Origin of the sequence: Sphingobacterium lactis (assembly GCF_011046555.1) — a bacterium.
Lineage (GTDB): Bacteria > Bacteroidota > Bacteroidia > Sphingobacteriales > Sphingobacteriaceae > Sphingobacterium > Sphingobacterium lactis.
In genome coordinates, this window is record NZ_CP049246.1 from 230,686 (window position 1) to 288,356 (window position 57,671).

At 45.3% G+C, this 57,671-nt stretch carries 48 protein-coding genes (1 of these 48 running past the window's edge); 22 read left to right on the top strand and 26 right to left on the bottom strand.

What is annotated here, in order from left to right; translation table 11 throughout:
- Positions 1-114 precede the first annotated feature (114 nt).
- The 7 genes from G6N79_RS01070 (at position 115) to G6N79_RS01100 (ending at position 9,351) form a co-directional block, all read left to right on the top strand.
- The gene (locus G6N79_RS01070) at positions 115-3,543 is read left to right on the top strand and encodes a hybrid sensor histidine kinase/response regulator (protein ID WP_160003594.1); all 3,429 of its coding nucleotides are present in this window, start codon (positions 115-117) and stop codon (positions 3,541-3,543) included.
- A 4-nt stretch (positions 3,544-3,547) separates the two neighbouring features.
- Entirely contained in the window at positions 3,548-4,363 is an 816-nt protein-coding gene (locus tag G6N79_RS01075) for a CheR family methyltransferase (protein WP_103904767.1), read from the top strand.
- 1 nt (position 4,364) lies between these two features.
- A complete protein-coding gene (locus G6N79_RS01080) occupies positions 4,365-4,934 on the top strand; it encodes a chemotaxis protein CheB (protein WP_103904768.1) in 570 nt (189 codons plus the stop codon).
- 7 nt (positions 4,935-4,941) lie between these two features.
- Positions 4,942-6,564 (top strand): response regulator, encoded by a 1,623-nt coding sequence (locus tag G6N79_RS01085; protein ID WP_103904769.1) that lies wholly within the window; start codon positions 4,942-4,944, stop codon positions 6,562-6,564.
- A 65-nt stretch (positions 6,565-6,629) separates the two neighbouring features.
- Positions 6,630-7,166, top strand: coding sequence for a plastocyanin/azurin family copper-binding protein (locus G6N79_RS01090; protein WP_103904770.1), 537 nt, complete (start codon positions 6,630-6,632; stop codon positions 7,164-7,166).
- 247 nt (positions 7,167-7,413) lie between these two features.
- Positions 7,414-8,820: a dihydrolipoyl dehydrogenase gene (gene lpdA, locus G6N79_RS01095; RefSeq protein WP_103904771.1), complete on the top strand. Its 1,407-nt coding sequence runs from the start codon at positions 7,414-7,416 to the stop codon at positions 8,818-8,820.
- A gap of 123 nt (positions 8,821-8,943) precedes the next feature.
- A complete protein-coding gene (locus G6N79_RS01100) occupies positions 8,944-9,351 on the top strand; it encodes an acyl-CoA thioesterase (RefSeq protein ID WP_103904772.1) in 408 nt (135 codons plus the stop codon).
- Here the strand turns inward: G6N79_RS01100 and G6N79_RS01105 are convergent.
- A complete protein-coding gene (locus G6N79_RS01105) occupies positions 9,348-9,644 on the bottom strand; it encodes a DUF3817 domain-containing protein (protein ID WP_103904773.1) in 297 nt (98 codons plus the stop codon). The two genes, G6N79_RS01100 and G6N79_RS01105, sit on opposite strands and share 4 nt — an antisense overlap.
- 192 nt (positions 9,645-9,836) lie before the next feature.
- Here G6N79_RS01105 and lpdA (G6N79_RS01110) point away from each other — a divergent pair, with 192 nt between their 5' ends.
- Both lpdA (G6N79_RS01110) and G6N79_RS01115 read left to right on the top strand, forming a co-directional pair.
- A complete protein-coding gene (lpdA, locus tag G6N79_RS01110; protein WP_103904774.1) occupies positions 9,837-11,225 on the top strand; it encodes a dihydrolipoyl dehydrogenase in 1,389 nt (462 codons plus the stop codon).
- Positions 11,226-11,411: 186 nt separating this feature from the next.
- A complete protein-coding gene (locus G6N79_RS01115; protein WP_103904775.1) occupies positions 11,412-11,900 on the top strand; it encodes a YdcF family protein in 489 nt (162 codons plus the stop codon).
- A 6-nt stretch (positions 11,901-11,906) separates the two neighbouring features.
- On the opposite strand, the gene G6N79_RS01120 is transcribed toward G6N79_RS01115, so the two are convergent.
- The gene (locus tag G6N79_RS01120) at positions 11,907-12,944 is read right to left on the bottom strand and encodes a DUF2157 domain-containing protein (protein WP_103904776.1); all 1,038 of its coding nucleotides are present in this window, start codon (positions 12,942-12,944) and stop codon (positions 11,907-11,909) included.
- 130 nt (positions 12,945-13,074) lie between these two features.
- Between G6N79_RS01120 and uvrA the strand changes: the two genes are divergently transcribed.
- Positions 13,075-15,912: an excinuclease ABC subunit UvrA gene (gene uvrA, locus G6N79_RS01125; protein ID WP_103904777.1), complete on the top strand. Its 2,838-nt coding sequence runs from the start codon at positions 13,075-13,077 to the stop codon at positions 15,910-15,912.
- A 390-nt stretch (positions 15,913-16,302) separates the two neighbouring features.
- Here the strand turns inward: uvrA and G6N79_RS01130 are convergent, their stop codons facing one another.
- The 6 genes from G6N79_RS01130 to G6N79_RS01155 form a co-directional block, all read right to left on the bottom strand.
- On the bottom strand, positions 16,303-16,725 hold the full coding sequence (locus tag G6N79_RS01130; RefSeq protein ID WP_103904778.1) for an energy transducer TonB: 423 nt from the start codon (positions 16,723-16,725) through the stop codon (positions 16,303-16,305).
- A 53-nt stretch (positions 16,726-16,778) separates the two neighbouring features.
- Positions 16,779-17,759, bottom strand: a complete 981-nt coding sequence (locus tag G6N79_RS01135; protein ID WP_103904779.1) for a hypothetical protein — start codon at positions 17,757-17,759, stop codon at positions 16,779-16,781.
- Positions 17,760-17,837: 78 nt separating this feature from the next.
- On the bottom strand, positions 17,838-18,488 hold the full coding sequence (locus G6N79_RS01140) for an alpha/beta fold hydrolase (protein ID WP_103904780.1): 651 nt from the start codon (positions 18,486-18,488) through the stop codon (positions 17,838-17,840).
- 18 nt (positions 18,489-18,506) lie between these two features.
- Positions 18,507-20,618 carry a type IA DNA topoisomerase gene (locus G6N79_RS01145; protein ID WP_103904781.1) on the bottom strand — a complete coding sequence of 704 codons (2,112 nt, stop codon included), beginning with the start codon at positions 20,616-20,618 and terminating at the stop codon, positions 18,507-18,509.
- Positions 20,619-20,664: 46 nt separating this feature from the next.
- On the bottom strand, positions 20,665-22,011 hold the full coding sequence (locus G6N79_RS01150) for a deoxyguanosinetriphosphate triphosphohydrolase (RefSeq protein ID WP_103904782.1): 1,347 nt from the start codon (positions 22,009-22,011) through the stop codon (positions 20,665-20,667).
- 49 nt (positions 22,012-22,060) lie between these two features.
- Positions 22,061-22,531 carry a hypothetical protein gene (locus tag G6N79_RS01155; RefSeq protein WP_103904783.1) on the bottom strand — a complete coding sequence of 157 codons (471 nt, stop codon included), beginning with the start codon at positions 22,529-22,531 and terminating at the stop codon, positions 22,061-22,063.
- Between the two features lie 105 nt (positions 22,532-22,636).
- Here G6N79_RS01155 and G6N79_RS01160 point away from each other — a divergent pair, with 105 nt between their 5' ends.
- Positions 22,637-23,698, top strand: a complete 1,062-nt coding sequence (locus G6N79_RS01160) for an aldose epimerase family protein (protein ID WP_103904784.1) — start codon at positions 22,637-22,639, stop codon at positions 23,696-23,698.
- A 74-nt stretch (positions 23,699-23,772) separates the two neighbouring features.
- Here G6N79_RS01160 and argH read toward each other — a convergent pair whose 3' ends face one another.
- Positions 23,773-25,104 (bottom strand): argininosuccinate lyase, encoded by a 1,332-nt coding sequence (gene argH, locus G6N79_RS01165; protein WP_103905061.1) that lies wholly within the window; start codon positions 25,102-25,104, stop codon positions 23,773-23,775.
- A gap of 959 nt (positions 25,105-26,063) precedes the next feature.
- Entirely contained in the window at positions 26,064-27,488 is a 1,425-nt protein-coding gene (locus G6N79_RS01170) for a hypothetical protein (protein ID WP_103904785.1), read from the bottom strand.
- A gap of 293 nt (positions 27,489-27,781) precedes the next feature.
- Here G6N79_RS01170 and rbfA point away from each other — a divergent pair, with 293 nt between their 5' ends.
- From rbfA to G6N79_RS01190, 4 genes are read left to right on the top strand one after another with little or no spacing between them, the layout of a single operon-like run.
- Entirely contained in the window at positions 27,782-28,153 is a 372-nt protein-coding gene (gene rbfA, locus G6N79_RS01175; protein ID WP_103905062.1) for a 30S ribosome-binding factor RbfA, read from the top strand.
- A gap of 11 nt (positions 28,154-28,164) precedes the next feature.
- The gene (aat, locus tag G6N79_RS01180; protein WP_103904786.1) at positions 28,165-28,833 is read left to right on the top strand and encodes a leucyl/phenylalanyl-tRNA--protein transferase; all 669 of its coding nucleotides are present in this window, start codon (positions 28,165-28,167) and stop codon (positions 28,831-28,833) included.
- Positions 28,811-29,890, top strand: a complete 1,080-nt coding sequence (locus G6N79_RS01185; protein WP_103904787.1) for an aminotransferase class V-fold PLP-dependent enzyme — start codon at positions 28,811-28,813, stop codon at positions 29,888-29,890. The genes aat and G6N79_RS01185 overlap by 23 nt, the downstream gene beginning before the upstream one ends.
- Positions 29,887-30,525: a hypothetical protein gene (locus tag G6N79_RS01190; RefSeq protein WP_103904788.1), complete on the top strand. Its 639-nt coding sequence runs from the start codon at positions 29,887-29,889 to the stop codon at positions 30,523-30,525. Before G6N79_RS01185 ends, G6N79_RS01190 begins: the two co-directional genes overlap by 4 nt.
- 224 nt (positions 30,526-30,749) lie before the next feature.
- On the opposite strand, the gene G6N79_RS01195 is transcribed toward G6N79_RS01190, so the two are convergent.
- Entirely contained in the window at positions 30,750-31,163 is a 414-nt protein-coding gene (locus G6N79_RS01195) for a hypothetical protein (protein ID WP_103904789.1), read from the bottom strand.
- A gap of 313 nt (positions 31,164-31,476) precedes the next feature.
- On the opposite strand from G6N79_RS01195, the gene hemA reads away from it, so the two are divergent.
- The 5 genes from hemA to G6N79_RS01220 all read left to right on the top strand — a co-directional run bounded on the left by hemA (position 31,477) and on the right by G6N79_RS01220 (position 37,754).
- Positions 31,477-32,718 carry a glutamyl-tRNA reductase gene (gene hemA, locus G6N79_RS01200; protein WP_103904790.1) on the top strand — a complete coding sequence of 414 codons (1,242 nt, stop codon included), beginning with the start codon at positions 31,477-31,479 and terminating at the stop codon, positions 32,716-32,718.
- Between the two features lie 106 nt (positions 32,719-32,824).
- Complete coding sequence (gene hemC, locus G6N79_RS01205) at positions 32,825-34,411, top strand: hydroxymethylbilane synthase (RefSeq protein WP_103905063.1); 1,587 nt, start codon at positions 32,825-32,827, stop codon at positions 34,409-34,411.
- A 57-nt stretch (positions 34,412-34,468) separates the two neighbouring features.
- Complete coding sequence (gene hemB, locus G6N79_RS01210; RefSeq protein WP_103904791.1) at positions 34,469-35,440, top strand: porphobilinogen synthase; 972 nt, start codon at positions 34,469-34,471, stop codon at positions 35,438-35,440.
- A gap of 147 nt (positions 35,441-35,587) precedes the next feature.
- Positions 35,588-37,033, top strand: coding sequence for an asparagine--tRNA ligase (gene asnS / locus G6N79_RS01215; protein WP_103904792.1), 1,446 nt, complete (start codon positions 35,588-35,590; stop codon positions 37,031-37,033).
- Positions 37,034-37,133: 100 nt separating this feature from the next.
- Positions 37,134-37,754: an L-threonylcarbamoyladenylate synthase gene (locus G6N79_RS01220; protein WP_103904793.1), complete on the top strand. Its 621-nt coding sequence runs from the start codon at positions 37,134-37,136 to the stop codon at positions 37,752-37,754.
- Here the strand turns inward: G6N79_RS01220 and G6N79_RS01225 are convergent.
- The 8 genes from G6N79_RS01225 to tilS all read right to left on the bottom strand — a co-directional run bounded on the left by G6N79_RS01225 (position 37,749) and on the right by tilS (position 43,402).
- Positions 37,749-38,189 (bottom strand): SRPBCC domain-containing protein, encoded by a 441-nt coding sequence (locus tag G6N79_RS01225; protein WP_103904794.1) that lies wholly within the window; start codon positions 38,187-38,189, stop codon positions 37,749-37,751. The two genes, G6N79_RS01220 and G6N79_RS01225, sit on opposite strands and share 6 nt — an antisense overlap.
- Positions 38,190-38,256: 67 nt before the next feature.
- Positions 38,257-38,823: a Crp/Fnr family transcriptional regulator gene (locus G6N79_RS01230; protein WP_103904795.1), complete on the bottom strand. Its 567-nt coding sequence runs from the start codon at positions 38,821-38,823 to the stop codon at positions 38,257-38,259.
- 2 nt (positions 38,824-38,825) lie between these two features.
- On the bottom strand, positions 38,826-39,722 hold the full coding sequence (locus G6N79_RS01235; protein ID WP_103904796.1) for an EamA family transporter: 897 nt from the start codon (positions 39,720-39,722) through the stop codon (positions 38,826-38,828).
- A 25-nt stretch (positions 39,723-39,747) separates the two neighbouring features.
- Entirely contained in the window at positions 39,748-40,062 is a 315-nt protein-coding gene (locus tag G6N79_RS01240) for a DciA family protein (protein WP_103904797.1), read from the bottom strand.
- Positions 40,049-41,158, bottom strand: a complete 1,110-nt coding sequence (recF, locus tag G6N79_RS01245; protein WP_103904798.1) for a DNA replication/repair protein RecF — start codon at positions 41,156-41,158, stop codon at positions 40,049-40,051. Before recF ends, G6N79_RS01240 begins: the two co-directional genes overlap by 14 nt.
- Before the next feature lie 36 nt (positions 41,159-41,194).
- Entirely contained in the window at positions 41,195-41,503 is a 309-nt protein-coding gene (locus G6N79_RS01250) for a DUF4834 family protein (RefSeq protein WP_103904799.1), read from the bottom strand.
- An 82-nt stretch (positions 41,504-41,585) separates the two neighbouring features.
- Positions 41,586-42,071 (bottom strand): hypothetical protein, encoded by a 486-nt coding sequence (locus tag G6N79_RS01255; RefSeq protein WP_317046366.1) that lies wholly within the window; start codon positions 42,069-42,071, stop codon positions 41,586-41,588.
- A gap of 5 nt (positions 42,072-42,076) precedes the next feature.
- Positions 42,077-43,402, bottom strand: a complete 1,326-nt coding sequence (gene tilS / locus G6N79_RS01260; protein ID WP_103904801.1) for a tRNA lysidine(34) synthetase TilS — start codon at positions 43,400-43,402, stop codon at positions 42,077-42,079.
- Between the two features lie 96 nt (positions 43,403-43,498).
- Between tilS and G6N79_RS01265 the strand changes: the two genes are divergently transcribed.
- Positions 43,499-45,994, top strand: coding sequence for an OstA-like protein (locus G6N79_RS01265; RefSeq protein ID WP_146060561.1), 2,496 nt, complete (start codon positions 43,499-43,501; stop codon positions 45,992-45,994).
- A 686-nt stretch (positions 45,995-46,680) separates the two neighbouring features.
- Here G6N79_RS01265 and G6N79_RS01270 read toward each other — a convergent pair.
- The 7 genes from G6N79_RS01270 to G6N79_RS01300 form a co-directional block, all read right to left on the bottom strand.
- A complete protein-coding gene (locus tag G6N79_RS01270) occupies positions 46,681-47,931 on the bottom strand; it encodes an alkaline phosphatase family protein (RefSeq protein ID WP_103904803.1) in 1,251 nt (416 codons plus the stop codon).
- A gap of 24 nt (positions 47,932-47,955) precedes the next feature.
- Complete coding sequence (locus tag G6N79_RS01275) at positions 47,956-49,752, bottom strand: RagB/SusD family nutrient uptake outer membrane protein (protein WP_103904804.1); 1,797 nt, start codon at positions 49,750-49,752, stop codon at positions 47,956-47,958.
- Between the two features lie 4 nt (positions 49,753-49,756).
- On the bottom strand, positions 49,757-53,038 hold the full coding sequence (locus G6N79_RS01280) for a SusC/RagA family TonB-linked outer membrane protein (protein WP_234993125.1): 3,282 nt from the start codon (positions 53,036-53,038) through the stop codon (positions 49,757-49,759).
- A gap of 266 nt (positions 53,039-53,304) precedes the next feature.
- Positions 53,305-53,877: a non-canonical purine NTP diphosphatase gene (locus tag G6N79_RS01285; protein ID WP_103904805.1), complete on the bottom strand. Its 573-nt coding sequence runs from the start codon at positions 53,875-53,877 to the stop codon at positions 53,305-53,307.
- Between the two features lie 67 nt (positions 53,878-53,944).
- A complete protein-coding gene (locus G6N79_RS01290) occupies positions 53,945-54,493 on the bottom strand; it encodes a hypothetical protein (protein WP_234993126.1) in 549 nt (182 codons plus the stop codon).
- Between the two features lie 33 nt (positions 54,494-54,526).
- On the bottom strand, positions 54,527-55,507 hold the full coding sequence (locus G6N79_RS01295; protein ID WP_103904806.1) for a deoxyhypusine synthase family protein: 981 nt from the start codon (positions 55,505-55,507) through the stop codon (positions 54,527-54,529).
- A gap of 197 nt (positions 55,508-55,704) precedes the next feature.
- A complete protein-coding gene (locus G6N79_RS01300; RefSeq protein ID WP_103904807.1) occupies positions 55,705-56,805 on the bottom strand; it encodes a mandelate racemase/muconate lactonizing enzyme family protein in 1,101 nt (366 codons plus the stop codon).
- A gap of 210 nt (positions 56,806-57,015) precedes the next feature.
- Between G6N79_RS01300 and gltB the strand changes: the two genes are divergently transcribed.
- Positions 57,016-57,671 carry the start of a glutamate synthase large subunit gene (gltB, locus tag G6N79_RS01305; protein WP_103904808.1) on the top strand. Its footprint extends 3,844 nt past the window's final position, so only the first 656 of its 4,500 coding nucleotides appear in the window; its start codon is at positions 57,016-57,018; the stop codon falls past the right edge of the window.

A 57,671-nucleotide genomic window follows, 5' to 3' on the forward strand; every position in this document is an offset into this window, starting at 1 on the left:
CGATTCAGGTTTAGTTCATTACCTTTGCATGGTTTTATTAGAAGCTGTTTGGGGGTAATGGCTTTGATTGAGTGGAGGACACTTAGAAATTTACGAAATACATTCATATCTAACATGAATAAGTTCATCAAACTTAGGTGGCAGTTTATAACTAGCATCTGCATTGCCTATCTTATCATTATTTTTTCCTATTGGTATTTCTTGAACAAGCAAAAAGCGTATGCCAATCATATCAAGAATTACATGGAACTGTCACAGGAGCGTTTTTACCTGATTCAGGATTGGGAGATTGAAATCCAGAAGCTCTCCAAATACAAAATCATGGAGAAGCAGCGGGATCCCATCGTCGAGGAACAACTTGGCGAAGCCATCCTGACCAAATTACGCTTATTGGAGGCACCGAACGACTTGTATCAATCCGCCACCGCTTCATTTCCGCAGGTGAAGGCGATTTCCATGAAAATAATTTCAGAGAACCCAAACAATTCGACCGCCAATCTGGAAAATATTATGAAGTTACTGGCCGATGAACAGACGCAAATCATCGCCGCCAGTAATTCTTTCGCCGGAGATATCATCAAAAGACGACGGGAGCTGACCATCAAACGTCAGTCAGAATTGGACAATACCCGGATCGTTACGGCCATATTGGGCATTATTTCTTTGGTCATCATTTTAATCGTGGTGATTCAAACCATGCGCATCTTGGGTTACCTCCGGAAGACTTCCCAGAAAGAACGGGACTTGAATGGTACTTTAACGCAGACAACAGAGCGTCTTGAAGATGTAAACTGGGTATTGACCAGTTCATCCAAATTGCACAATTCCATCTCCAGTTTGATGACGGAACGGGAAATTGCCAAAACATCACTGGCCATTATTGCCAATAACATTCAAGCTTATGCGGCTGCATATTACATCCGCAAGACTGATTCTTTCGAATTCAATCTACTAGCTTCCCAAGGCATGGAGAAGAAGGATACACTGGAGAATTTTATTCTTGGAGATGGTATTCTAGGGACAATAACTGAAAATAAAACCCCACAGGTAATTCCAGTAACCGAGATCAAAAATTCCAAGATCCAAACGGCTACCATCGATAACCTCGATGCTACGGCCATACTTTTTCCTGTCGTGTACGAAGATGTATGTTTAGCGCTTATAGAGGTCATCGGTCCATTTCCGAAGGAAAAAATCGATAGCATCCTCAATTACCTGACCCGTACAAGCCGGTCCATGGGATCAGCGATCCATAGCAGACAAAGCCATCGTTTGGTAGAAGAACTGTTGGCGGAAACCCAGCGTCAAACCGAAGAACTGGAAGCACAGCAGGAAGAGCTCCGCATCACCAACGAGGAATTGGTGTACAAGACTAACCTCCTGGAGGCATCCGAAGAGGAATTACGTGTACAGCAAGAAGAACTTTCTCAAGCGAATAAGGAGCTGAACGATAAAGCCGGAGAGCTTGAAAAACGAAATATAGACCTGAACGAAGCCCATAGCATCGTAGAGATGAAAATCGTTGAAGTGGAACAGGCCAGTAAATATAAGTCTGAATTTATGGCCAACATGAGCCATGAATTACGGACGCCATTGAACAGTATCCTGATCCTTGCAAAGCTGTTGCAGGACAACAAGCATAAGAACCTTTCCGACGAACAGATTAAATATGCATCTGTCATCCATAATGCGGGTTCGGATTTATTGCAGTTGATCAACGAATTATTGGATTTGGCGAAGATTGAATCCGGGAAGGTGGACATGAATCACGATACGATTGTCAGCAAGGAATTTGTCAATAACCTGGAGTCCTTGTTCAAGGAATTGGCACGTGAGAAATCCATTACCTTTATTACAGACGTTAGCCAAGGTCCGGTGCAATTTGTTACGGACGAATACCGCTTAGAGCAGGTCATGAAGAATTTCCTCTCCAATGCATTCAAATTTACGGATCCAAAGGGTGAGATCAAGCTGGAGATTGTGGAAGAATCCGGAAATCTCCATCTATCGGTAACCGATAATGGAAAAGGGATTTCTGAAGATAAACAAGCATTGATCTTTGAGGCCTTCCGTCAGGAAGATGGATCGACCAGCCGCAAATATGGAGGTACAGGACTTGGTCTTTCCATCTCCAAAGAGATTTCCAGTCTATTGGGTGGTAGAATTACCCTGGACAGCGCATTGGGCAAGGGCAGTAAATTTACGCTGATCATTCCACTTGAGGAGGGCAAGCAACAACCGAAGCCAGTGCAGGAACATAAAATTGTGGAATTACCGATTCGAGAAGAGCCCATTCGTACGATTGTGCAGGAACGTCCAGCGGCCATTGCAGAGCCACAGATAAACCCAGATGCCAATAAGGTCATCCTAATCATTGAGGACGATGTGAATTTTGCGGAGATCCTTAAAGGATTCGCAACGGGTTATGGCTATAAGGTATTGAATGCGCATGATGGAAAAGCGGGAATACAAATGGCGGAAGACCATATTCCGGATGCTATAATCTTGGACGTGATGCTCCCATTAGCCGATGGCTGGGAAGTCCTTAAGACGCTTAAGGCCAATGAAGCGACCAAACATATCCCTATTCACATGATGTCTGCTGCGAACTTCAGTAAAAAGGATTTCCTGGAAAATGGAGCAATCGGCTTTATGGCCAAACCGGTAAATGAAGAAAGCATAGCAAAGGCTTTTGAAACCATCAAGCTGAATGTCAATAAGGAATTGAAAAAGATTCTGCTTATTGAGGATCAAGAATTCCAAAGTGACCTGATCAAGAATGCTTTCGCCGAGGAGAACATCAATGTTATCCAAGCCTTTACCATCGAATCAGGACTTAAGAAATTGGAACAGGAAAGCAACCTGGACTGCATCATTTTGGATGTTAAACTTCCTGATGGCAGTGGTCTGGAAATGTTGGACAAAATAAAGGCAAATCCGAAGTACGAGAAATTGCCGGTCATCATCAATACAGCGTATGACCTCACGACGGAACAGACGGAACAGATTATGCGCCATACGCAGTCGATGGTTTTAAAATCCAGCAAATCCAACAACCGATTGATCGATGAAGTCAATCTCTTCCTTAACAAAATATCCGCTCCTGCTTATAACCCGATTAAACATCCGGAAAAAATTGAGTCTAAGGATAATTACGGTGCGAGCAGATTGGAAGGCAAGACTGTATTGATTGCGGACGATGATATGCGGAACGTCTTCGCGTTGACCTCTTCCCTGCAGCAGTACAATATGCAGATTGAGATTGCCAACAATGGTTTGGAAGCCGTAAATATTGTCAATGACCCTGAAAAAGAAGTGGACATTGTCCTGATGGATATCATGATGCCGGAGATGGATGGTTATGAAGCTATCCAGGAAATACGGAAGAACAAAAAATTCAATCAGTTACCGATCATTGCCGTAACGGCAAAAGCCATGAAAGGCGACCGAGAGAAGTCCATCGAATTGGGTGCGAACGATTATGTCAGCAAACCGATCGATCTGGATAAGTTAGTATCATTAATGCAAGTGTGGCTGAGTTAAAAAAATGAACGAGATCAGTTTTAGTGAGGTGGAGGAAATTATCTTCTTATTGAAGAATATATCCGATTTTGATCTCTCCGGTTATACGCGATCTTCCCTAAAGCGGCGGGTACAGCGGATCATGAACCTGGAGGGTATGGATTTTGTGGACTTGAAGAATGCACTGATCAACGTGGAAGGCTTCCAGCACTATTTTGTACAGGAGATAACGGTCAATGTTACGGAGATGTTCCGCGACCCCAGTTTTTTCAACAGACTGAACACCGAAATCATTCCCTACCTGCAGACTTTTCCGCGGATCAAGATCTGGAGTGCGGGTTGTTCAACCGGCGAGGAAGTCTATTCCTTAGCAATCCTGCTTAAGGAAAATGGCTTGAGCGACCGGGCTTTTATTTACGGCACCGACATCAATCAAAAGGTTCTGGAAATTGCTAAGAAAGGCATCTACCCACTCAAGAAGTTCAAGGAATACACCGACAATTTCAATGCTTACAATTCCAAGGAAAGTCTTTCCAGCTATTACACGGCGCGTTACGATGCTGCGATCATAAATCACGATTTACGGCAAAATATCCTATTTTCCACGCATAACTTAGCTACTGATCAAGTATTTAATGAATTTCATTTAATAACTTGCAGAAATGTATTGATCTATTTTGACCTGGAATTGCAGGAACACGTAATCAATCTATTCTACCAGTCCTTGGCATTGTTTGGCTTTTTATGCCTTGGTACGAAGGAAACTATCCTGCGTCATCAGGTCATGGAAAACTTCAAGGTGGTAGATAAAGAGTTTAATATCTATCAAAAAATTAAATAGCATGGAGAAAAAGGCTAGGGAAATAATCGTCATCGGGGGTTCTGCGGGAGCCTATGAGCTTATCGTGGATATCCTAGACCACTTGCCTGCAGTTTTTACTCCGGCCATTGTCATTGTCCTGCACAGAAATTCAAAATACGAAACAAAAATCGAAACAAACCTATCCAAGCGGCTGAAACGGAAGGTGACCTCCATATTGGATAAGGACCATATATTGGAGAACCAAATTTATTTTGCTCCTCCGGGGTACCATACCCTGATCGAGCCGAACCTTTCCTTTTCCTTGGATGTCTCCGATCCGGTTCAATTCTCAAGGCCATCCATTGATGTGTTCTTCGAAACTGTGGCGGAGATCTATGGAAAGCAAGCAATAGCTTTCCTTTTATCCGGTGCCAACCAAGATGGCATGAACGGCTTTAAAATGCTCGTTCAAAAAGGCGCCAAATGCTTTGTTCAGGACCCTCAGGAAGCTATTATCAACACCATGCCTTTGGGGGGCAAGGGAGTTTCCACAGAAGTTCAGGTACTGACGAATGAACAAATAATCGAATACTTCAGTCTATTAACATAAGTGATCTATGAAAACCATCAATATTTTAATATTAGATGACAAGGAGGAGAATATTATCAGCCTCAATGCACTGCTTGAAGATGTAGACAACATCAATATTATTAGTTGTACGGATCCCAACGAAGCCCTTAAAATCTGTTGGAAGGACGACATCTCCATCGCCTTAGTTGATGTGCAGATGCCGGAGATCAATGGTTTTGAATTTGTGTCCCTCTTGAAATCAAACCCCAAGACAAGTCATATTATGGCGATCATGGTAACGGCGATTTCCAAGGAGGATAAATTTCTGCTCAAGGGTCTGGAAAGTGGCGCTGTAGATTACCTCTACAAGCCCCTTAATCCGGAGATCACCATTGCCAAGGTCAAATCCTTCGTGCAACAGATCCTGATCCAGCAGGAACTCATCCAGAAGAACAAGGAACTGGAAGAGTCGAAGATCGAATTGCTGAAAACACGTGAAGAAGCCATTCAGGCACGCAAGTCTAAGGAAATTTTCCTGGCCAACATGAGCCACGAGATCCGTACGCCGATCAATGGTATTATGGGGATCATGCACATGTTCAAAAGTTCGGAACTATCGACCGAACAAAAGGATTGGTTACGCCGTTTGGATAATGCCTCCCACTCCCTATTACTGATCATCAATGATATTTTGGATCTGTCCAAGATTGATTCAGGTATGTTGAAGATTGAATATGAGGACTTCAGCCTGACGAAGATGGTTGAGGATATCAACCGGATTTATCGCATCAAGGCCAACCATAAAGATTTGGAATTCGAAGTCGAAATGGATGACCAAACGCCACAGTATATTCGGTACGATTCCCTGCGCTTGCAGCAGATCATCAGCAACTTCATTTCCAACAGCTTGAAGTTTACGGAAAGTGGAAAGATTGTGCTTAAGATTAAGGTACTGGAGGTGAACAATGGCAATTACAACCTTCGTTTTTCCGTTCACGACACAGGAATCGGCATCAAGGAAGATTCGGTGGAGAAGATTTTCTTGGCATTTGAGCAGGCCGATGACGGCATCACCAAGAAATTTGGCGGTACGGGATTGGGTCTTGCCATCGTAAAGCGCTTGGCGAAACTCTTGAACGGCGAGGTTGGAGCCAGCAGCGAATACGGTAAGGGCTCGGAGTTTTATTTTGAAGGCTGGTTTGAGGAATCCTCACACGAAAAAGAACATATCGAGAAAGAAGTCCCTACCTACAATAGCTTTCCGAAATTTGAAAAGATGAAAGTATTGGTGGCGGAAGACAATGAACTGAACTCCTTTATGCTTGCACATATGCTTCGCAGTTGGAATTGCCAAGTGGATATCGTGAAGAATGGCCGGTTAGCATTGGAGAAAGTGGAATCAGAATCCTACGACCTGATCCTGATGGATACCCATATGCCGATCATGAGTGGTTTCGAAGCCATTAAAGAGATCAAGAACCACATCATCCCGGAGAAACATGGCATCCCGATCATCACCATCTCGGCTTCCGTCCTGGAGCATGAGCAAGCTGCAGCCTATCAGGCTGGTGCGGATGGGGTAATTGGAAAGCCCTTTGATCCGATCGAATTGTATCAGAAAATTATACAGGTGACAAATAAAACCAAGAGCAGCAAAATTCCCCTTTGACACGAATATGCTCGTTGGTATCAATAATTTATGTTAAATTCGTATAAAATATATTAAAATTAGCTATGAAGAAATTATTTATTATTCCTGCGCTAGTATTAGCAATTGGAATCACATCTTGTGGCAACAACGCAGAGAAAAAAGATGACACTGCGGCTTCAACCTCAACCGAAACAACAACTGAAGCACCTGCAACTGAAACTGTACCTGGAATTGAAAACGTAACTTCATCACAAACATGGACTGTTGAAGGAAACGACCAAATGCAGTTCAATACCAACTTGATCCGTGTAAAAGCGGGCGAGCCTGTGGAAATCACGTTGAAAAACGTAGGTTCCATGCCTAAAGAATCTATGGGACACAATTTAGTGGTTTTGAAACCAGGTGTTGACATCCCAACATTCGGCGCTGAAGCAACTGCAGCTGTGGACAACGAATACATTCCTAAATCAGGATTGTCATCCATCGTAGGTCACACGAAATTGTTAGGTCCAGGTGAAGAAGATAAAATCACGGTAACTTTGGAAAAAGGTGTATACCCTTACCTATGTAGTTTCCCGGGTCACTTCGGTATCATGCAAGGAAAAATCGTTGCGGAATAATCCGACAACTTGAATTTAACCATATAGGGCTCCCAATCGGGAGCCTTTTTTATGCGCTGTCAAGCTGTATAAAACACAAATTTTGGGTTAGAGACAATGATCCCTCCTTTTGACTTTGTGCGGCAGGTACCTGAAATTAGTGTCATAAAAGTAAAGCGATAACCTGGAAGCGCAATTAATCCTATTTTCCCTTCGCTTAATCGGCTTTTAAATATTAAATTTGCGCTATAAAACAAAAAATAATTCTATGCAATACGACGTAATCGTAATCGGAAGTGGTCCAGGTGGTTATGTTGCCGCTATCCGATGTGCTCAATTAGGCTTGAAAACTGCCGTGATTGAAAAATACAGCACATTTGGAGGAACATGTCTAAATGTTGGATGTATCCCATCCAAAGCTTTGTTGGATTCATCAGAGCATTATCACAATGCAGCACATAATTTTGAACAGCACGGTATCAGCTTGAGCAGCTTAAAAGTCGATATGAAAAAGATGATCGACCGTAAAAATGATGTAATTGCTCAAAATACAGCGGGTATCGCATTCTTGTTCAAGAAAAACAAGATCGACAGCTTCCAAGGCGTAGGATCATTTGTTGACAAGAACACGATTAAAGTAACCGGCGAAGATGGTAAAGTTGAAGAGTTGAAAGCGAAGAATGTTATCATTGCATCGGGTTCAAAACCGACAGCATTGCCATTCCTTCCTGTAGACAAGAAAAGAATCATCACGTCCACAGAAGCCTTGAACTTGACTGAAATCCCTAAACACCTAATCGTTATCGGTGGTGGTGTTATCGGTTTGGAGTTGGGTTCTGTATATGCCCGTTTAGGTGCAAAGGTATCTGTTGTTGAATATGCAAAATCCATCATTGCCACAATGGATGGCGGATTGGGTAAAGAATTACAGCGTGTCCTGAAGAAAAACCTAGGTATGGAATTTTTCTTGAACACAAAGGTTACCGGTGCTAGCGTTAAAGGCAAGAAAGTAGTTGTTACTGCTGAAGACGCAAAAGGTCAGAACATCGAATTGGAAGGTGATTACTGTATCGTTGCGGTAGGTAGAACAGCGTATACCGAAGGCTTAGGCTTGGAGAACATCGGTATCCAAGTTGAAGAACGCGGAAACAAGATTCCTGTGAACGAGCATTTGGAAACTTCCGTTGCTGGTGTTTACGCCATTGGTGATGTTATCAAGGGCGCGATGTTAGCACATAAAGCTGAGGACGAAGGCATCTATGTTGCTGAGCGTATCGTTGGTCAAAAACCACATATCGACTACAACCTGATCCCGGGTGTTGTTTACACTTGGCCAGAGGTTGCTTCCGTTGGTAAGACAGAAGAACAATTAAAAGAAGAAGGTAAAAAATACAAAGCTGGAAGTTTCTCATTCAAAGCTTCTGGACGTGCGAAAGCATCGGGTGACACCGACGGTTTCATCAAGGTATTGGCAGATGCCGATACGGATGAGGTTCTTGGTGTACACATGATTGGACCACGTGCAGCGGACATGATTGCTGAAGCGGTCGTAGCGATGGAGTACCGTGCATCTGCCGAAGATATCGGAAGAATCTGCCACGCGCACCCTACGTTTACCGAAGCATTGAAAGAAGCAGCGCTTGCAGCAACTGCAAACCGCGCTATCCACGCTTAATTAACCATATTGAAAAGGCAAACGCAAGTTTGCCTTTTTCATTTCCTGTTGTTCCTTCGCACCTAAACCAAACCCTACGAACGAGAACAGCAGTATCCATCTTTTTTTCAGATATTCGTTATTATGAACTTTTATACACGTAAATGGGTAAAACCCGAAGATTTGAATCCAAATGGCAGTCTATTTGGGGGAACATTACTGCGTTGGATTGATGAAGAAGCAGTAATCTATGCGATTGTCCAATTGGGGAACCCACATGTGGTGACGAAATACATCTCGGAGATCAATTTTGTCAGTTCCGCAAAGCAGGGCGATATCATCGAATTGGGGATCGAAGCCATCAACTTTGGCCGGACGTCCCTGACGATGCGTTGTGTGGTACGCAATAAGATTACCCGGATGGTGATCCTCTCCATCGACAAATTGGTATTTGTCAACCTGGATAAGGACGGTACCCCGACCCCACACGGCAAGACGGAAATCACCTATGCCTATATGGGGATCGAGAGCGATGTGAAAAAACGAGATTAGGCTACTTTCTGTGCCGCAATCTCTTTTTTCAGGTCTTTTTCCACCCAAAAGGAAACGATAGGAATCAAGCTCAAGAAGAAATACTTGACCACGCGACTGAATTTCCAGTTATACGTTTGCCAACAGGCGATCAAGAGGATCACGAAGAGCACAACCAAGAATCCATGGATGGAACCGGCAACACGTACAGCCTCGGGAATTCCCGCGATATACTTTAACGGCATGGCTACAAAAAACAATAAAACTGTGGAAATTGCCTCCCAAAGGGCAACTTGTTGGAATATCCTTAGCATATAAATCTTTATTAGTCAGCGCAAAGAAAAGCAAATCCGAGAGGGAAAAGAAACCCTGTTTTATGAAGTGACCTCGAAATGACATATGCCACACAAAAATGACAAGGAGAGCGAAAAAGATATGACCTGACTAAATAAAAATTAGTATTTTTGATGAATTGTATTTTGCAAACATAACGACAATTAATATTTATGAATTACGACATTATTGTTATCGGTAGTGGTCCAGGTGGTTACGTAGCTGCTATCAGAGCGTCTCAATTGGGATTCAAAACTGCCATTATCGAACGTGAAGCATTAGGAGGAATCTGCCTGAACTGGGGATGTATTCCAACCAAAGCACTTCTAAAGAGTGCACAAGTATTCGAATATTTAAATCATGCAGCCGATTATGGTATCAAAGTGAATGGTGGTGAAGCCGACTTTGAGGCTATCGTGAAAAGAAGTCGTGGTGTAGCAGATGGCATGAGCAAGGGAATTCAGTTCTTGATGAAAAAGAACAAGATCGATGTCATCATGGGTACTGCAAAGATTAAAAAAGGTGGAAAAATCGAAGTGAAAGCGGAAGATGGATCTACCAAAGAATATACAGCAAAACATACGATCCTTGCTACTGGAGCGCGTTCCAGAGAACTTCCTAACCTTCCACAGGATGGTAAGAAGATCATCGGATACCGCCAAGCAATGAACTTGCCTAAACAACCGAAATCAATGGTCGTAGTGGGTTCCGGTGCGATCGGTGTTGAATTTGCGTACTTCTACAATTCCATTGGCACAAAAGTGACCATCGTTGAATTCATGGACCGCATTGTTCCTGTTGAGGACGAGGAAGTATCCAAACAATTGGAAAAATCCCTGAAGAAAGCAGGCATCAATATCTTGACCAAATCCGAAGTTCAATCTGTTGACACAAAAGGTGACCTGTGTAAGGTTTCCATTAAAACGGAAAAAGGAACGGAAACATTGGAAGCAGAGGTTGTTCTTTCTGCTGTTGGTATCACGCCAAACATTGAGAACTTGGGTCTTGAGGAAGTTGGTGTTAAAACCGATAAAGGCCGTGTTCTCGTAGATGATTTCTACAAAACAAATATCGATGGTGTTTATGCTATCGGCGATATCGTGAAAGGCCAAGCATTGGCTCACGTAGCTTCCGCAGAAGGTATTACCTGTGTGGAGAAAATCAAAGGTATGCACGTTGACCCGATCGACTACAACAACATCCCTGGCTGTACGTACTGTTCTCCAGAAGTTGCTTCCGTAGGTTTTACCGAAAAAGCAGCGAAAGAAGCAGGATACGAAATCAAAGTCGGAAAATTCCCATTCTCGGCATCCGGAAAAGCATCTGCTGCCGGTGCGAAGGACGGTTTTGTTAAAGTGATCTTCGATGCTAAGTACGGAGAATTCCTAGGTGCACACTTAATCGGTGCCAATGTAACGGAGATGATCGCTGAAGTGGTTGTTGCCCGCAAATTGGAAACTACAGGCCATGAAGTATTGAAGGCTGTACATCCGCACCCAACCATGAGTGAAGCGATTATGGAAGCTGTTGCCGATGCTTATGGCGAAGTAATCCACTTATAAGAACATACCATTACGTATATATAGAAAAAGCCATCTGAAACAGATGGCTTTTTCTTTTTTTCTAAATAATATAACAGCATGTCAAACGCATCAGTAAGGTAACAAAATAAATTAACAATATTAAATTTTAAACAAAAATAAAAATTTAATCATTTTTCGTAAATTGCAACGGATTAAACAGATTGTATGAGTACAATTATCATGGTATTGGGGGCTCCGAACGATGAATATGGAAACCTCTCCCCCATTGCATTGGACAGGCTATACAAAGCGTACGAACTTGCCGATGAAAACGAAACAGCTCAAGTCTTGTGTACGGGTGGAAATGGTGAACATTTCAATACGACCAATCGACCACATTTCTACTATGCAGAGAATTTCCTGAAAATGAAGGGCATTGCTCCCGAGCGCTTCTTGCCCGGAATTCCTTCCCGCAACACCATGGAAGATTTTTGCCTGGCCAAAGCGAGCTTGGAGAAAATAGACCCAACCGTCCTCATCTTGGTTACATCCGATTTCCATATGGAGCGCGCAAAAATCCTCTGCAACAAACACCTCCCAACTTTACGGAAACTGTTTATTCCAGCGATCTCCTCACTGAATGAAGCGGAAATGGAAACCTTATTGGCACACGAGCGGAATGCTCTGCGCTTTTTAAGAAATCACAAGAAATAAAAACGGTTACTTCTTCTTCCAAATGCTCTCAGCCCATTTGCCCACAAACCAAAAGGAAATGGCCAGTAACAGGAAGAAGATCGTCCGATTGATATTGTCCCACAGGTATTCCACAAAACGGGTGTACAGGTTCAGGATAAAGAAAACGAAACCGATATCTCGTGCAGCATGGTCCTTGGCCTTCATCCCATAGATGGCCAATCCCAGGGACAATCCAATACCCAATAAGCCCCAATAGAATATTTCATACTGCCGTACATGGGTCCATTTCTCAAAATCACTGTAATTGCCGAAGATAGACAGGAGCCAAAGCGCAATCATGGTGTAGAGCAGACCAATGACAAAAGAGGTCGATTGAAAGAACTGCAGCGCCTTTATCCGCGGTTGAATGAGCACGGCAAAGGAAGTCAGCAACAGCCCGAAGATGGTAAACCGCAAGGGATAGTTCATCCCCCAGAATTTAAAACCCCAATTGCTGTGGTAGGCCGTTTCGGTAGCAAACCAGATGCCCAAGGCAACCAGCGTAAAAATCCAGAGCATCTTGGACTTCAATTTGACCGCAAGGACGGCATAGATGACTATGGACAGCAGGAATAGTAGGGTAAAATGGTTTTCGTTCCTATCCAAGACCTGCCCCAGGAAACCAATACTTGCCGCCGTGGAAAATGCGCCTGCCAACATCAGGGTTTCATTGGAGAAATTCTTATCCGGATTCTTGGCCTTGTTCCGAAATCCCAATAGGTAGAAGAATACCGCCAGACCGGCAAAGGCCAAACAGAAGATTACATTCGGTGTGTTATAGAAGCGCTCGACAAAATCGGAGAGAAATCCGTCCGAGAACAAGGACACCACGGAAAAGATCAGGGAAGCCAGGGCGATCCAAAAGGCATACCGGGCCAGCATTCCCCACTCAAACCCTTTGTCGTCCAAATTATCGCGAAGCTCATCGGATTTTTCCGCCGAAAGGAGATTTTGTTCTTTCCAATGTGTCAGTGCCTGTTCTATGATCTCCCGTTCGGTTTTATTTACGTCTAGCTTCTTCAATGTGATTGGGTTTGTTGGTTAAAGGTAATACTTTTCAACAATCTTGCCTAATCTCAGTTTATCCCGAATCTCGGTAACCATTCCTTTCTAAAATTCTGTAACTTTGCATTTTGCAATTAGGATAGAATAGATGACCTTACGAAAAGCCGTAGATCTAGGTGACCAAAGCGAATTGGAAGTTTTTGGTGCCCGAGTACACAACCTTAAAAATATCGATGTTTCTTTTCCACGGAACCAACTGGTGGTCATCACCGGATTGAGTGGCAGTGGGAAGTCGTCGCTTGCCTTTGACACGATCTATGCCGAGGGTCAGCGCCGGTATATGGAAACATTTTCCGCCTATAGCCGACAGTTTTTGGGCGGCATGGAAAGGCCCGATGTGGATAAGATCTCAGGCTTGAGTCCCGTTATCTCCATTGAACAGAAAACTACCTCCAAAAACCCAAGATCTACGGTCGGCACGATTACGGAAATCTACGATTTCCTGCGCTTGCTGTTCGCTAGGGCCGGTGAAGCCTACTCCTATATCAGTGGCAAGAAGATGGAACGGATGTCGGACGACGAGATCACGGACCGCATTCTAAGGGAATTTGATGGCGAAGGCATATACATTCTTGCCCCTGTGGTAAAGGGACGGAAAGGGCATTACCGTGAATTGTTCGAACAGATCAGAAAACAAGGGTATACCAAGGTGCGTGTCGATGGAGAGATTCTGGATATTGCTCCAAAGATGCAGGTAGACCGGTACAAGATCCACGACATTGAAATCGTCGTTGATCGTATCGTCGTGGAAAAGGAAAGTCGCAAACGATTATTCACCTCTATCGGGCAGGCATTAAAGACGGCCAAGGGCATTATCAAAATAGCCAATAAAGAAAATAAAGAACAATTCTTCAGTCGTTTCCTCATGGATGCCGAATCGGGTATTTCGTATGATGAACCGCAGCCAAACACCTTCTCTTTCAACTCACCGTACGGTGCATGTCCGAGATGTGATGGATTGGGCTACATCTACGAAATCGACAAAAAAATTGTCATTCCGGATCGCAGTCTCAGTATTGCGAAGGGCGCAATCGTTCCTTTAGGACCTTCCCGGGATTCCTGGAACTTCGCAGTCCTGAAAGCGGTAGCCAAAAAATACGATGTTTCCTTGACTTCCTCAATTGATAAGATTCCTGAGGATGTCATCGATAAACTCCTTTTTGGGGAGGATGATCCCATTCACCTGACCGTTTCCTACGGGTCTTATGGTGCTCGGGAATATAAAGTGGAGTTCGGCGGTATCTTTAAGCTGCTGGAAGAAATGAGCGGCAAATACCAGGACGACAATCAGGGGCTGGAAGAATTCCGTACCCAAGTGGTTTGTCCGGAATGTCACGGTGCCCGTCTGAAAAAGGAATCTCTACACATTAAATTGTCGGATAAAAACATCGCCGAATTGGCGGAGATGGACATTGTCGCATTGAATGAATGGTTTGAGGGCATCGAAAACCGACTTTCAGATCGGCAGAACATCATTGCGACCGAAATCATCAAGGAGATCAAAACCAGGATCGGCTTTCTGTTGGATGTCGGATTGAACTATTTAACGCTCAATCGGAGCTCCAAGACCCTTTCCGGAGGAGAAGCCCAACGAATCCGTTTGGCTACTCAAATTGGATCCCAATTGGTGAATGTCCTGTACATCCTGGATGAACCTAGCATTGGATTGCACCAGCGCGACAATGAGCGCCTGATCAATGCACTAAAGAACCTCCGCGATATCGGAAATTCCGTTCTGGTGGTGGAACATGATAAGGATATGATCCTCAATGCGGACTATGTTATCGACATGGGGCCTGCAGCAGGAGTATTCGGCGGTAAGGTCGTTGCCCAAGGCACACCGAAGGAACTGATGAAAGCCAGTACCCTGACCACGGATTACCTGAACGGAACCCGCGAAATCAACATCCCTGCTGAACGACGGAAGGGAAATGGCCATACGCTCAGTTTAAAGGGCGCTACGGGACACAACCTGAAGAATGTGAGCATAGATATCCCCTTGGGCAAATTGGTCCTTGTAACGGGCGTTTCGGGCTCTGGTAAGTCAAGTCTGATCACCAATACCCTGTATCCGATCTTAAACCACCATTTCTTCCGTGCAAAGGCAAAACCGCTTCCGTACAAGAAGATCGAAGGACTGGAGCATGTGGACAAGGTGATCGAAATCGACCAATCACCGATCGGCAGAACCCCACGTTCCAATCCATCCACCTATACGGGTGTGTTTTCGGACATCCGTGCGCTGTATGTCCAGCTACCTGAAGCAAAGATCCGTGGGTACAAACCAGGGCGCTTCTCCTTCAATGTGAAGGGTGGTCGGTGCGAGACCTGCCAAGGTGCCGGCATGAAGATCATTGAGATGAACTTCCTACCAGATGTACAGGTTCCCTGTGAAACGTGTAACGGAAAACGCTACAACCGAGAGACTTTGGAAGTTCGCTATCGTGGAAAATCCATTGCGGATGTACTGGACATGAGCATTGATGAAGCTGTGGATTTCTTCGAGAATATCCCGTCCATTTACCGCAAGATCAAAACCCTACAGGATGTCGGTTTGGGTTATATTACCCTTGGGCAGTCCTCCACCACCCTATCCGGTGGTGAAGCACAACGGGTGAAGCTCGCTACGGAACTCTCCAAGAAAGATACCGGCAAAACCTTCTATATCCTGGATGAACCTACGACAGGTCTTCATTTCGAAGATGTCAATGTACTCCTGGGGGTGATCAACAGATTGGTGGACCGCGGCAATACCGTACTGATCATCGAGCACAACCTCGATGTCATCAAAGCCGCAGACTGGGTCATCGACATGGGACCTGAAGGAGGCAAAAACGGCGGAAATCTCCTGTTCCAAGGAACTCCAGAAAAGCTCACCAAACAGAAAAACAGTGAAACCGGAAGGTTTCTCGCATTAGAGTATTGAGATATGAGATGTGAGATATGAGATAGAAAGGCGGCCGAGGTCGCCTTTCATTTTTTAAAAAGATATTTTTATTTATTAAGCCAGTAAGATTACATTCTTGCTAAACCGCAATAAATGACTTTGTTTTAAGTGCATTAATATTATTTCAGTAACGTATTATCTATCCCCCAATAACACCCTTTCTATCTCATATCTCAATTCTCCCATCTCACATCTATTTCCCAATAACACCCTTCCTATCTCATATCTCAATTCTCCCATCTCACATCTATTCCCCAATAACACCCTTCCCATCTCACATCTAAAATCTCAATACTCCATCTCACATCTATCCCCCAATAACACCCTTCCTATCTCACATCTCAAATCTAAAATCTCAAATCTATCAAACTACAAGACAGCCGTCAAGGTTTGCCTAAAGCGTGTTCTGACGGCGGTGTTATCCTTGATGCCGGGTTGCCATTTTGGGGATTTCTTCATCACCCTGAGGGCTTCTTCTTCAAATAAGGGACTAATTTTTCCGGAATTAACGACTATTATATCACAGACTTCTCCATCCTGGCAGACAGTAAATTCAAGAATGGCATTCTGTCGGGAACCGTATTGGGCATATTCGGTGCTATCCATGGCCATGGCAGCCTCCGAGAGATCAATATTGTGGGATAAAAAACTTTGCCATGCCGAAAATCCACCGGGGAAAGCAGGCATCACGTCCACATTGCGCACCAGGGTTGTATCCAGGACCTGTTTCTCCTGTGCAGTAGTATTACTGGATAGGATAAAAACAAAGAGTATAATATAGATAAACCGCATTGCAAATAAAATGATTGCATTAATTTACAAAAAATACCCGGCAAATACCAAGCTTAATTCGGCAGATTGATAGTCTTCAAGAAATGTCCTTCCGCATCGGTCAGATAGGTCATTGGCTTTTCGGGATCTTTGATGATTTCGAATAAGGTAAAACCCCAAGGTTTCCAGAAGTTTTCCAAAACCTGTCCATAGGTCTTCACCTGCCATTGGTCGAAAATGGGCTTCAGCGTCCAATCATTCAAAGGCATTGGTTCCACGAATACCTTTTCCGGCACTTCCATATATGTATATTCCGGCAACCGATTGAAAAGATAAGCAGAATAGAAGTAACGCGCACAGATTTCTTCAAATTGAATCGGGTGCAATGTCTGATCAGCTGCAACGCGCAAAGCATCCTCGTGATAGATTTCATGCACACCGTTGTCCTGCAACGTAGCTATCAGCGCAAAGTCCTTCATCCGAATGGAGAAGATCAGGGTATTGATCTCATCGCGGTACATAAACGTTTCGGGGGCATTATCTACGGGAAAAACCTGTACGGTAAATGGATTCTTGTTTTCAAATTCCATCGGAACCACCAAGGATTGCAACATGGCATGCAGGTTTCGGAATTTCTGCACCAAGGCCTGCGAGAAGTTCATGGACTCGCCGGCCAGGAATGCCTGCCGGATTCCGGCCTGAATTTCATTGAACACGACGCCATACAGGATCTTGGCCACCCATTGGAAAAGCGTCAACTGATCCAATTTACTCACCTCGGCATACCCTGCATCCATCGCATGTTGCACCTGCTCTTCAAGCTCCTCGAATTTAGCGGCCACATCTGTTGCACAGGGCAATTGCAGTTTTTTATAGGTGCTGAAACTCTCATCCAACATCTTAAAAGGTTTATCCTCCAAATCAAAGGCACGCATCATCCACAAAGGAAAAACCTGAATGGCCTCATCCGCAGAGTCCAGTGCCTTTCCTGTGAGAAAACAGACCTTATTATCGAATTTAAAATCTAAGAATGGATTATAGAGTTTCTGTTGCATAGTGCTGCAAAGGTAACAGAATTCGGAGAGAAGGCTATGCTCAAGCGTTGAAATTACGGTGGAATGACGCTGTAGCGCCTACAACAGGAAATTCCGAATGGGAAAAGACAGCTCAGCACCCTTATCCCACACCATCAGATGGCCCCCACCACGTATCCGAATGGTGTAATCAACATATTGAATGGGAATCAAGTGATCTTTGTCTCCGTGGATATGCAGGCAATTTACCGGCACATGGGTATTTTCCCAACGGGCGATCTTATCGACGGCCCACTTTTGGAAATCGGGATCCGTATCTTCGAGAATGGCGCTCAACAACTGCTGTTCCTCTTTGGTATCTGCCCCGAAAAGCCAATAGAGCATCTTGGCGGTGAACTTCCCTGGCTTCCCTTCGGGCAAAAGTTTATGAAGGGGAAATATCTTGGAGACCCCCAACACCTTCGGCAGCTCATCGCGCGTTTTGGCCGAGGATATCAGGACGGTTTTCTTGAAGTCGTAATATTTGGAAAGTTCCGCAATGCACATCCCTCCGAAGGATACGCCGAGCACGAGTGCGCCCTGCTTGGGAATCTGATAATGCTCCGCCAGCCGGAAAACATAGCTTTCCATTGCTTCCGCCGGTCTCGGTTTTAACCATTCCACATGCACGATTTCGAAACCACGGAGATCCAATCGATCAAAAATTCGACGATCAGCCCCCAAGCCAGAGAAAACATAGATTTTTTCCATCAACCTAAGTTAATGAAATCACCCTACATTTACCTTAAAGTTTTCAAAAAGCAACGGCGCAGAAACTGTTTTCCCATCCAGCCCCCGGACATTATTCAGCACGGATGTCTTTCCTTTCTCCAGCAGGTTCTTCATTTCCTTTTCATCCAGAAATACTCCGTTCAACGTCCGCCAGATCTTGAAATCACAGCCACGTGCATAATGGTCACACTGCGCTACTTTGTCGTACAGCATAATCTGCCCCGGACCACATTTCGGGCATTTGATCTTCCCCTTTTGCAGCGGCTTCAGTTCTTCCTGTGCAATAGCGACACGCAACAGGAGCAATTCCTTGGTGATCTTCGCCGTATAATCCTTGATGTGCTTCATGAACACATCGTAGCTTACTTTATTGGCGCGCATCTCTTCCAATTTCTGCTCCCATTTACCAGTAAGGGTCACCTTCGCAATGGAACGATCCTTGACCAACATATAGACCGAAAGTCCCTTTTCAGTCGGGATCAGTTTCTTTTTATCGCGTTTGATGTAATCCCGCTGAAACAGGGTTTCAATGGTTGCCGCGCGTGTAGCCGGAGTGCCCAACCCACAGTCCTTCATGGCCTGGCGCATCTCCTCATCCTCGATCTCTTTCCCTGAAGTTTCCATCGCCTTCAACAGGGAGGCCTCCGTATGGATGGGTTTGGCCTTGGTGAAGCGCTCGGCAAGCTCCAAGGTCTGCACCTGCAGCATTTCTTCCTGTGTCAACTTGGGCAATTGCGCATTCTCATTGTCCTGATCATCGTTCTTAGTATCCTCATCGGGCTGTTCTACCTGATCTGCGGACAAGCGCCAACCATACTGTCGGATGACCGTCCCTTTGGCGATCAGCTCAACACCGGCAGCATCTATGGTGACCGTTGTGATGTCCTTCAAGCAGACCTCGGAGAAACTCTCCACCATCCGCTTGGCAATCATGTTGTAGATGTTCTGCTGATCCATGGGCATGGGCCCCGGTTTTTCATCCGTCACCAAAAGCGCATGGTGATCGGTTACCTTTTTATCATCCACAGAACGTTTGTTCAGCTTCGCCCCGATCAAATTCTTACTGATCACGGCGATGCTCTCAGGTGCCGTATCGGCAAGGTGCTGAAAGAGCTCCTCTATCTTTTCGAAGACATCTTCCCCGATATACCGGGAACCGGTACGTGGGTAGGTAATTACCTTTTTCTCATAGAGGGTCTGTGCGATCCCCAAGGTCTGGTCCGCAGAATAGCCGAACTTCTTGTTGGCATCCTGCTGAAGGGAGGTCAAGTCGAACAGCAATGGTGGCTGTTCCTTGGTTTCCTTGGCTTCCACCTGTTTTACCTGCGCATCCATGCCGACCTGCAATTTGGCAATGGTCTCCTCCGCGGCATCCTTCTGATCGATCTTGGCCGATGTTGCCTTAAAGTTTATACCGTCTTTCTCGAAACCTGCCTGGATCTTGTAGAATGCCGTTGGTTTGAAGTCCTTGTTCTCCAGATAACGGGAACAGATCATCGCCAATGTGGGCGTCTGTACACGACCCAGGGATAGCAATCCTTTATTTCCGGCCGCCAGAGTTAGCGCCTGTGTAGCGTTGATACCAATGAGCCAATCGGATTCCGATCGCGATCGTGCCGACATATACAGGCTATCGTACTCCACGCCCTCTTTGAGGTTGGCAAAACCTTCCTTGATTGCCTTATCCGTCTGCGAGGATATCCAGAGGCGCTTAAAAGGAACGTTGGAATTCAGGTAATAATAGATATTCCTGAAGATCAATTCCCCTTCGCGCCCAGCATCCGTCGCCACGATGATTTCTTCTGCTTCCTGCAACAAGGCTTTAATGGTGTTCAATTGTTTTAGGGCGCCCATATCATCGGACTGTTTGCCGTCACGCTTTACCTTTTTTACCTCCAATGCGAAACGCTCGGGAATAATAGGCAGGTTGCTGACCGCCCAATTGTGGTAACCATAAGCTTGGGGTGTGCACAGCTGCACCAAATGCCCAAAGGCATAGGTGAAGGCATAGCCATTCCCCGCAATATATCCATCTTTCACCTCCTTAGCGCCCATAACCCGTGCTAGGTCACGTGCTACCGAAGGCTTCTCTGCAATAACAACTTTCATTTTTTACTCGTTCAATCAACTTTAGCGCCGCTTGCTTGCGGGCCAATTACTCCAGTGAGGCAATGGAAATGCCCTGAATTTTCCGGTACAGCTCAACGGCGTATACATCCGTCATACCGGACACAAAATCCAACACCGCCCGTATCTTGGAATACGTATCTTCCTTATCCGTATGGAATTGCTCAGGAATCATGGCCACCAATTTCCTGTCGAACATGGATTTGTTCGCTTTAAGGTAAGCTGGCACAAATTCTTCCAATAGCGCATTCATCACTTTAAAACCAGCAATCTCAATCTGCACAACCGTTGGCGCATTGTAGATCCTGGCTACGGAGATCTTGGAAATCACGCGCAACTGATCCACAATTTCCGGACTCAGCGCATCCATCAGTGGCTTTTCAAAAGTTCCCGATAGAAATTTATCTTGATTCTCGGCAAATACCTTCGCACAGGCCCAGATCAATGTATTGATCGCCTTTGCCCGCAACAGGGCCACCCGGCTAGCCGTATCTTCCAACGCATCCAAACGTTCCCGAAGATCCTCCCCCGCACATAGCGGCAGTAAGAGCTCTTCCACTTCTTTATAGGATAGGATTTTCAGGTGATGGGCGTCTTCCAGATCGATGATGTTATAGCAGATATCATCGGCCGCTTCCACCAGGTACACCAAGGGATGGCGTAGGTAACCTTTTGGATTTGCTGGATCGCGCTCCAGCCCCAATTCTGTCGCTATCTTTTCAAACGTGCCGATCTCCGTATCGAAGAATCCATATTTCTTACGGTGATGGGAAGATTTTACATGCCCATCAATCGCAGCACACGGATACTTCACGATGGCCGCCAAACTGGTATAGGTCAATGCAAAGCCTTTTGGGTCTTTCCCATTGAATGCATGGGTCAGGATGCGCAAGGCATTGGCATTCCCTTCAAAGTGTGACAGGTCCTCCCATTGCTCCTTGGTTACCATTTCCTGGTACTTCTGTCCCTTCCCCTCCGTAAAGAAGGTGGAAATTGCAGCTTCACCTGAATGCCCAAATGCTGGGTTCCCCAAATCGTGGGATAGGCAGGCCGCGGAAATGATATTTCCGACTTCCTGCAAGAAAGGAACCTCCGCATCGATATTCGGATGCTGCTCCTTCATCAAATTGTAGAACAAGCGGCCCAAGGACCGTCCAACCGATGCAACCTCCAAACTGTGGGTCAATCTATTGTGCACAAATACAGCACCCGGAAGCGGGAACACCTGTGTTTTATTCTGTAACCTCCGGAATGGTGAGGAGAAGATCAACCGGTCATAATCCCGTTGAAACTCAGAACGCGCATCGAACTGTTCGTTGATGGCACGGCTTTCATATCCCCATCTTTTCGCTGATAAGAGCTGTTTCCAATTCATGTAAAATCTCGGATTTTGAAAGGCAAATATACGTTTTAAAAATGGGAGCTTACTCGCCAAACTTCGATTTTCGATACAGGATACCGACCAGAAGATTGAGGAAATAGACCAATTGCATCAACAGCAAAATGGTCAGGGCACCGTGGTAGATTCCCTCGATCCGCGTAAAGCGGTCGCTATTTTCCGCACTCAATTTATCGACCTGAAGGATGGCATCTCCCTCGCCGAGGTAGATCCGCTCCACAAATCCCCAGCTCCAGATGTTCAGGAACAGAAAGATATAGGCAATCCAATGCAGGAGTGCCCAATTCTTGGAATAAAGGAAGGAATCGGTATAGCGGTAGAGCAGGGCGAACAATAAACCCACGGCACCAACGCCCATGATCACCCGAGCACTGTTGCCCACCAAGGTGATCCCCCAGAAATTAAAGCTCGTCAATGCCCCTTCCGCAGGGACGAACAACCCAAAGGCAAAGACCAACAACCCTGAAATAGCAAATAACACCCAAACCTTCGGCATACATTTCTTTTCAGCAATTTAATGAATTCTATGCGCTTATTAAAATCTTAATCCTTGGCGGGATAGGCCTAATTTGCTATCTTTAGCCGAAGCAATCCGCAAATCATGACTACTTATAAACTTCCTTCTGCACAGGCTTTTGAAAGTAATATCCACGGGAAAAACACCCACCTGATTACCCTAAAAAACAGAGCAGGCATGCAAATCGCCCTCTCCGACTATGGGGCACGATTGGTAAGTGCACTCGTACCGGACAAACATGGCGACCTGATCGACGTGGTTCTGGGCTTTCCCAGCATCAGCGATTACGCGGAGGCCAAGGAACAATACCACGGTGCAACCGTAGGACGGTTTTGTAACAGAATTGCCAATGGCCGATTCGCCTTAGCGGGCAAGGAATTCGCGCTTGCACAGAACAACGGCAGCAATGCTCTCCATGGCGGTCCCGAAGGGTTCCACCGCAAGGTCTGGGATAGGCAGGTCAGCTTCAAAAAATTGGTGGATTTCTACTATGTTTCCCCAGATGGAGAGGAAGGCTACCCCGGCGAGCTCCGCACAACGGTAAGTTATGAACTCACCAATGAAAATGAGATCATCATAAAGTTCCGCGCCATCAGCAATGCATCCACGGTCGTTAACCTGACCAACCATGCCTATTTCAACCTGAATGGGGAAGGCAATGGCGATATCCTTAACCATACCTTCACGATCCATGCGGATGAATTCCTGCCATTGAACGAACAGCAGATCCCAACAGGCGAAATCCTTCCGGTGGAAGGTTCGGTATTCGACTTCAGGGAAGGGAAATCAATAGCATCTGATATCAATAGTGCGGAACAGCAGATCCAAGTGGCCCAAGGATTCGACCATACTTTTATCAATAAGCTGCCGATCAGCCAACCAATCGCCACGGCCTATTCCCGCGAGTCGGGCATCGCACTGGAAGTGTACAGCACAGAACCGGGACTTCATCTCTACACCGGAAACTTCCTGCAGGATGATACCGGTAAATCGGGGCATGCCTATCTGCGGTATGGGGGCTTCTGTTTTGAAGCGCAACATTATCCCGATAGCCCCAATCAGGACGCTTTCCCTAAAGTGACCCTCGAACCAGGCGAGGTATTTGAAAGCGAAATACGGTATAAGTTCAAAATTAGAAAGGACTAACTTAGCATATTAAAACATAAAAAAGGCGTTCAACAAAAATTGAACGCCTTTCGTATGTTATAGCTATTCGACTTCTATTTCAAGAGCTCCGCCAATGCCTGTTCCACTTTCTCGAAACCGAACTCCTGTTTGACCTCTGCAAACATCCGTTCGATCTGGTCGTTGCAGAGATTGCCGATACTTCCCTCGTGCGTATGGTTCACTTCTTTTGCTGGCTGAAACGTTCCTTCCTCAATGGCCAGACCGATATTGCGGTACGCCTCCCGGAAAGGGATGCCCTGAAGCACCTCATTGTTCACCACTTCCACACTGAACAGGTAATCGTATTTCGGATCGTTCAGAATGTCCTCCTTGATGGTGATATGCTCCAACATGTACTTGGCGATTGCCAGGCAGTCGTTTAGCGATTGGAATGCCGGAAATAGGTTTTCCTTCAGCAATTGCAGATCCCTATGGTATCCAACAGGCAGGTTGGTCGTCATGAGTGCGATTTCATTCGGAAGCGCCTGGATCTTATTGCATCTGGAGCGGATCAATTCGAACACATCCGGATTCTTTTTATGCGGCATAATGGATGAGCCGGTGGTGAGATGAGCCGGAAAGGAAATAAATCCAAAGTTCTGGTTGATGAACAGCGTTACATCCATGGCAAATTTTGCCAAGGTTGCAGCGATGGAACTCATGGCCTGTGCAAGGATACGCTCGGTCTTGCCCCTACCCATCTGTGCATAGACCACATTATAATTCAAATCATCAAAACCCAACAGTTGCGTGGTCATGGTACGGTTTAACGGGAAGGAAGAACCATAACCTGCCGCCGACCCCAACGGATTCTTGTTGCAGACCGCCCATGCAGCTTTCAGAAGGTGGAGGTCATCCACCAAACTTTCCGCATACGCTCCGAACCATAGACCGAATGATGAAGGCATGGCAATCTGTAGATGCGTATATCCGGGCATGAGAACCGATTTGTATGTGTTGCTCAGACTGATCAACTGCTCAAAGAGCAACTCTGTATTCTTGAAGATGCTCTCGATTTCCGACCGGAAATAAAGCTTCAGATCCACCAACACCTGATCATTGCGTGATCGGCCGGAGTGGATTTTCTTGCCCGCTTCCCCAATGCGCTCCGTCAGCATCATTTCCACTTGGGAATGCACATCTTCCACTGAATCCTCAATCTGGAAGGAATCCGATAGGATTTCCTGATAGATGTTCTTTAACTCCTGCTGAACGGCGCCCAAGTCGGCATCCGTCATCAAGCCAATGCTATTCAGCATGCGCGTATGCGCCAGTGATCCCAGCACATCCGCTCCGGCCAGCTGAAGGTCCATTTCACGATCCTGCCCAACGGTAAAAGTTTCCACAAAGGAATCCACATCAATATTTTTCTGCCAAATCTTCATCTTCAAAATTTTGTCGAACAAAAGTACCAATATCTAGGCAAAATTCAAGATTTCATTCAAACCCTTGCGACAATTCAAGAAAAAAGAAAAAAATATTGCTAAAAACTTATTTAATTACACCGAACAATTTCCCCATGATCGACAGTAATAATCAGGTAGACAAATTCCCGATTTTCGATAAATTATCAAGCGTTATCCGAAAGCGCCATAATGTTAAATAATTGTTAAGCTATTGCGTTTTAGCAGCAGATTCCCCTCTTATTTTCAGGCTATTTTCAAAGCTTATTTTAGCTATTTTTCTATCAAGAAATTGGCATCGATTTGGAAGAACAATCGGGTGCATCAAGGCACAAATCCATAAGTAATCACTTACTTTTTTTTAAAATTATACTTGTAGCAACGTAATTAAAGACCTATGTTTGTGATGTAAAGGGGAATGAAAAGAAATAAAAAGTGAGTTTATACTCACATTAATAACCACCCAAAGAAACTAAACATGATAGACCGGAATGTCTTAAAACTTTGAACGAATTATTCTATCCAATTATAAACTAATTTTGATTAAAGACTTGTCACCATGCCCACGACAAGTCTTTTTTTATGCCCAAAATTTAACATCTCGCCCTCCCCGTGGTGCGCAAATTATCCCATGAAATTTAATTTTTCCACCATCTTTTTCAGCAATTCTGGCACTTTTAACAAATTCGGCTTTTGGAAATACGTAACCAGCACCTTTTACGTGAAATTACGGAAAAACACTAACAAGCTGTTTTTCAGTTATATAAACAGTTTTTAGCCTAATATTTCACAAAATCATGCATAGACCTTGTCTGAGGTGAGAGCGTACTGAGAGCGTGGTGAGAGCGTGGTGAGAGCGTGTCTATAGGCACGTATCCACCACGGCTTCAACACGGTCGCACCACGCTCGGAACTCAGACAAGGTCTAGCTTTATGCCCTGCTATTTTTTCTCTACTTTCATGGAAGAAACTTTGTCGTTGAAAGTAGATAGATAAGTGGATGAGGCCGTTAGAACCAAGCTATTCCCGCTGAAATGATCACCATCATAGAGTGTGACTTTTACGTCGTGCCCAATTTTTATGGAGGAGATACTATTGTCTTCAATGCCTTTGTCCAACAAATCTGCTTTTGTGTATTCACCTATATCAAGTTGTCCCTTCACTCCTGCATACGATGCATTCGAATAGGTAAACACAACATTGCCAAAAGATGTCAATTCATCATTGACATACTGGAATCCAAAGTCGGTAGTGGTATTGGCCCCATTTTTCAATAGTAACTTTATTTTTAAATCATAAGGCGTATTGCCCTTATAGAACAGTTCCTTCAGATCAATAGCACCTGCCAATGTATTATTCGTTCCTGGATTAAACCGCCACGCTACAGCATTGTAATCTCTATTTACCCCCACACCTTCATTATTCACGTTCGGGTCCAAATACACCAAGATATCGCTCACTTCCTTGTCTGAGGTAAAGGAGCCTGAAATGTTCAGTCGCTGGTTGGCATTATCGATTTCAAACTTGGGATCCAACGTAAAGGTTGGGGATTCATATGCAAGTTCTGAGGAAGAAGTCGATTGGAAGACTTCGTTCACATTCAGGATTGCGGCATCTACCTCGGTTAGGAAAGTGGGCTTTCCTTTACTGAAGCTCACGTTCCCGCTACCCATCAGCGATGTACCCAACGTAGGTTCTTCCGATACGTATTTGGCGCGGTTATGTGGCAGGTTCAGGCCGTGCCCCAATTCATGCAACATGCCGCCCAGGTAATTTGAATTTGGATTCGGGATATGGTTCACCGACATGAAAGCATTATCCAAGGCAAAACAATATTTGCCGTACCCGTAAAAAGGCTGGCCCGTATCGCCGCTGGTTCTCTCCGGAAGTAGAATTAAGTAGTGCTTGTCCGACGAAAACAACTGCGGATTGGCGGTTCTGAACGACTCTATCTCTTTAATGATCTTATTAGCTGAAACCGAAGCCTCATAGGGATAATCAGCCTGTGTACCCGCACCCTTTATTTCAATAATATTAACCAGGCCAGTAGCTTCGTCTTTCGCCAACCCCATATACTTGTCGTATCCATAACGTTTCATCTCGTCATGCAACCAAGATTGGAAATGAACCATTAATTGCGAGAGGCGCGGTTTATAATCTGCTCGGGCAGGATTGTCCGTAGGGACGAACATAATAACATTGAGATTTTTTGGGTTACTGACAAATTTCAGATTCGCCAGCGAGGTGTCAATCGGGTTTTCCGGAACTACCGGTGCCTCCACATCCTTGGAACAGGAGAATAAGGAAATGCAAAGTACACATAGCCCAACGAGAGCAAGGGCCATCTTTTTCAATCCAACTATCATAATTTAATTTTTTAAATGAGGTAAAAAAATATCAAGTTTACAATCTGCTGTTCGGCCGAACACACCATACAAGTTGCAAAATTTTCCTGCGAATTAGAGAAAAAGCGCCTTACGCAAACGATTGAACAATTAACGAAAACGATTGCGGTTAAGGGCTAATCAAGACCAACATCAAGTTGATTATCAAACACTTTCACTTGCACTCCCCTCGCCTTCCGGATTTCTCCCAACTGTTCCTTATATTTGTAGTATTGGAAACGCAATACAGCTTTTCCGACAAAGAGATTATCGAAATGGGAACAGAAAGTAAAAGACAACAGAGATTTGCTGGAGTAATTCAACAGGATTTGGCGGAGATGTTTCAACGTGAGGGTGGTGCTTGGGCTCCAGGAGCTTTTATTACAGTGACCAGGGTGCGCGTAACGCCAGATTTAGCCATTGCAAGGGTCTACCTGAGCTTCTTGAACACCAAAACCGCGAAAGCTGACTTGGATAACATCAAGAGCAAATCCAATGAAATCCGCTATAAATTAGGTACGCGTATCAAGAACCAAGCCCGCATCGTTCCACAGTTGGAATTCTTTCTGGATGACACGAACGAATACGTGGAGCATATGGACAAGATCTTTGATGAAATCAGCAAAGAACCTAGGCAGCCCGAATAGGCGTACAGGCTATGATCTTTCAATTGGATGAAAACGAGTTAGTTTTCCCACACCCTTCCTTAGCCGATGAAGATGGGCTGTTGGCCGTAGGTGGCGACCTGCGGACCGAACGCCTACTGTTAGCTTATGAAAACGCTATTTTCCCCTGGTACAGCGAGGATACACCGATCCTATGGTACGCACCACACGATCGATTTGTCCTGTATCCACAGCGATTGAAGATCTCCAAGAGCATGCAACAGGTTTTGCGGTCCCGAAAATTCCGGGTAAGCTGCGATACGGCCTTTGATCGGGTCATCCAATACTGCGCTTCGGTGTCGCGTAAGGATCAGGATGGCACCTGGATCGTGGATGACATGCAGCAGGCTTACAGCAAGCTGCACCGCGAAGGGTTTGCGCACAGCATCGAGGTGTGGCAAGGCGAGGAACTCGTGGGAGGTCTCTATGGCGTTCAGGTCGGTAAGGTATTCTGTGGAGAGAGCATGTTTTCCCTCGTTTCCAATGCGTCCAAGGTCGCCTTGATTTTTCTGGCACAGCGGTTCGGTTTGGAACTTATCGATTGCCAGATCCCATCCGAGCACCTGGAGCGCATGGGCGCCGAAACAATAAGTCAAAAAGAGTACCTTCATATCCTAGAACAACAAGAAAACCAACCGTATGCATTTCAAGCCGCACTTTAATATCGCTGACGACATTACCTACCTGAATACGCCGGGAAATGGCCTGCTGCCAAAAGATTCCCTGAACTGGCGTCAGGAGTGGGAACAGGAATTTTTCGATTCCCGAACGGACTTGCGCGACAAACAGGTGGACTTCTTGGCCAACGTAAAAAAAACGGTCGCATCCTTCTTTACTTCCCATGTGGAGAACACGTACCTCCTACCGAATTTTTCCTTCGGATACAGTACGCTGATCGACCTGTTGCCACGCGATTTCAGGTATGTCGTACTGGCAGATGAATATCCATCCCTGCAGTATCCCATCATCAGCCGGGGACTCGAGCATATCACCGTACCTGTCACTGTGGATGTGGAAGAAAAGCTGGAAGCAGAGATTCAACGCTCGCATCCGGATGTGTTGATCTTGAGCCTTGTGCAGTACATCTCCGGATTGAAGATCAACCTGGATTTCTTCAAGCGTATCAAACAAGCCTATCCGGATCTGGTGATCATAGCCGATGGCACCCAATTTTTAGGAACCGAACCTTTCAATTTCCAAGAATCGGGAATCGATGCCTTGGGTGGATCAGGATACAAATGGCTGCTTTCAGGCTTTGGAAACGGATTTATGCTATTGAGCGAAAAACTGCGTTCCCTATTGGAGGACCTGCTCATTGGCCGACCAAAACCGACGGTAGCCATGTGGCAACATAAATCTGTTCTGGATACTTTTTTCGAACCGGGGCATCAGGACAACCTCAGCCACGGAACCTTGCAGAAAAGCATGCAATGGATCCAATCCATCGGCCTGGATACGATCCAGGCCCATAACCGATCGGTTTCTGAAGAAGCCTACAAGCTATTTGCTGAACGCAACCTCTTGTTGCCCATCATTCAGGAACGCAGCGAAAAATCATTCCTCATCAACGTGCAGGTTGATCCAGCATGCTATCCGCATATCCAGCAGATGGGCATAAAGTGTTTCCCACGGGGAACCGGCATCCGCATCGGCATACATGTGTACAACGACATCGCAGACATACATCGATTTGTTAATATTTTAGAAAGCATCAAATGAATTACAAAATAGGAGATTTAGTGCGGTTCGTAGATGAACCCATTGAAGGACATATAACAGCATTTTTGGGGAACGACATCGTAGGCGTTACGGACGATACGGGTTTTGAGATCCCCGTTCCACTCAACAAGATTACCTTGGTCCATGGCAACATGCGCACCGAAGAGGACGACGAGCCTGTACAGTCCAATATCCCGATCAAATTCCTGGATAAGGGGATTTACCTCGCCCTGACCGGTGAGCAAAAGGAAGGATTAGTCAAGTTCTTTATCGTCAATGAAACTTCCTTTGAACTGCTTGTCAACGTAACGGAGAGCCAGGGTAGCAAGCGCAACAGCATCTACGCCAATATCGTCCCAGCAAGGGAATACAACCAGATCTATACCGGTAACTTTGCCGCCATCAATAAATGGCCTAGCCTGGAATTCCAAATCCTGCGGACCTCCAGAAAACAGCACAACGCTGTTCCGCCAATAGAGAAAACAATCAAGGTGAAACCCCTAGAACTGATCAATTCCAAGGAACAATTGGAAATTTTGCCGGAGAAGGCTTGGGTCTATGAACTGGATAAAATTGAAGAAAATATCGGCCTGGATAAGTTGAAGGCGCATTTTATTTCGCATAGGCCGAAGTAGACTATGAGATGTGATGGGTGAGATTTGAGATATGAGATAGAAAGGGTGTATGAAGATGGGTAAGATGGGGAAAGGTTTTTGACCAAGTGATTGAAACTATTCCCTTAGCATAAACGTAGACTAATGCTGGTTTCGGCCAAAATGATATTTCATTAAACAAGAAATGGCTATCTTTCGATAGCCATTTCCCATTTCACTTAACTATTAAATTAGGATTCGCGAAATTACTTATTTTCCGTATCCTTCGAAACTTTTCCTTTATTTACTGAAAATAATACCATTAGACCTCCCAGAAGCAACACGCCCCACCCCCATTTTAGATGCAATGTTTTGGCAAGCAGACCATCAATCAATTTCAGTCCGAAGTAATTGTTGATCTGTAGATAGACAAGCACGAATGAAAGTATAATCCAGGCCACCAAAATCCATGCGGAGATGCGGTAGACATTCAATTTACGGATAAAGAAGAACAATACACATACGCCCAAGATGCCGTAGGTAATCATAAACAAGGCGGTATCTACCTGGTACAGATTCCAGTTGGCCTTCAATGGCACTTTCAGGAAGGGGCAGAAAATTGCGGCCAGGAATACAACCATAAATCCGATCAGCGCCAAAGGTTTGTTCAAGGTTCTCATTGTGTTGTTTTTTTGCCAAATATGGGAATTTGTCGGGGAATCGGAAAGGACAATTCGGGGATAAATTTTGCTTTTCCATAAAATCCTGAATGTTTAAACGGTAATCTTTATCATTTATTGGACATATTAATTATGATTGTCGTCACATTAATTTCAACAAAACCCACGCAGAACGCTACAAACCAAGTATTTAACATTATTTTAACATTATTTATAATCGTTCTAAATTCACTGTATTGACAGATTTTTGACAATACCAACGTGCATTTCATCTACATTTGCAGAACAAAATTATTGGAGAAATAATTAGGCTTTGAAGAATTTAAAAGTTATAGCGTTTACCCATAAGCACGTTGATCTAAAGGATTTGGGGAATTTGGTTATATGCAACGAAGAGTTGGATAACCGCCTGATTAACCTTAAAAACAATTTAGACATCCCGGAGATATTCTATATCGGTACGTGTAACCGTGTAGAATTTGTGTTCTATGGGCCGCATGAACTATCCGATGATTTTGTAGTCCAATTTTTGGATAGCATGAATTTCTGCGTCCCAGCAGAGCGTATGCAGTGCTATCTAGGTCAAGTGAATCGTTATGCTGGTGTCGACGCACTAAATCACCTCTTCCGCACCTCCTGTTCCATGGAGAGCTTGGTGGTTGGGGAGAAGGAAATCCTAGCGCAGGTACGTCGTGCTTACGACCGTTGCAAAGCTGCCGGATTTACGGGCGACTTTCTGCGTCTGATGATGGACCGCTTGGTAAAGACTGCCAAGGAAGTCTATACCTTCACGAACATTTCCCGCAACCCGATTTCCGTAGTTTCCCTAGCGTACCGCAAACTGCGCGAAGTGAAACTTCAGGACAACCCACGGATTTTAGTGATCGGTTCGGGAGAGACCAACCAGAACTTGGCAAAATACCTGAAGAAACATAAATACAGCAATTTCACCATCTTCAACAGAACGGTTGCCAATGCGCAACCCCTGGCTGCAGAACTGGGCGCTCAGGTATATCCTTTGAGCGAGCTGAAAAACTATAAAAAGGGGTTTGATGTCATGATCACCTGTACAGGTGCTCCTGAAGCCATCATCCACGAGGATCTTTACGAATCCCTATTGCAAGGTGAGGATGACAAGAAGGTCATCGTCGATCTTGCGATCCCGAATGATATCGATGCAGCGGTTATCGCAAAGCACCCGATCCACTACATCGAGGTGAGCAGCCTGCAGCAGATCGCCGAGAAAAACATCCAAGAACGCTACGCGGAACTGGAGAATGCCGAGAAGATCATCGAGCAGAACATCAAAGAATTCCTTCCTATTTTAAAGCAGCGCCGCGTGGAAGTTGCCATGAAAGAAGTCCCTGAGAAGATCAAGGAAATCCGTTCCATGGCCATGACCGAGGTGTTCGCAAATGAATTGGAGCAACTGGATCCCGAAGCACGTGAAGTGCTGAACAAAGTCATCAACTATATGGAAAAGAAATACATTAAAGTTCCTATGGTTATGGCCAAAGAGATCCTGGTGAAATCCACGGAATCCGAAAGCAATTAAGGTTTAAATTTTCTTAAAATTTGATGATTCTGACAATAAAACGTCAGAATTAAGAGGCTATTTCCGTAAATTTGCCTCCGAAATATTCATATGTAAATCTTTGAACGTGAACAGAAAACTAATTATTGGTACCCGAGGCAGTGAATTGGCATTGTGGCAAGCTAATTTTGTTAAGGATCGATTAGCTGAAATTTCAGTAGAAGCCGAACTTAAAATCATTAAAACCCAAGGTGACATCATTCAACACCTCCGCCTCGACAAATTGGAAGGCAAAGGTTTCTTTACCAAGGAATTGGAAGAGGAATTGCTATCCGGCCAAATTGACCTGGCTGTTCACTCACACAAAGATCTACCAACCGTAAACCCACCGGGACTTATCATCGCTGCCGTTTCAGAAAGGGAAGATCCAGCTGAACTGTTGATCGTCCATAAGGATTGTGTCGATATCAGCAAACGCCTATCCCTGAAGCACAGCGCGAATGTCGGAACCTCATCCAACCGTAGAAAGGCACAATTGCTTTCCCTACGCCCAGATTTGGACTTCGATGACCTTCGTGGAAATCTACAGACCCGTGTACAGAAACTCAGGGATGAGAAATACGACGCCATCGTATTGGCGAAGGCCGGCATCTCCAGGATCAACATGGACCTTTCGGACTTCCACTTGGAGGAAATCCCCGCAGTGGAGGTTGTCCCTGCACCTGCACAGGGCGTATTAGCGATTCAAATCCGTGAATCCGACCAGGAATTGTTCGATGTCCTGCAGCAGATCCATAACAAAGAAGTCGCTGAAGCCATTTCCGTGGAACGCAAGGTATTGAACCTCTTCGATGGCGGATGCCACGCCCCATTGGGTAGCTACTGCCGGAAGAAAGATGGTAAATTCCAATCCTGGACTTCCATTGCCGATACAAACGAGGACTTCCCGGACCGTATCTTTATGGAATCTGAAACAACGGAAGGCATGGCTGAAAAGATCTTTGCCAAATACAGCAAAGACCGCAAATTGCCAGCTTCGGTATTCATCACCCGGGATTTGGATGAGAACTCCTACCTGGCCCGATTCCTGAACAAGCACAATATTCAGGTGGATGCGCGTTCATTGATTCGCATTTTCCCGACCATCAATAAATTGGACTCCTTTATCCTTAAACGTGCCGATTGGATTTTCTTCAACAGCAAGAATGCCATTGAGCACTTCTTCAAGTTGGAACCGTGGATCCTGAAAAAGACAAAGATCGCCGTTTTGGGAAGAGGATCTGAGGATACCCTCCGCAAGTTTAACCGCGTTGCCGACTTCTCGGGCGACAACCTTGGTATTGACACCGAAGGAATCGCACAGGAGTTCGCTAAATTGGTAGATGGCCAAACGGTGCTTATTCCACGTGCTGAAGGCTCGTTGAAGACCATCCAGAAAGCCCTGACTGAGAACACCAAGGTTATCGACATGACGATATACGAAACAGTGATCGAGGAAAATGTCGACAAGTCCAATGCTGAGGTCCTGATCTTTACAAGCCCGAGCAATGTGGAAGCCTACTTCCGCGAGAACTTGGCCGACCCGGACCAGAAGATCATCTGTATTGGTCATTCGACAGCAAAAGCAATCGCTGAATTGGGATTGAAATACAGCCTGCCCTACACACCTGATGAAATCGGGTTGGCAGAAGCCGTATTTGGATTAGATTATTAAATAACAGTACGCAAGGGGGAATTTTCCCCCTTTGCATTTACATAAAACGATAAAAACATGTTACACCGTCCTAGAAGAAACAGAAAATCCGCTGTTGTGCGCGATATGATTCAGGAGAATCACCTTTTCGCCGCCAACCTGATTTTCCCATTGTTTATTGTAGATGGAGAGAACCAAAAAGTGGAAGTGAGCTCCATGCCAGGTATCTACCGCTATTCCGTTGACAACCTGTTGCGGGAAGTGGAGAGCTGCATGAACCTGGGCCTGAAGGCATTCGACCTTTTCCCAGCTGTTGAGGAGTCCCTAAAGGATAAATACGCGACTGAAAGTTATAAAAAAGGCACCTTGTACCTGCGTGCCATCGAAGCAGTCAAAAAGAATTTCCCGGAAGCCTGCGTGGTCACTGACGTGGCGATGGACCCGTACAGTTCGGATGGTCACGATGGTATTGTTGAAAATGGAGAGATCCTGAACGATGAGACCTTGGAGGTATTGGGTAAGATGGCTTTGGCACATGCCGAAAGTGGTGCTGACATTATCGCTCCTTCGGACATGATGGATGGACGCATCGGCTATTTACGCAATATCTTGGATGAAAATGGGTTCACCAATGTATCCCTAATGTCGTATACGGCGAAGTATGCTTCGGCATTTTATGGCCCATTCCGCGATGCCCTTGGATCCGCACCGAAAAAAGGAGATAAGAAAACCTACCAGATGAATCCCGCAAACAGTAAGGAGGCGTTGATCGAAGCACAGCTGGATACACAGGAAGGCGCTGACTTCCTGATGGTAAAACCAGGCCTTCCCTACCTGGATGTGATCCGCTTATTGGCGGATAACTTCGACCTGCCTATAGCGGCCTATAATGTTTCTGGCGAATATGCCATGCTGAAGGCTGCCATTGCAAACGGCTGGTTAAGTGAGCAGGTTATTCTGGAAACACTATTGAGCTTCAAGCGCGCTGGCGCTACGTCCATCCTCACCTATCACGCCAAGGAAGTGATCGAAAAGGGTTGGGTAAAATAAGACCTTGTACATGGAGCTCTACGAGCTCCATTTTTATGTGTGCCACATGCATATCAAATTGAGATTTATAAGTAATAAATCAATTAATTGGCTATTTTTGTAGGCCTAAGCCTTTTATGGGCAACCATTAATATTATTTACTGAAAAATGGAACATACGCGAATTAAAGAATTATTAAAATCGGAAGATTTCGGAAAAGAGGTTATTGTCAAAGGATGGGTTCGTACCTTCCGTAACAATCAATTTATTGCCATCAATGACGGATCAACCATCAATAATATTCAAGCGGTAGTTGATTTTGAAAATACCCCAGATGAGATACTGAAGCGCATTACCACAGGTGCTGCCGTACGTGTGCAGGGCGAGTTGGTCGAATCGCAGGGAAAAGGTCAGAAAGTAGAGATTAAAGCAACTGAAGTTTCCATTATTGGGGAGTCCGATCCGGAGAAATATCCATTGCAACCGAAGAAACACAGCTTGGAGTTCCTACGTGAAATTGCACACTTGCGTTTCCGCACCGGTACGTTCAATGCGATCTTTAAGGTCCGCAATGCCTTATCTTTTGCCGTACACCAGTTCTTCAATGAACGCGATTTCGTGTACATGCATACGCCAATCATTACCGGTTCTGATGCTGAGGGTGCCGGAGAAATGTTCCGTGTAACGACGTTGGACCTAAACAACATTCCACGTACAGCATCCGGTGATATCGACTTCAAAGAAGATTTCTTCGGGAAGTCCACCAACCTTACCGTTTCCGGACAGCTGGAAGGTGAATTGGCAGCCTTGGCTTTTGGAAACATCTATACCTTTGGCCCAACTTTCAGAGCTGAAAATTCCAATACAACACGCCACTTGGCAGAGTTCTGGATGATCGAGCCTGAAATGGCATTCTATGAATTGGAAGACAACATGGACTTGGCAGAAAGTCTATTGAAATATGTCATCAAATATGCGTTGGATACCTGTCCAGAAGAAATTGAATTTTTGAAAAACCGACTGTTGGAAGAAGAGAAATCAAAACCTCAGGCTGAACGTTCGGAGATGGATTTGGTAGAAAAACTGAACTTTGTCATCAACAACGATTTCGAACGTGTGACCTATACCGATGCCGTAGACATATTGAAGAAAAGTAAACCGAACCAAAAGAAACAATTCAAGTACTTGATCGAAGGTTGGGGAGCTGACCTGCAATCGGAACACGAGCGCTATTTGGTTGAGAAACACTTCAAGAAACCGGTGATCCTAACAGACTATCCACGCGAGATCAAGTCCTTCTACATGAAGCAGAACCCGATCGATGCGGAAGGCAGACAGACCGTTCGTGCCATGGATATCCTGTTCCCAGGAATCGGAGAAATGGTGGGCGGTTCCCAACGTGAAGAGAACTTGGAAAAATTATTGACCCGAATGGAAGAGGTTGGTATTCCGGCGGAGGAAATGGAGTGGTTCTTGGATACCCGTCGTTTTGGTTCCGTTCCACATTCCGGATTCGGTGTCGGCTTCGAACGTCTGGTCTTGTTTACCACAGGGATGACCAACATTCGCGACGTGATTCCTTTCCCAAGAACACCGAACAACGCAGAATTCTAAACAAGAATGAACATAAAAAACAAAAACCGTCAACCAAACTTCTGTTGACGGTTTTTGTTTACCTATACAGAACCAATTGCATTAGAGAAAAGGAGCAGACATGTTAATCAAGATCTACAACGATAACCCGAATCCAAAAGCCATTCAAGAAGCAGTGGATATACTCCGCAAGGGCGGTGTCATCATCTACCCAACCGATACGGTTTACGGTATTGGCTGTGATATCACCAATCATAAGGCCATTGAAAAGGTGTGTGCCATCCGCGGGATCAAACCGGAGAAGTCCAACCTATCCTTTATCTGTCACGATCTGACGGACATCTCGCAATACACCAAGCCTTTCGATACCACCGTATTCCGTGTATTGAAAAAGGCGCTCCCCGGTCCTTTTACCTTTATCTTCAATGCCAGCGGACAGGTTCCGAAGCTGTTGAGCTCCAAAAAGAAGACCGTGGGTATCCGTATTCCCGACAACAACATTGTTCGCGATATCGTGAGGGAATTGGGCAATCCGATCGTTACGACCTCCATTCATGATGAGGATGAAATCATCGAATATTCCACCGATCCGGAATTGATCTACGAAAAATACCAGGATAAGGTTGATTTGGTGATCGATGGTGGCTATGGCGATAATGTGGCCTCGACGGTTGTGGATGTGACATCCGGCGATTTCGAGATCCTCAGGGAAGGCAAGGGCGATCTGGAGCAATACCTATAGGCTGGACTCCACACGTTCCTTGATGGCCCTATTAAAGGCCTCAAAACCCAACTTGGTATTGCCATGGATCATCTTCTTCATAAAAGGCACCAATAGACCACTGAACTTTTCCCCCTGGATGAGTTCCGTTTGCCCGTTCGACAAGCTTTCCAATCGAAAATAATGCTCCCCATCGAAAATCCCATTCAAGAGTAAACGTCCCTTCCATCGCAATTCCCGATTGGCATCGATCTTCAGAAAAATAGGATTCATGGTGATACTGGTCCCTCCAGGTTGCGTCAGCAATACCTTCGTGCGCTGCCCAACTTTCGGTGTTCCAAAAAATTCAGCAATTGTCGGACTCCAAGTGGGGTAGGCTTGAAAATCGCTCAATACCGCCCATACAGCATCAATAGGGGCATCAATACGGATATGTGTTTCTATTTGCTCGTTCATACCCAAAGGTAGGGCGCAATTCTCCAAAGCCACTTGACAAAAATCAAGAAGAAAAATTTACAGGAAATCAGTTAGCTAGTTTGTTCCGGATTCTACTCAGCGTTTCCGGGCTCATTCCGAGTACGGAAGCAATATATTGCAGGGGCACCTGATTGAACAGGGATTTATGCTGCTCGAAATAGCGAATATAACGTTCCTCTGCCGAGCGTGCTATAAAGTCGAACACACGGCTTTCCAGTACCATAAAGCATTTGGCTATAAAGCGTTTCTCCAAGATGTTCCAATCGGGAATTTCCTGCTGAACTTCCAGATAGGCCTGTTTATCCAAGGTCCAAACCGTCGCCGGGGTAAGGGCTTCGATGGAATAATTGGCTGGATTTCCGAAAAAGAAGGAGCTCAGATCCGTAACAAAGTATCCCTTGCCACCCATCCATTGCGTGACCTCACGCGATTCCGTAAGCTTAAATACCCGAAAGATACCGTCCTCGATAAAACTCAACCGACCGCACAACTTCCCCTCCGTAGCCAAAAGCGTATTCTTTTCAAAGGTTTCCTGCCTGAATTTGGACAGGATGAGATCGGCCTGTGCGTCCGACACCTCAAACAGCTGAAACAATTGATCTTTGATATCCATAGCTATACTTTTAGCACCCTATTGCGCTTCCGCTCATAAATATAAGCAACATTAAATAGGATAATGGCCAGGAAGATCATCGAAAAAGCAATAATCTGGAAGGTATTGATCTGCTCATGGTAAAAGAAAACAGCCAAGAAGAAACTGATGATGGGATTGATATAGAGCAGGATGCCCACAACCGAAGAATCCAAGCCCTTGAGTGCAAAAATATTCAGGAACAGCGGAAGAATGGTGTAAAACACAGCAATAATAAGGATAAATCCATAAAATTCGTTGGTCTTCGGTGCCGTTACATCGATTAAACCCATGACGGGAAGAATCAGGATGGTGCCCACCACGATGTGTATTGTCAGGGAAAAGAACCTATCGATCTGGAATGTATTCTTCTGCAGGATTAGGTAGGTCGCATAGGACAGGGCGATAAAGAAACTGTACACCAAATCTATAAAATGTCCATAGGCCATGAGAATACAGGCCAGTACAAATAGGATGACCGCAATCCATTGACCCCTGTTTAGGTGTTCCCTGAGGAAGATATTGGCCAGGATGGTGGTCAGAATGGGACATATAAAATAAGCCAGGGAAGTCGCATTCACACTGACGGAATTCATGACGTAGATAAAAGAGAACCAATTGAGTCCCAATAGGATTGCACTCGCAACGACGTTGATCAGCAATCTGGTTCTGTCTCGGGAACTGATGGATTTAATATATCGAATGCTTTCCAGGGTTTGTTTTCTCCGAAAAAGGAAACAGGCCAAGAGGATACAGACGGAGGCAAAGGTAACACGGTAGAACAGGATATCTAAGGCGCCGAATTCACTGAGCGGTTTGAGCACCAGGGCAAATGTTCCCCAGATTACAAAACCTAACAGTGCAGATAGGTAATATTTCATTTTACGGGATTAAACACGTATGGTTCTAAAGAATCACAAATTCCTCAACAACGACCTTGCCCACATATTCGTTCACACGCCCGATGATCTGCCGGCGCATCATTGCCAGCTCATTCTTGATGACAGCTGACTCTACACGCACGAACAGTTTCTTATCCTTAATATAAATTTGTTGGGTTCGGTTGGCGATTGCTTTTCCAATAAGATCCGGCCACGCGGTTATGATCGATGTTTCATCGTACCGCTTCCGTAGACGATACACATCCAGCAGCTTTTCAACCGCCTGCTTGATGGTAATATCATCACTTCTCCGAAACGCATCATCATTATACTTCGCCATTGACCTGACCTCCTTGTATGTCAAAGATACGAATTGGTTTGCCAATCTCTTGGAATATTTTCTGAATCCGGTCGGCATCGGTATCGGTCAGGAATATCTGCCCGAACTCATCCTCGGAAACCAATTGCATCAACTTCTTGGTGCGCAGCTCATCAAGCTTATCGAAGATATCATCCAACAGCAGCAGGGGCTTGTACTGTTTTCTATTTTTCAGGAAAGCATATTGGGCCAATTTCAGCGCAATCAGGAAGGATTTCTGTTGTCCCTGTGAGCCGAACTTCTTCAGCGGCATCCCTTCATGGATACTGAAGATCAGGTCATCCTTATGGATACCGACCGTCGTTCGTTCCAAGGCTCGATCCTTATCCAACTGGCTATTCAGCAAGTCTAGGAAATCGTGTTTCTGGAGCTGGGATTCGTACACAAGTTCAACCATCTCGGCATCCTCCGATAGGAATTGGTAATAACGCTTGAATTCAGGAAGAAATTCATCCATGAATTGCTGTCGGCGCCGGAAGATTTTCTCCCCCGCGTCCACCAATTGCAGGTTCAGTACCTCCAAAAGGCCAATATCGAAAACCCCTGTTTCCTTAATGTTCTTCAGCACCGTATTCCGGTGCAACAGGATTCGGTTATAGGTAATCAGGAGGTCCAGGTATTGATTATCGGTTTGGGAGATGACATTATCGACAAACTTCCGCCGCTCTTCACTCCCATCCATAATGATAAAACTATCATTCGGAGAGACCATGACCAAGGGAAACTGCCCGATATGATCGGCCAAGCGGCCATAATCTTTCTTGTTCTTCTTGAATTGCTTTTTCTGGTTCCGCTTGATGCTGCAGGATACCACATCGCAGATCAGCTCTTTATCGAATTGCCCCTGTACCATAAACCAGTCCTCCCCTTTTTTGATGTGTTGGGAATCAATGGGGTTGAAATAGGATTTACAGAGGGACAGGTAATGGATGGCATCCAATAAGTTGGTTTTCCCGGAGCCATTCTGCCCAGTAAAGGCATTGGTCTCGGGAAGAAACTCGAGGGATGAATCCGTATAATTCTTAAAATTTAATACTGAAAGTTGCTTTAGCCACATGGAAAAACAAAGATACGCTTTTTTGCTCGGCGATGCTTACTTCACTTCTTCAAAGTCAATAAACTCACCAGCAGTCTCTGTGCCCTTGCGGTCCTTGCTTTCTTTAGGCGGCATATAATCTACACGGACTTTACCGTCAGCACGCGTTGAATTGGTCTGTCTGAATTGGCCAAACGGATCACCGTAGCCTTGTTGGCTAGGTCCGCCATTGGCATATTGCCCCTGTTGTCCGTTCACAATCTTCTCAGCTACCTTCCGCATAAAGAAAGGCATCAACAGACGCATACCAAATTTAAAGAGGTAATAAAATAATACTACTGATATAAGGAAATAGATAAATGTCATTTCTAATGCTTTTTACCAAATTTACTAAATATTTAAACCCGATGGGAAGGCGATTGTCAACAAAATATCAGTTAACATTTTTTTACGATTGCCCTTTTGCTTGCTGAACAGCCATCAAAAATTGCTGAGGCTGCTGAGAACCAATCACATAGATCAACCCATCCTTATCCGTCAACCATACCGCCTCTTTACCACCTGAATAGAAACGGATCTTGCCATTCTTATGCAGATTGTAAACAGGGTTGTTGAAGATGAAGCTGGAATACCGTTTCTTTTCCATTTTAACAATGGAATTCAGATCGATCTTCACCAAACTGGTCGTCCATAGACCGCTCAAAATAACATGGGTCTTGGTGACCTGTGTGCGGTAATTCACCATATAGAGCATGATAATCGATACGATCAGAATGCTCACGCCCACAATAAAGAACAACTGTTGCGAAACAACATGCTCCCAATTGATATAATAAGCAACAAAGCAGAACAGTGCCAGGATCAAGCGAACACTGATCCACGTACCGTCCCTGCCGAGGTATTGCTTCTCCTGAAACAAGATTTGATCGTCCATATCCATTATTTACATACTAAAGTAAGGACTTTCTTTGTATTTTCTGTTACCCTGTACCGATTATCTAAGCGTTTCCCTACGATCCAAATCACCTCCCCATTGCCATTGATCAACAAGGGTATCTCCTCCTTTTCAAACCGATTGATTTTTAAACCGATAAAAAAATCGCTTACTTTCTTACGCCCCGACATGCCAAGCGGTACAAAATAGTCGCCCTGTTGCCAGGTCCTTATCGTCAATGGGAATTGCAATAATGCCGCATCCACCTGTACATTATCCATTCCAAGGGAATAACCGATTACTTCCTCCGGACGCATACTGAATACCCGATCATGCCAAGCGAGTGTATCTTCGGACAAATGCCACGTCATCTGGGCAGCTCCAGCTTCCTTTTTCCGGCGGATCAATAACTGATTCCGATCCAGCAGTAGCTCATGACTCGGCGATTCAAACCGCTGCCCCATTTCCCGGTCCAAAACCTGCAGGACATCTTCCAAGGTGCTTTTCAGAAATCCAAAAGGCTTCAACAGTTCAAAAAACAGATAGGCCGAAGGGATATGTGCTTTTAGCTGATCCTTTTCCAGAAAGATCCATCCATCTTGTTCTGTAAAAAGTTGATCGCGTAGCCGCGACACATGGTCTTGGATAAACCCATAGCTTTCCTCGAAATGTGCAATATTCTGCAGCATGATTTCGGCAAAGTGCGGTTGAATCTCCTCAAACTTGGGGATAATCTCCAATCTGATCTTATTCCGCGCGTATTTCGTGGAAAAGTTGGACTGATCATCGCGGAAGGGAATGTTATATTCCTCCACGGCCTTGCGCACCTGTTCGGCAGAAAGTTCCAATAACGGTCGAATAACCTGTCCCTGTTTGGGTTTTATGCCCGTTAGGCCTTGAATTCCTGTCGTTCGGGTCAGGTTGAGCAGCACCGTCTCCACTTGATCGTTGGCATGCTGACCAATGGCAATGACAGCACATCCCTCCTGTTGCCGCAACGCTTCAAACCACGTATAGCGCAGTTCACGCGCGGCCATCTGAATGGATATCTTGTGTACGGAAGCATGTGCTTCCGTATCAAAATGGTTGACAAAAATTGGGAATTGAAGGGTTTCTGCAAATTCGCGAACCAACTCTTCATCAAGATCCGATTCCTTACCGCGCAATTGAAAATTGCAGTGCGCGACGATAGCGTCATAACCCATTGCCTTGAAAACGTAGGCCATCAACATGGAATCCTTACCGCCACTGACCGCCAAAAGCACCCGATCTTGGGGACTTAAAAGCTGCTTTTCAGCAATAAATTCTCGTAAACAATCTACAACTGTCATTGTTCAAAATTACAGATAATAAATATTCTTGCTACCAAGGCATTAAAATTTATTGTTTAACAATTTTTTGCTAATTAATTCTATATTTTTGCGCTTGTGAGATACCTATTTACCATACTGCTGAGCATTTTGTGCTTCACTACCTTTGGACAAACTGAAATAGCCGAAAATCCTTCGGGAAATGCCCCTATGCGTTTGGTATCCTCGTCCAGTAGCCGATTCATTGACCAACGGATCTTACGGAGTTACAACGCGGTGTATGAGCACAAGGGGTCTACCCTTGCCGCGGACAGTGGTGACCTATACAAAGACGACCTCGGCAATGAATTCTTCAAAGCGGATGGCAATGTCATCATCACCCAACCATCAGGAGCCATTATCCAAGGAACACACCTGACCTACGAAGCCTCTTCCCAACATGCGGTCCTTACCCGGAACGTGAAGATGATCGATGGGGAAACGACATTGACCACCAACTACATGACCTACAATATGCGCAGCCAAGTCGGCACCTATACCGGTGGTGGCCGTATCGTCGGACGTGGGGATACCATCACCTCCCAGCGCGCCTATTATTTCGAACAGACCAAGGATGCATACTTCAACAATAAGGTTGTTGTGCGCAATCCATCTACCATTATCTATACCGATACCATGCAGTACAACACCATGTATCGGGATGCCTTCTTCTTCGGACCAACGCATATCAATGGCCGAAAGGGCGAAAAACTATATACGGAAAAAGGAACCTATAATACGGCATTCGGTGTTGCCAAATTCAACAAGAACAACCTCTATACGGAAGGAAGCCGCTTTTTGAAGGGTGACAGTTTATACTACGATCGGGATCGCGGATTCGGTGAAGCTTACAGGAATGTGTTATTTGTCGATACGCTGGATAAATTCTATGCCAGTGGCGGCTATGGAAAATACCTCGAGGGCGACCAGTCCATCCTGATGACGAAGAAGCCATTGATCAAATACGTAGTACGCACAGATTCTGCAGCGCAGGATACCGCAGCCTCGGATTCGTTAGCCATCGATCCGAATCTATCCAAACGCGAGCAGCGTAGAATAGAAAGGGAACGAGAAAAAGAAGAGAAAGAACGTGTTAAGGAGGTCAAACGTGCAGAAAAAGAAGCGGAAGCCAATGGAGAGCTCCTGGCTGTGCAACCCACCGAAAGGGATTCCATTGTTCCTCCTCCACAAGAGACCAGCCGTATTGATACAGCATATATGACCGCAGATACCCTCTTTTCCAAAGTCATCTTCGTGCGAGATTACCGGCCACTGGATCTGAAATTGGATCGGGATGGTGGGCAGATCGAAGAAGAGGAAGAGGTTGATTATGGCGACACCGAGGAAGTCGACCTATTCAGTACCGGTGATTCTTCGGTCCAGCAAATTACGGAAGAAAAGGAAACCGTGACCAAGGGTGTGAAAAGTCAAGGCACACCGGTGCTTAAGAAAGAACCGACCAAACAGACCAAAACACCACCAGCGAAGCCCAAACCGGTCGATCCGGCCAGCATTCAAGCCAGTACCAAGGCCGATAGCGTGTTGCGAAAAAATGCAGTCATGCCTACAGGTAAGGAGCATGAAATTTTAATGAGCGATGCACTAAAGGTCGCCCAACAGGCCGATACAACAGTCAAGGATTCTACCGTTATCTATGCCGATACAGCACGGACAAGGATCGTGAATGCCTATTACAATGTGAAGGTTTTCAAATCGGATCTGCAGGCCGTAGCGGATTCCGTTTACTACGGCATGGTGGATTCCATGTTCCGTTTTATGGGATCACCGATGATCTGGTCGGATGGATCACAGATCAACGCCGACACCATCTTTATGCAGATCAAGAACAATAAGATGGATAATGCCCTATTGAAGGATAACGCCTTTATGGTCAATGCGGTGCTTGATACGGTAAAATTCAATCAGCTGAAGGGCCGTAAGATGACGGCTTTCTTCGCCAACAACAACCTGGAGCGCTTATTCGTGGATGGCAATGCCGAGAACCTGGTCTTTACCACCAACGATAAAACGAACAAGATTACCGAGATGTTCCATGACCGAAGCAGTCGGATCAAGATCCGGATGGAAGGCAAGAAAATAATTGATTATGTTTCGGTACGGAAGGTGGATCAGAAGATCTATCCGTTCCGATTGGTCACCCAAGAATTGGAAGTGCTGCCTGGTTTTATCTGGAAACCGGAGGATCGACCAAAGTCCGTGCAGGACATGCTGAATCGAACGCGAACCAAAACGACCGGTGTGGAGAACGATAACTCCAAAACCAATCAAACTGGAAATGCAGGTCAGGAGATGGATGAAATTTCAACCGATGCCGACTCGACCAATATAGAAAAGGCTAAGGAAACGGTGAAGGATACGGTAAAAGAAAGTGCAACGGACACCAAAAAGCAATTGCAGACCGTAGAAAAGAAAGCTGCGGAAATTGTAAAGCCACTGGTAGACTCCGCCAATAAAAAAGTTGATTCGTTAAAGTCTAAAGTTGAGAACATCAATGTTGACAGCACGAAGACGATACTAAGGGATTCCACAAAGAATAGTATACCAAAGAAATAAACTAAAACCATAATATTAAGTGGCATCTGTAAGCTTACGGGGCAAGGTTCTATGACGCGGAGATGTTCGAGAATGTTTTACCGTATGGTTTCTTCAAGAAAGCGAAGGAATGTTTTATGATTGGAATTTAAAGCATTTTTTGGTGTGTAAGGCCGATAGTATTATTGATGTAATTACTGTCAAGGCTCCTGACATTTCATGGGTCTGACAAGCCAAGCACTGAATTGAAAACTGCCCAATCTCTATCGGATTGGGCTTTGTTGTTTATAGCCTATATGCCCTACGGCTTTGGCATTCCTGATGTAGGTATCAATAAGATCGTAGCGCGTCTGTTTCTTGCTGTCCTCAAGTTCCTAAATACGTTCAAGCAAACATATTGATGTCCATTCAATCGCCGGAAGTCCGTTCTGTAGGCGACCTATATCATCAGGGGTTCGGGCTGATCTTCTGTTAGGCCACCAAGAGCAGGAGAAGGACGGCCTGTCAAGGGACCGTGGAATAAAGCGGAACGCAGTGAGCATTTATGCCGCGAAAGCCCTTGACTGACCGGATCCTTCGGAGGCTACCTTTGCTGCAACAGATGATCATTCCAACCTTAGAAGGTCTCATCATGTAAAAACGCCCAATCCTTATCGGATTGGGCGTTTAATATGTGTTGACAAATTCTCCTTGTCCTATGTTTTAGATTACCGAACAATCCAACGATTGAGGGTATTATGTTCGCCTTCAAAAACAACCTTCAGAAACTTACTCTCTTTCATATCTTTCGGGAGATCAATTTCAGCTTTTACGGCCCCTTGGTTGAATTCGCCTACACTTACATAAACGTCAGTCCCCTGTGGACCTTTTTCCTTAAAGGTATTTGTTTTTGATACCGAGATTTTCACTTTCCCTTCGGGATGAAAGGCAGTCCAGCGAAGCATTAATTTTCCGTCCTTGATATCCGCTTTCGGGTTGGCAATGGATACCTCCCCAATAAAAGGCACACCATCCAACTCATATTGTTGCTTCGGGTCGATCTTTACGCCCAGGTGTCTGGCCATGGAAGGCAGGATGTCGACAATATTGGGGTCATGCGCCCGGAACTGTTGGTTAAGACCTTTGGCATTCGTAGAAATCCAGATGGTTCGTTCGCGGTGGGTCTGCCCGCCATGGTTCTTACCCGTCGCCACATCCCTGCCATGATCCGTAATGACAACGAACATCCAATCCTCATTGTGATACTGCTCTCTGTATTTGATGGCTGCATACAGGTCGCCAACCTGACGGTCTGCTTTTTCAATGGCATCGATCATGCCTGGCCCGTCGCCATAGATATGTCCCGTATTATCGGTATACTGTAGATAAACCCAACTGAAATCCGGAGCATCCGTACGCAAGCTCTGTGATGCTTCCTTCACAACCTCTTCATCAATCTTACTGATGTAGGTGGTCAACTTATCGTGAGGAAAACGGACCGTATCGATTTCATACCCATCATAATGAACGTCAAACTTCAGGTTTCCGGTCTGAGGTAGTCCCTCACCCACCAACTTGGTCCGATTATCTAACCAAGTAGAGTAAATACCGATCTTGCGATCCGGACTATCCTTCTTCAGGTAACGGAACAGGGTCCAATAATTGTAATTGGGATCCTCCAACTCATTGTTCCAGACATTGTGTTTATTTCCCCACGTGCCGGTAATCATGCTCGTGTAGCACACCGCAGAAATGGTAGGCGTCTGGGAATAGCCATCTACCTCTCCACCCATGGTCGCACGGGTATAACCTCCGGCAGCACTCACCGCATCGATGAACGGTGTATTTACCTTTTCGATCATATCTGCGGGAATACCATCTACAATAATCACGATGGCTTTCTTCGTCTTCGGCGTCTGTGCCGTCAGGAACTGGCCCGCCAATAGGAAGGCCAGTAAAAAACTCATTTTCTTCTTCATGTGTCTATCTTGAAAAATACGTTTTTACCAATTAAATATCTGTTTCAGATTTGGATTCAGGTTCACATCGTTCTGTGGAACAGGTCTGTAATAATACTTCGGCTGCTCGAATTCACCAACCTTATCCACCACATCAATATACCCTTTATTTCCTTCACTCAGGAAGAAAGATACATCATGACCAAATTTTCCGACACGGAAGTAGCGCAAAGGAACACCAAGGCTGTTTTTCTCCCGTACCTCTGGAATACTCTGCGATTGGTCGATCAACTTCACGTCTGGAACACCATCGCCGGTCATGTCATGGTTACCCAGTCCGCTGAAATAGATCCCCTGTGGTTTTTTCTCCAACAGTTTGCCGGCATGCCAGCGCATAAGGTCGTTGAACCGGAATCCTTCAAAGGCTAGCTCCACACGGCGCTCGCGGCGAATCTCCAGAATCAGGGATTTATTCCCTGCCGTTACATTGCTGTAGTCTCTTGCCATCTTTGGATCCAATGCAGGTGTAATCGGCATATCCGGCATCCCCGCACGGCGACGAAGTAGATTGACCGATCTGTCTAGGTCCGCCTGATTGGCCAACCCAAGTTCTGCCTTCGCTTCCGCAAAGTTTAGCAGTACCTCGGCATAGCGGTAAAGCGGAATATCCATATCAAAGCGCGTATCCTGCTCCTTATAATTCAGGAAGCCCTTAATCTGATGATAACCGGAAAAGTTCTTGGTCATCTGTTGGATATAAATTCCGGGGCCTTGCGAATAGGTACTTACATAAATCAATTCCCAACCCGGTGCGGCATACGTTTGAGCCAATCTCGGATCGCGGTTCTTAAACTCATCCACAAAACCCATGGTTTCATAGCCCTGCTTGCTCGTGAAAACCGAACCATCTTTCATCAGGTAACTCTGCAACATATCGCGCAATGGGTAATATTCATAGCTCCCGAACATCCCCGGCCAATCGGAACGGTTGATGATGTTGGTGGCATACATGCGACCCAGAATAACTTCTGGATTGTTCTCCAAGCTACTGGAATTGTATAGACTCAGGTAGTCGGCCTCCGGTTTTCCAGTGTTGTGAATACTGAAACCGCCTTTCGTCATGATTTCCTCGGAAGTTTGGTAGGCTTTGGTCAGGAACTCCTGAACTGTTTTCTCCAAATTCAGATAGGTATGGTATTTACGGTACGTTCCTTCGTATAGCGCAAAGCGGCTGTACTCCTGAAGGACCACCCACCGATTGACCTTTCCTGCTACTTTAGCCGTTTCCACATTTGCTGCAGCAAACGCAAAATCTTCCATTATCTTCGCTACGACCTCCTCGCGTTTATTCCGCGGTCCAAATAGGCTGGCTTCATCCTTTTCCGAAATCACCTTATCCACCCATGGCACATCCGAAAAGCGCTGCACCTTCTCGGCATAAAAACGCGCTCGGAAATATCGGCCCAATCCTTCGTAATGTTTTTTCTTCGCTTCGGACAGGTTGGAACCTGCAATATTTTCCAATAGGAAATTTACCTTTCGCAATTGGTCCCAATCCCATCCTGTCGTCGTGTTGGCGGCCGTTACGTTCCCCAACATCATGTTCTTGATTTCCTTATTTCCCGTTGTACTGGCGTTATCCGTTGTAGCATCTGCTTCATAGAAGTCCGCTGCGCGGAAATCATAGAGGTTCAGGACATACATTTCCATATCCGACTCCGTCTTGAAGAAATCTCCTTTCTGGATGGTTGTTTCGGGTTTTATATCCAAATAACTGTCGTTGCAGGACAACATGCCCAGGCAGGCTGCAGTTAATAAACCGAATTTTATCGTTGTTTTCATGCTATTAAAATGTTAGTTGTAACCCTGCGGAGAAACTGCGCTGGAATGGATACACCATACCATTGCCCTCTCTTCTCCGTGCTGATGCAGGATCTGTATATGTATTGATATTGACTACCTCCGGATCAAAGAATTTCTTCACCGGCGACCATTCCATGAGGTTTTCACCGCTGACATAAATCCGTAGGCTCTTGATCTTTGCGCGTTCCATCCATTGTGCCGGTAGTGTATATCCGACTGTCAAGTTCTTGAATCGTAGATAGGCCGCATTCAGCATGTACCTGTTATTTGGAATCGCGAGTCCTTGCACCTCATCGATGCGTGTACCCAAGTTTAGATCCGCCAACCAAGATTGCAGAATCGGATATTGAGCATCCAGGTTCTGATCGGCCAAGCCCATGTTGAGGTACGCTTGTGAATGTTTCGATCTGTCCGCATCATCAGCAGGGCGATAGAAATCCAATAGATGGTTGTAGATCGGACCATAAGGCTGTTGATAAACGCCCCAATACATATAGTCCAAAGGATAATAATCACGTTTCATGACGCCTTGGAAAAAGGCACGGAAATCGAATCCTTTCCAGCTGGCATTCAGGTCCAATCCAAATTGGTACCGTGGCGTAGAGTTCCCGATAACCTTGAGGTCCTTGGTGTTGCCTAACTCATAACCTTTATCGATTTTTCCATCCTTGTCCTGATCCACGAATTTCGGCCATCCTGGTACGATGGACAGTGCTCCCCAAGGAATAATGGCGGTTTGGTCCAAATTTGCAATTTCCTCCGCATTCTGGAAAAAGCCATCACTTTCCATTCCCCAAATTTCACCCAATCGCATCCCCTCATAATACTGGTTGATCAGCTTCTTCGGGTTGTCGAATCGGGTAATCTCAGAATAGGAATCCGAAAGCATCACGCGTGCACCAAAATTCAATGGCGCACCTGCCACCTCTTTGGAGTCGTTATAGCTCAGGCTGAATTCCCAGCCATAGGTTGCTAAATCTGCCGCATTTTCATTGGGTTCGGTTACCCCAAGGATATTTGGCAACTTCTTGCCCAGGGTTAACATCCCGATGGTATTCCTTCTGTAGAAATCAAAGGATCCGACAAGTTTGTTCTGGGCGAAACCATAATCCAACCCGACGTTATAAGTTTTCACTTTTTCCCAGGTATAATTCTGTGAAACAAGGCCCGGTGTGCCGATGGCCTGTGCCAATTTTCCATCAATCAGGTACGGAGAAACGTATGGTTCCATACTTGGAATGTACCCGAAGTTGGAGATCAACTGGTTTCCAAGTTCACCGTAGGATGCTCTCAACTTCAATTGACTGATCACGGAGGATTCCAAAAGGAAGTTTTCGCGGTCTAGACGCCATGCAACGGACCCAGATGGGAAGAAACCAAAGCGTTTATCCTTAGGAAATCTGGAGGAACCATCATAGCGACCATTGAACTCGACAATGTATTTATCATCATACGTATAATTTAAGCGGTAGAATGCACCGCGAAGTGCATATTTATCGACGTACTCACCTACATCGGCTGCACCATTTGCCAAGGCAATCGTAGGGAATTGGTCGGAAATCAATCCCTTTTTCTCTGCTTCCACAATTTCCCGACGGTAATCCTCTTGGTTAAAACCTAGGATGGCCGTGACATGGTGTTTGTTAAAATCTTGGGTATAGGTTCCGTAAATGTTGTAAATATTATAATAGGAGAATCCCAATTCACGGTAAGCATTCGATTCACCTTCATCCCGCACGTCGTTAGGCCCGTACCCGATTTTGTATTTGGTCGTGAACCAATTCCAGTTGGTAGAATTGCGTTGGAAGGTATAATCCGCATTCAATTTGAATTTGCTATCGAAAAGACGTAGCTCTGCATTAAAAGTGGATTGAATATCTTGGAAACGCTTCACACTTTCCCCACCGTCAACCATCTTGGCAGCAATACGTCCGGCACCTACATTTCGATCGGTATCCGAATAGGCCCAGGTACCATCCGGGTTCTTATCTACACTCGTTGGAAAGACGTTGTAAATCTCCGTCAGGCTGACCTGCGAAGGTGTTTTTCTCTTGGATAAGCCCAATATGGTATTGTTACCGACAGATAGGAAATCGGTCAACTTATAGCTCAACTTGGAACGCATGTTATAGCGGTCAAAGTAATCATCCACCAAACGGATCGGTGAGTTTTGTCGGTTGTACCCTGCACTCAGGTAGTAGCTGACCTTTTCGTCAGATCCTGCAATCGAGAGGTCATGGGTATGGCTATTGGTCCAGTCTGAAAGGAAATGTCTGGTCCAGTCTTTATTGCCCATATATTCCCATTGATTGGGGTTGGACGGATCGACACGCACCGCCGGAGTGGAAGGATCGTCAGAGCGAAGCTTTGCATATTGGTAGTATTGATCGGAGAAATTGACGTTATCCCACGGTGTGTTATCCGTAGACAACTCCAACAGTCTGGAGAAAACATAGGGATCAGTAACCTTATCTGCAATCACGGTAGGTTTATTCCAGGTAAAGTTATTGGCATAATTAATCTTGAGGCTACCTTTTCCGGACTTCGTGGTCACTAAGATGACCCCGAAGGCGGCACGTGCACCATAGATCGCTGCAGCCGACGCATCCTTGATAACGGAAAGAGACTCGATATCCTGTGGGGATATGCGGTTCAATTCTTCGGCACTCACCGGCACATTATCCACCATGATCAACGGATCACCGCCATTGATGGAGGTCATGCCTCGGACATTGATTTTTGCGGCCGTACCCGGACCACCGTTGTTGAATTGAATATTTAAGTTCGGCACCATACCCTGCAAGCCTTGCGCAACATTCGCAATCGGACGGCTTTCCAACACCTTCCCACTTACATAGTCTACCGCACCCGAAAGATTCACCTTCTTCTGCGTACCATAACCTACCACAACAACCTCGTCTAAATTGGAAGAATTGGACGTCAAGGTAAAACTGGTTTGGTCATCGAACACATACACCTGTGTATCATAGCCCATGGAACTGATCTGAATGGACTCCCCTTTTGCGATGCGGAGTGAAAAGTGACCGTTGGCATCGGTTTGGGTGGATGCTCCTGTGGTCATGTTTTTGACGCTGGCACCTTGGATCGGCACCATTGACTCATCGGTTACCACACCTTGGTAGTCCTGAGTCCTTTGCACGCTCATGGTTTCTGGCGGATTGGCAGCAGAACCCGGGAGGGGTGCAGCAATACCAGCGAAAAAACACAAGGCAAAGTACAATTTTGTCTTCTGGATATTATTCATGCTTTGTGGGTTAACAATATGCCGCAAAGCTACCTTTAGGACTTTAAGAGAATATTACCGTAAGAATATGTAAGGTTTACTATAGTATTACCTAATTGTTAAAAATTATAATTGTTGGTAACAAACATCTATTTAAAAGCACGTCAAAACATTGAATTTCAATAAATAACAAAATCTCTGCTTTTTCTCTGTTTTAAACAGAGGTTAAGCAAAGATTAATTTACAATTCCTTAATACCAAGAGATTTCTTCTTGTTTCAGGGTATCTTACTGTTCCTTTAGAAATGCCACCAATGCGCCAACCGCTTTGGACCGGTGGCTGATTTTATTCTTTTCTTCCAAGCTCATTTCAGCAAACGTTTTGTCGTAGCCACTCGGAATGAAGATAGGATCGTATCCAAATCCTTCGGTTCCCGTACGCGTATCGATTATCCGTCCTTCCACGGTACCTTCAAAAAAATATTGTTCGCCATTGAGGTATAGCGAAATGACCGTTTTGAATCGTGCGTTCCGATCTGATTTATCTTTAAGCTTGTCCAGGACCAGATCAATGTTCTTTTCCATATCCCTTGAGCCGGAATAGCGTGCCGAATAAACACCTGGTTCTCCGTTCAGGGCGTCGATTTCCAATCCCGAATCATCGCCAAAGCAATTTACTTGGAATCGCTCCACCAAATAGTCTGTTTTTTGCTTGGCATTGATCGCAAAGGTATCGCCGGTTTCGGGAATATCATCGTGACAGCCAATGTCCGATAGCGATTTTAAGGTGAACTTATCACCAACCATCTCTTGGACTTCCTTTAATTTGTGTTCGTTATTTGTTGCAAATACCAATTCCATAGCCTAAAAATAATAAGCTTCAAAAGTAATCATCTTTATGGGGAATTAAGAAAAAGGAGGCTAAAAATTAAGATTGGATAAAGGACTTGAACTCCGTCCAGAACATTTTCTTCTTTTGCACATCGGCAAACATCTCCTCAAAGGAGAACGTATTGAATACGGTTGCCACCTTACCGTGCATATAGGAATTATGGCCGATGACCGGTAATTTCAGGGAAGTCGGCTCCACGCCAAGCAGCGTAATTTTCTTGGGGTTGAAGAAGCTCATGATGCGCTTCCACTCATTGGGGTTATGCGGGTTCGCCAGGTTCACCACGGCCACATTGCCTGCATTCAGGTTCAGTGCTCCGATCGTTTTCAGGAAAGCTTCTTCCGCCTGCGGCGAGAAATAGGGATATTCCGGATATCGCAGAATGAACAGCACGCCCGTTGATTTATCACCTTGATAGATGAACTCCTCAGCAGTTCCTGTCGGATTTTGCTGAGGAGTATCATGTATAGGACCTGCAGTCAGCGTCTCCACGATAGGCATAGCAGCACCAGGGATGGCAAAAACAGTTTCTGACATCAGGGCCTGTATGGCTATTGGATTATCTGTAGTTAACGTTTTATCCAAGGGACGCGACTTTAAGGGATTACAAATGCTATTTTATTGACCTAATACCCAAGCGAAGATCAAAGGTGCAACGATGGTTGCATCCGACTCCACAATGAACTTAGGCGATTGGGTATCCAATTTACCCCAAGTAATCTTCTCGTTCGGAACAGCTCCGGAATAAGATCCGTAAGACGTTGTCGAATCGGAGATCTGACAGAAATAGGACCAGAAAGGAACATCATGCCATTCCAAATCCTGGTACATCATTGGCACAACACAGATCGGGAAGTCACCAGCGATACCACCACCAATTTGGAAAAATCCTACACCTTTGCCACCGGAATTCTCACGGTACCATTCTGTAAGATAGATCATATATTCAATACCGGTTTTGACGGTATGTGCTTTCAATTCACCCTTGATCACGTAGGAAGCAAAGATATTTCCTGTTGTTGAGTCTTCCCATCCCGGTACGATGATTGGAATATTTTTTTCCGCAGCCGCTAAAATCCAGGAGTTCTTCGGATCGATCTCGTAGTATTGCTCCAAATCGCCAGAAAGAACCACTTTATATAGGAATTCGTGTGGGAAATAACGCTCGCCAGCTGCTTCAGCATCTTTCCACGCTTTTTCCAAGTGCGATTGCAATCTGCGGAATGCTTCTTCCTCAGGGATACAGGTATCCGTAACACGGTTATAGTGGTTTTCCAACAATTCCCATTCGTCCTGTGGCGTAAGGTCACGGTAGTTAGGTACACGCTTGTAGTGTGAATGCGCAACTAAGTTCATCACATCCTCTTCCAGGTTCGCACCTGTACAGGAGATGATCGCAACTTTATCCTGACGGATCATTTCCGCCAAAGAGATTCCCAATTCTGCGGTACTCATCGCACCAGCTAGGGAAACCAACATTTTTCCACCTTCAGCAAGGTGGGTCTCATATCCTTTCGCAGCATCAACCAAGGATGCAGCATTGAAGTGAAGATAGTTTTTCTCAATAAATTGAGAAATAGGTCCTCTTTGTGTACTCATAGTCGTATATTATGATAAAAATGTTTACAAAGGTACTCAATTATTCAAGAATACCTCCCCTTGCCGTTTTCACTTTCGCTTCAAAAGCCGTGAAAAAAGCCAAAAGAAGAACACCACGATTAAAATTAGGATTCCAAGGATGATTATTTCGCTCATTCCGAGGCTCCAGCTGTCATTATTTAACATTTGTTAAAAAATTAAGATACTACCCATTTTTCACATTTCTCCAAGAATTCCGGCGCTATGTCAGCGGCAATTCCGGGACCTTCCGTAATGTGGATGGCATAGCCATCATACTGGATACCCCCGATTACGGGATCTTCCAGGTGGCCGACCATGCAGGTGTCCAAATCGAAGAATTTTACATTGGGAGCAGCATAGGCAAAGTGCGCCTTGGCCGCCAAGGCCAGCCTGCTTTCCAGCATCCCCCCGATCATGCAAGGAATACCGTATTCCTGGGCAACGGCCTGAATCTTCAGGGATTCTGCAATTCCCGAAGATTTCGAGAATTTAATATTGATGTAATCGCATCCATCGGTGCGACAGATCCGGTCGGCATCGTGATGGTCATAAACGGATTCATCCGCCATAATGGGCACGATGGTTTCCGAACGTAATTGTGCCAATAGATGGTCGTTATAGGTGCGCATCGGTTGTTCACAGAATTGGATCTTTAAAGGCTCCAAACCCTGCAATGCTTCAACGGCTTCGGCGTAGGACCATCCCTGATTGGCATCGATCCGGATCGGGATATCGAATCCGACAGCCTGGCGAATGGCCTTTATTCTGGCAATATCATCCTGGGGCTTCTTCCCCAATTTCACCTTCAGCGCAACGGCTCCACCATCGTGCAATACTTTCGCCTTGGTCGCCATTTCCTCCGGACTGGCGATGCCCAAGGTGATGTCCGTATGGATTTCACGTGGCGTACCGCCCAAGTATTGATACAATGGTTGACCTGCAGCCTTGGCGGCAAGATCATACAACGCCATATCGAAGGCGGATTTGATGGTGCCATTGCGGGCAATATACAAGTGCAGTTCCGCCAAGCGCGCTTCCACATCCAACGGATCCTTCCCTACCCAGATTTTCGCAAAATCCCGAGCGACCGCCAAACAGGTCTCCTGGGTCTCCCCGACGATCATCGGAAAAGCCGAACATTCCCCAACGCCATACCATTCCGTGTCCGTAAGGATCTTGATAAATGTGTTCTGCGCGTACTCCATTACCCCTGTGGCAATCACGAACGGCTCCATCGGAATGCTGAGCCTATAGATTTCAATTGACTTGATTAACATAATTTATAAGTTCGAATAGCAAATGTAACGAATGATATTCCATTATTATAGCCAAATGGCGAAACAAATACAAAATCTGCTATTAACACCCGATTAAATTACATTACCTTCAAACTTTTTAATATTTTTTTAACATTATTACAATATTTTAATCGTTTTCTTCATATATTAGCAATCTCGTTTGTTATTTTATCTAATTATCATATTACAATGCAGCAAGAAGGACTTTATAACCCGGCGTTCGAACATGACGCTTGCGGGGTTGGATTCGTAGCCCATATCAAGGGGCAGAAATCGCACCAGCAGGTGAAGGACGCCCTGACGATGTTGGAGAACATGGAGCACCGTGGGGCATGCGGTTGCGATCCGGAGTCCGGTGATGGCGCAGGGATCATGATCCAACTTCCCCATGAATTTCTGTGGGAAGAATGTATCAATTTGGGCATACAGCTCCAAGAACCGGGTTATTATGGTGTAGGGATGCTCTTTCTGCCTAAAGAGGAGGCGATGAATCGCTTATGTCGCGAAGTCATTGCCGAGGCTGCAGCAGAACGAAACATGGAACTGCTGGGATTCCGGCAGGTACCTGTCAGCCGGGAAGGGATAGGTCCTACGGCACTCAGCGCGGAACCGGAGATCGTGCAGTTTTTTATCTCCCGCCCAGCGGGTGTACAGAACACCGAGGATTTTGAACGGAAGTTATACGTCCTCCGCAGATTGATTATCCAAAAGATTAAATCCCACCAAGAATATCCACTACCGCTTTATATCGCTTCTCTTTCCTGCAAAACGATAATCTATAAAGGACAGTTGACCACATACCAGGTCGGCACCTATTTCAAGGATCTGCGGGACCCACGGGTGGT

Bases quoted from the DNA above. Each gene is read 5' to 3' on its own strand.
- G6N79_RS01070 (WP_160003594.1), top strand. From the start codon at position 115: ATGAATAAGTTCATCAAACTTAGGTGGCAGTTTATAACTAGCATCTGC.
- G6N79_RS01075 (WP_103904767.1), top strand. From the start codon at position 3,548: ATGAACGAGATCAGTTTTAGTGAGGTGGAGGAAATTATCTTCTTATTG.
- G6N79_RS01080 (WP_103904768.1), top strand. From the start codon at position 4,365: ATGGAGAAAAAGGCTAGGGAAATAATCGTCATCGGGGGTTCTGCGGGA.
- G6N79_RS01085 (WP_103904769.1), top strand. From the start codon at position 4,942: ATGAAAACCATCAATATTTTAATATTAGATGACAAGGAGGAGAATATT.
- G6N79_RS01090 (WP_103904770.1), top strand. From the start codon at position 6,630: ATGAAGAAATTATTTATTATTCCTGCGCTAGTATTAGCAATTGGAATC.
- lpdA (WP_103904771.1), top strand. From the start codon at position 7,414: ATGCAATACGACGTAATCGTAATCGGAAGTGGTCCAGGTGGTTATGTT.
- G6N79_RS01100 (WP_103904772.1), top strand. From the start codon at position 8,944: ATGAACTTTTATACACGTAAATGGGTAAAACCCGAAGATTTGAATCCA.
- G6N79_RS01105 (WP_103904773.1), bottom strand. From the start codon at position 9,644: ATGCTAAGGATATTCCAACAAGTTGCCCTTTGGGAGGCAATTTCCACA.
- lpdA (WP_103904774.1), top strand. From the start codon at position 9,837: ATGAATTACGACATTATTGTTATCGGTAGTGGTCCAGGTGGTTACGTA.
- G6N79_RS01115 (WP_103904775.1), top strand. From the start codon at position 11,412: ATGAGTACAATTATCATGGTATTGGGGGCTCCGAACGATGAATATGGA.
- uvrA (WP_103904777.1), top strand. From the start codon at position 13,075: ATGACCTTACGAAAAGCCGTAGATCTAGGTGACCAAAGCGAATTGGAA.
- G6N79_RS01130 (WP_103904778.1), bottom strand. From the start codon at position 16,725: ATGCGGTTTATCTATATTATACTCTTTGTTTTTATCCTATCCAGTAAT.
- G6N79_RS01135 (WP_103904779.1), bottom strand. From the start codon at position 17,759: ATGCAACAGAAACTCTATAATCCATTCTTAGATTTTAAATTCGATAAT.
- G6N79_RS01140 (WP_103904780.1), bottom strand. From the start codon at position 18,488: ATGGAAAAAATCTATGTTTTCTCTGGCTTGGGGGCTGATCGTCGAATT.
- G6N79_RS01145 (WP_103904781.1), bottom strand. From the start codon at position 20,618: ATGAAAGTTGTTATTGCAGAGAAGCCTTCGGTAGCACGTGACCTAGCA.
- G6N79_RS01150 (WP_103904782.1), bottom strand. From the start codon at position 22,011: ATGAATTGGAAACAGCTCTTATCAGCGAAAAGATGGGGATATGAAAGC.
- G6N79_RS01155 (WP_103904783.1), bottom strand. From the start codon at position 22,531: ATGCCGAAGGTTTGGGTGTTATTTGCTATTTCAGGGTTGTTGGTCTTT.
- G6N79_RS01160 (WP_103904784.1), top strand. From the start codon at position 22,637: ATGACTACTTATAAACTTCCTTCTGCACAGGCTTTTGAAAGTAATATC.
- argH (WP_103905061.1), bottom strand. From the start codon at position 25,104: ATGAAGATTTGGCAGAAAAATATTGATGTGGATTCCTTTGTGGAAACT.
- G6N79_RS01170 (WP_103904785.1), bottom strand. From the start codon at position 27,488: ATGATAGTTGGATTGAAAAAGATGGCCCTTGCTCTCGTTGGGCTATGT.
- rbfA (WP_103905062.1), top strand. From the start codon at position 27,782: ATGGGAACAGAAAGTAAAAGACAACAGAGATTTGCTGGAGTAATTCAA.
- aat (WP_103904786.1), top strand. From the start codon at position 28,165: ATGATCTTTCAATTGGATGAAAACGAGTTAGTTTTCCCACACCCTTCC.
- G6N79_RS01185 (WP_103904787.1), top strand. From the start codon at position 28,811: ATGCATTTCAAGCCGCACTTTAATATCGCTGACGACATTACCTACCTG.
- G6N79_RS01190 (WP_103904788.1), top strand. From the start codon at position 29,887: ATGAATTACAAAATAGGAGATTTAGTGCGGTTCGTAGATGAACCCATT.
- G6N79_RS01195 (WP_103904789.1), bottom strand. From the start codon at position 31,163: ATGAGAACCTTGAACAAACCTTTGGCGCTGATCGGATTTATGGTTGTA.
- hemB (WP_103904791.1), top strand. From the start codon at position 34,469: ATGTTACACCGTCCTAGAAGAAACAGAAAATCCGCTGTTGTGCGCGAT.
- asnS (WP_103904792.1), top strand. From the start codon at position 35,588: ATGGAACATACGCGAATTAAAGAATTATTAAAATCGGAAGATTTCGGA.
- G6N79_RS01220 (WP_103904793.1), top strand. From the start codon at position 37,134: ATGTTAATCAAGATCTACAACGATAACCCGAATCCAAAAGCCATTCAA.
- G6N79_RS01225 (WP_103904794.1), bottom strand. From the start codon at position 38,189: ATGAACGAGCAAATAGAAACACATATCCGTATTGATGCCCCTATTGAT.
- G6N79_RS01230 (WP_103904795.1), bottom strand. From the start codon at position 38,823: ATGGATATCAAAGATCAATTGTTTCAGCTGTTTGAGGTGTCGGACGCA.
- G6N79_RS01235 (WP_103904796.1), bottom strand. From the start codon at position 39,722: ATGAAATATTACCTATCTGCACTGTTAGGTTTTGTAATCTGGGGAACA.
- G6N79_RS01240 (WP_103904797.1), bottom strand. From the start codon at position 40,062: ATGGCGAAGTATAATGATGATGCGTTTCGGAGAAGTGATGATATTACC.
- recF (WP_103904798.1), bottom strand. From the start codon at position 41,158: ATGTGGCTAAAGCAACTTTCAGTATTAAATTTTAAGAATTATACGGAT.
- G6N79_RS01250 (WP_103904799.1), bottom strand. From the start codon at position 41,503: ATGACATTTATCTATTTCCTTATATCAGTAGTATTATTTTATTACCTC.
- G6N79_RS01255 (WP_317046366.1), bottom strand. From the start codon at position 42,071: ATGGACGATCAAATCTTGTTTCAGGAGAAGCAATACCTCGGCAGGGAC.
- tilS (WP_103904801.1), bottom strand. From the start codon at position 43,402: ATGACAGTTGTAGATTGTTTACGAGAATTTATTGCTGAAAAGCAGCTT.
- G6N79_RS01270 (WP_103904803.1), bottom strand. From the start codon at position 47,931: ATGAAGAAGAAAATGAGTTTTTTACTGGCCTTCCTATTGGCGGGCCAG.
- G6N79_RS01275 (WP_103904804.1), bottom strand. From the start codon at position 49,752: ATGAAAACAACGATAAAATTCGGTTTATTAACTGCAGCCTGCCTGGGC.
- G6N79_RS01280 (WP_234993125.1), bottom strand. From the start codon at position 53,038: ATGAATAATATCCAGAAGACAAAATTGTACTTTGCCTTGTGTTTTTTC.
- G6N79_RS01285 (WP_103904805.1), bottom strand. From the start codon at position 53,877: ATGGAATTGGTATTTGCAACAAATAACGAACACAAATTAAAGGAAGTC.
- G6N79_RS01295 (WP_103904806.1), bottom strand. From the start codon at position 55,507: ATGAGTACACAAAGAGGACCTATTTCTCAATTTATTGAGAAAAACTAT.
- G6N79_RS01300 (WP_103904807.1), bottom strand. From the start codon at position 56,805: ATGTTAATCAAGTCAATTGAAATCTATAGGCTCAGCATTCCGATGGAG.